37 protein-coding genes are annotated in these 45,808 nt (G+C 71.6%); 17 read left to right on the forward strand and 20 right to left on the reverse strand.

Features of this window, described 5'->3' with window-relative positions; all coding sequences use genetic code 11:
* Window positions 1–265: 265 nt before the first annotated feature.
* Entirely contained in the window at window positions 266–1,273 is a 1,008-nt protein-coding gene (locus tag LMU33_RS39570; protein ID WP_228626757.1) for a stage II sporulation protein M, read from the reverse strand.
* A 143-nt stretch (window positions 1,274–1,416) separates the two neighbouring features.
* On the opposite strand from LMU33_RS39570, the gene LMU33_RS39575 reads away from it, so the two are divergent.
* Window positions 1,417–2,379: an RDD family protein gene (locus LMU33_RS39575; protein ID WP_228626759.1), complete on the forward strand. Its 963-nt coding sequence runs from the start codon at window positions 1,417–1,419 to the stop codon at window positions 2,377–2,379.
* An 84-nt stretch (window positions 2,380–2,463) separates the two neighbouring features.
* Here the strand turns inward: LMU33_RS39575 and LMU33_RS39580 are convergent, their stop codons facing one another.
* Together LMU33_RS39580 and ahcY are read right to left on the reverse strand one after the other, a co-directional pair.
* Window positions 2,464–3,078, reverse strand: a complete 615-nt coding sequence (locus LMU33_RS39580; RefSeq protein WP_228626761.1) for a hypothetical protein — start codon at window positions 3,076–3,078, stop codon at window positions 2,464–2,466.
* Between the two features lie 193 nt (window positions 3,079–3,271).
* Window positions 3,272–4,729, reverse strand: coding sequence for an adenosylhomocysteinase (ahcY, locus tag LMU33_RS39585; protein WP_228626763.1), 1,458 nt, complete (start codon window positions 4,727–4,729; stop codon window positions 3,272–3,274).
* Window positions 4,730–5,232: 503 nt separating this feature from the next.
* Here ahcY and LMU33_RS39590 point away from each other — a divergent pair.
* Both LMU33_RS39590 and lepB read left to right on the forward strand, forming a co-directional pair.
* The gene (locus LMU33_RS39590) at window positions 5,233–7,485 is read left to right on the forward strand and encodes a fructose-specific PTS transporter subunit EIIC (RefSeq protein WP_228626765.1); all 2,253 of its coding nucleotides are present in this window, start codon (window positions 5,233–5,235) and stop codon (window positions 7,483–7,485) included.
* 219 nt (window positions 7,486–7,704) lie between these two features.
* Window positions 7,705–8,364, forward strand: coding sequence for a signal peptidase I (lepB, locus tag LMU33_RS39595; RefSeq protein WP_308280852.1), 660 nt, complete (start codon window positions 7,705–7,707; stop codon window positions 8,362–8,364).
* Window positions 8,365–8,373: 9 nt separating this feature from the next.
* On the opposite strand, the gene LMU33_RS39600 is transcribed toward lepB, so the two are convergent.
* From LMU33_RS39600 to LMU33_RS39625, 6 genes are all read right to left on the reverse strand, one after another.
* On the reverse strand, window positions 8,374–9,354 hold the full coding sequence (locus tag LMU33_RS39600; protein ID WP_228626769.1) for a cation diffusion facilitator family transporter: 981 nt from the start codon (window positions 9,352–9,354) through the stop codon (window positions 8,374–8,376).
* A gap of 153 nt (window positions 9,355–9,507) precedes the next feature.
* On the reverse strand, window positions 9,508–10,659 hold the full coding sequence (gene manA, locus LMU33_RS39605; RefSeq protein ID WP_228626771.1) for a mannose-6-phosphate isomerase, class I: 1,152 nt from the start codon (window positions 10,657–10,659) through the stop codon (window positions 9,508–9,510).
* Window positions 10,660–10,765: 106 nt separating this feature from the next.
* The gene (locus LMU33_RS39610) at window positions 10,766–11,893 is read right to left on the reverse strand and encodes an SIS domain-containing protein (RefSeq protein ID WP_228626773.1); all 1,128 of its coding nucleotides are present in this window, start codon (window positions 11,891–11,893) and stop codon (window positions 10,766–10,768) included.
* A gap of 80 nt (window positions 11,894–11,973) precedes the next feature.
* On the reverse strand, window positions 11,974–12,144 hold the full coding sequence (locus LMU33_RS39615; protein WP_228626775.1) for a Trm112 family protein: 171 nt from the start codon (window positions 12,142–12,144) through the stop codon (window positions 11,974–11,976).
* Between the two features lie 141 nt (window positions 12,145–12,285).
* Complete coding sequence (locus LMU33_RS39620) at window positions 12,286–13,650, reverse strand: phosphomannomutase/phosphoglucomutase (RefSeq protein WP_228626777.1); 1,365 nt, start codon at window positions 13,648–13,650, stop codon at window positions 12,286–12,288.
* Window positions 13,651–13,791: 141 nt separating this feature from the next.
* Window positions 13,792–14,214 carry a DUF3499 domain-containing protein gene (locus tag LMU33_RS39625; RefSeq protein WP_228626778.1) on the reverse strand — a complete coding sequence of 141 codons (423 nt, stop codon included), beginning with the start codon at window positions 14,212–14,214 and terminating at the stop codon, window positions 13,792–13,794.
* A 575-nt stretch (window positions 14,215–14,789) separates the two neighbouring features.
* Between LMU33_RS39625 and LMU33_RS39630 the strand changes: the two genes are divergently transcribed.
* A complete protein-coding gene (locus LMU33_RS39630; protein WP_208900497.1) occupies window positions 14,790–15,173 on the forward strand; it encodes a metallopeptidase family protein in 384 nt (127 codons plus the stop codon).
* A 253-nt stretch (window positions 15,174–15,426) separates the two neighbouring features.
* Here the strand turns inward: LMU33_RS39630 and LMU33_RS39635 are convergent, their stop codons facing one another.
* From LMU33_RS39635 to LMU33_RS39645, 3 genes are all read right to left on the reverse strand, one after another.
* Window positions 15,427–16,953, reverse strand: a complete 1,527-nt coding sequence (locus tag LMU33_RS39635) for a DUF5719 family protein (RefSeq protein WP_228626780.1) — start codon at window positions 16,951–16,953, stop codon at window positions 15,427–15,429.
* The gene (locus tag LMU33_RS39640; protein ID WP_228626782.1) at window positions 16,950–20,666 is read right to left on the reverse strand and encodes a glycosyltransferase family 2 protein; all 3,717 of its coding nucleotides are present in this window, start codon (window positions 20,664–20,666) and stop codon (window positions 16,950–16,952) included. The genes LMU33_RS39635 and LMU33_RS39640 overlap by 4 nt, the downstream gene beginning before the upstream one ends.
* A 192-nt stretch (window positions 20,667–20,858) precedes the next feature.
* Window positions 20,859–21,122 carry a WhiB family transcriptional regulator gene (locus LMU33_RS39645; protein WP_010986447.1) on the reverse strand — a complete coding sequence of 88 codons (264 nt, stop codon included), beginning with the start codon at window positions 21,120–21,122 and terminating at the stop codon, window positions 20,859–20,861.
* 614 nt (window positions 21,123–21,736) lie between these two features.
* Here LMU33_RS39645 and LMU33_RS39650 point away from each other — a divergent pair.
* The 4 genes from LMU33_RS39650 (at window position 21,737) to LMU33_RS39665 (ending at window position 25,644) form a co-directional block, all read left to right on the forward strand.
* Window positions 21,737–22,231 carry a cysteine dioxygenase gene (locus LMU33_RS39650; RefSeq protein WP_228626784.1) on the forward strand — a complete coding sequence of 165 codons (495 nt, stop codon included), beginning with the start codon at window positions 21,737–21,739 and terminating at the stop codon, window positions 22,229–22,231.
* 34 nt (window positions 22,232–22,265) lie between these two features.
* On the forward strand, window positions 22,266–23,225 hold the full coding sequence (gene cofD / locus LMU33_RS39655) for a 2-phospho-L-lactate transferase (protein WP_228626786.1): 960 nt from the start codon (window positions 22,266–22,268) through the stop codon (window positions 23,223–23,225).
* Window positions 23,222–24,529, forward strand: a complete 1,308-nt coding sequence (locus LMU33_RS39660; protein WP_228626788.1) for a coenzyme F420-0:L-glutamate ligase — start codon at window positions 23,222–23,224, stop codon at window positions 24,527–24,529. The genes cofD and LMU33_RS39660 overlap by 4 nt, the downstream gene beginning before the upstream one ends.
* Before the next feature lie 92 nt (window positions 24,530–24,621).
* Window positions 24,622–25,644 carry a DNA-3-methyladenine glycosylase family protein gene (locus LMU33_RS39665; RefSeq protein WP_228626790.1) on the forward strand — a complete coding sequence of 341 codons (1,023 nt, stop codon included), beginning with the start codon at window positions 24,622–24,624 and terminating at the stop codon, window positions 25,642–25,644.
* A gap of 203 nt (window positions 25,645–25,847) precedes the next feature.
* Here LMU33_RS39665 and manB read toward each other — a convergent pair whose 3' ends face one another.
* Together manB and LMU33_RS39675 are read right to left on the reverse strand one after the other, a co-directional pair.
* Window positions 25,848–26,930, reverse strand: a complete 1,083-nt coding sequence (gene manB, locus LMU33_RS39670) for a mannose-1-phosphate guanylyltransferase (RefSeq protein ID WP_228626792.1) — start codon at window positions 26,928–26,930, stop codon at window positions 25,848–25,850.
* 185 nt (window positions 26,931–27,115) lie between these two features.
* Window positions 27,116–28,567: a peptidoglycan recognition protein family protein gene (locus LMU33_RS39675; protein ID WP_372478153.1), complete on the reverse strand. Its 1,452-nt coding sequence runs from the start codon at window positions 28,565–28,567 to the stop codon at window positions 27,116–27,118.
* A 129-nt stretch (window positions 28,568–28,696) separates the two neighbouring features.
* Between LMU33_RS39675 and LMU33_RS39680 the strand changes: the two genes are divergently transcribed.
* From LMU33_RS39680 to LMU33_RS39695, 4 genes are all read left to right on the forward strand, one after another.
* Window positions 28,697–29,452: a TIGR03089 family protein gene (locus LMU33_RS39680; RefSeq protein WP_228626796.1), complete on the forward strand. Its 756-nt coding sequence runs from the start codon at window positions 28,697–28,699 to the stop codon at window positions 29,450–29,452.
* 113 nt (window positions 29,453–29,565) lie between these two features.
* A complete protein-coding gene (locus tag LMU33_RS39685; RefSeq protein WP_228626798.1) occupies window positions 29,566–30,801 on the forward strand; it encodes an LCP family protein in 1,236 nt (411 codons plus the stop codon).
* 231 nt (window positions 30,802–31,032) lie between these two features.
* The gene (locus tag LMU33_RS39690; protein WP_228626800.1) at window positions 31,033–32,793 is read left to right on the forward strand and encodes an LCP family protein; all 1,761 of its coding nucleotides are present in this window, start codon (window positions 31,033–31,035) and stop codon (window positions 32,791–32,793) included.
* Between the two features lie 130 nt (window positions 32,794–32,923).
* On the forward strand, window positions 32,924–34,522 hold the full coding sequence (locus LMU33_RS39695) for an LCP family protein (protein ID WP_228626823.1): 1,599 nt from the start codon (window positions 32,924–32,926) through the stop codon (window positions 34,520–34,522).
* Between the two features lie 39 nt (window positions 34,523–34,561).
* Here the strand turns inward: LMU33_RS39695 and LMU33_RS39700 are convergent, their stop codons facing one another.
* Entirely contained in the window at window positions 34,562–35,587 is a 1,026-nt protein-coding gene (locus tag LMU33_RS39700) for a glycosyltransferase family 2 protein (protein ID WP_228626802.1), read from the reverse strand.
* Between the two features lie 128 nt (window positions 35,588–35,715).
* Here LMU33_RS39700 and LMU33_RS39705 point away from each other — a divergent pair, with 128 nt between their 5' ends.
* On the forward strand, window positions 35,716–37,224 hold the full coding sequence (locus LMU33_RS39705) for an LCP family protein (RefSeq protein ID WP_443728987.1): 1,509 nt from the start codon (window positions 35,716–35,718) through the stop codon (window positions 37,222–37,224).
* Here the strand turns inward: LMU33_RS39705 and LMU33_RS39710 are convergent.
* Window positions 37,219–38,925, reverse strand: coding sequence for an LCP family protein (locus LMU33_RS39710; protein WP_228626806.1), 1,707 nt, complete (start codon window positions 38,923–38,925; stop codon window positions 37,219–37,221). The two genes, LMU33_RS39705 and LMU33_RS39710, sit on opposite strands and share 6 nt — an antisense overlap.
* Window positions 38,926–39,014: 89 nt before the next feature.
* Complete coding sequence (locus tag LMU33_RS39715; RefSeq protein WP_228626808.1) at window positions 39,015–39,575, reverse strand: acyl-CoA thioesterase; 561 nt, start codon at window positions 39,573–39,575, stop codon at window positions 39,015–39,017.
* A 119-nt stretch (window positions 39,576–39,694) separates the two neighbouring features.
* Here LMU33_RS39715 and LMU33_RS39720 point away from each other — a divergent pair, with 119 nt between their 5' ends.
* Entirely contained in the window at window positions 39,695–41,020 is a 1,326-nt protein-coding gene (locus LMU33_RS39720; RefSeq protein WP_228626810.1) for an LCP family protein, read from the forward strand.
* A gap of 75 nt (window positions 41,021–41,095) precedes the next feature.
* Here the strand turns inward: LMU33_RS39720 and LMU33_RS39725 are convergent, their stop codons facing one another.
* Together LMU33_RS39725 and LMU33_RS39730 are read right to left on the reverse strand one after the other, a co-directional pair.
* Complete coding sequence (locus LMU33_RS39725) at window positions 41,096–41,458, reverse strand: four-helix bundle copper-binding protein (RefSeq protein ID WP_228626812.1); 363 nt, start codon at window positions 41,456–41,458, stop codon at window positions 41,096–41,098.
* A gap of 164 nt (window positions 41,459–41,622) precedes the next feature.
* Window positions 41,623–42,780 (reverse strand): acyl-CoA dehydrogenase family protein, encoded by a 1,158-nt coding sequence (locus tag LMU33_RS39730; RefSeq protein WP_308280853.1) that lies wholly within the window; start codon window positions 42,778–42,780, stop codon window positions 41,623–41,625.
* A gap of 180 nt (window positions 42,781–42,960) precedes the next feature.
* Here LMU33_RS39730 and LMU33_RS39735 point away from each other — a divergent pair, with 180 nt between their 5' ends.
* On the forward strand, window positions 42,961–44,304 hold the full coding sequence (locus tag LMU33_RS39735; RefSeq protein WP_228626814.1) for a UDP-glucose dehydrogenase family protein: 1,344 nt from the start codon (window positions 42,961–42,963) through the stop codon (window positions 44,302–44,304).
* A gap of 108 nt (window positions 44,305–44,412) precedes the next feature.
* Here the strand turns inward: LMU33_RS39735 and LMU33_RS39740 are convergent, their stop codons facing one another.
* Complete coding sequence (locus LMU33_RS39740) at window positions 44,413–44,919, reverse strand: CGNR zinc finger domain-containing protein (protein ID WP_228626816.1); 507 nt, start codon at window positions 44,917–44,919, stop codon at window positions 44,413–44,415.
* A 94-nt stretch (window positions 44,920–45,013) separates the two neighbouring features.
* Here LMU33_RS39740 and LMU33_RS39745 point away from each other — a divergent pair, with 94 nt between their 5' ends.
* Both LMU33_RS39745 and LMU33_RS39750 read left to right on the forward strand, forming a co-directional pair.
* Window positions 45,014–45,373 (forward strand): VOC family protein, encoded by a 360-nt coding sequence (locus LMU33_RS39745; RefSeq protein WP_228626817.1) that lies wholly within the window; start codon window positions 45,014–45,016, stop codon window positions 45,371–45,373.
* Between the two features lie 28 nt (window positions 45,374–45,401).
* Window positions 45,402–45,794, forward strand: coding sequence for a VOC family protein (locus LMU33_RS39750; RefSeq protein ID WP_228626819.1), 393 nt, complete (start codon window positions 45,402–45,404; stop codon window positions 45,792–45,794).
* Window positions 45,795–45,808 lie beyond the last annotated feature (14 nt).

Here is a 45,808-nt window from a genome sequence, read left to right on the forward strand (position 1 = left end):
TCCGCTTTCGCGGTTTCCTTTCCGGCGTTTCCGACTTTATCAGAAGTTCTTGGCCGGTCTGACCGGCCGCTCATTTCTGAGTAATCGGGAGGCGCTCCTCGGAGATGTCGTTCTCGACTTCTCCGGAAGCTCGTAGATTCTAACCTTCGCCGATGAACTTGTCCAGTTCCAGGCAACTGTTTGAATCTACCTCCCCGCGCCGTCCGTGTCAACGGCTCTTGCGGGGCGAAGAGGAGAGTAGCAGCTCACAGGGGTGGAACGCACATCAAGCAGCGGTGGGCACCGAGGCGCTGCGGCCCGTCGCTTCTAGATCGCCGGTCTCACCTGCGCGTACTGCTCGGCCGCCCAGGACGTAGACGTAGGTCAGGAATACCAGCTCGGCCAGGACGCCGATCCCGATGCGGGCCCAGGTCGGCAGGCCGGACGGGGTGACGAAGCCTTCGATGGCGCCGGAGACGAAAAGGACCAGGGCCAGTCCGATCGCCATGCCGACGGCCGCGCGTCCTTCCTCGGCGAGAGCGGTGCGCCGACTGCGCGGGCCGGGGTCTATGAGGGTCCAGCCGAGGCGCAGTCCCGTACCGGCGGCGACGAAGACGGCAGTCAGTTCGAGCAGCCCGTGCGGGAGGACCAGTCCCAGGAATGTGTCGAGTCGGCCGGCGGAGGACATCAGGCCGAAGCCGACGCCCAGGTTGAGCATGTTCTCGAAGAGGATCCAGAGGACAGGCAGGCCCAGGAAGACGCCCAGGACGAGGCACATCGCGGCTGCCTGGGCGTTGTTCGTCCACACCTGGGCGGCGAAGGCCGCTGCGGGATGGCTGGAGTAGTACGTCTCGTACTCACCGCCGGGGCGGGTCAGCTCCCGCAGCTGGCTGGGCGCCGCGATCGACGACTGTACGTCCGGGTGGGTCCCTATCCACCAGCCGAGGACGATCGCGATGGCCGTGGAGACCAGTGCCGTGGGGACCCACCAGTGGCGGGCGCGGTAGACGGCGGCGGGGAAGCCCTGGCCCAGGAAGCGTGTCACGTCACGCCATGAGGCGCGGCGGGTGCCGGTGACGGCGCTACGCGCACGTGCCACCAGTTGGCTGAGCCGTCCCGTCAGCTGCGGGTCCGGGGCGCTGGACTGGATGAGGGACAGATGGGTGGCGGTGCGCTGGTAGAGGGCGACGAGTTCGTCGGTCTCGGCGCCGTTGAGGCGGCGCCGGCGGCGGAGCAGGGCGTCGAGGCGGTCCCATTCGGCTCGGTGTACGGAGACGAAGACGTCCAGGTCCATCGGGTCTGCCTGCTCCTCGGCTGGTCACGACTGCGCGTCGTGGATGCTCTCGATCGCGGTCAGATAGTCGCACTGGGGCGCGATGTGCCCACAGCTTGGCAGACTTGCGCTTCCGGGGGCAGATCAGGGGAAGGACGGCAGGCGTGAGTGAGCTGGTGACGGGCGAGGCGGTGGCGCTCGAACTGCGGCCGGCAAAGCTGCCGAGCAGGGCGCTGGCCGTGTTGCTCGACCTCATGGTGGCCGTGGTCGCGTACGTCGTGGTCACCATCGCGGTGGTGGTGTCGACCGCCTCGCTGGACGAGGCTGCGCAGGTGGCGCTGTCGATCGCGACGTTTCTGCTGGTGCTGGTCGGCGGGCCGATCGCGGTGGAGACGCTGACCCATGGGCGTTCGCTGGGAAAGCTGGCCTTCGGGCTCCGCGTCGTACGGGACGACGGTGGGCCGATCCGGTTCCGGCACGCGCTCGTGCGCGGCGCGATCGGTGTGGTCGAGATCCTGCTGACGTTCGGCGTGATCGCCTGCATCGCCTCGCTGGTGTCGGCGAGGGGCCGACGGCTCGGTGATGTGTTCGCGGGCACGCTTGTCGTGCGTGAGCGGATACCAGCCGGTCGAGCCGGCTTTGTTCCGCCGCCGCCGCCGTGGCTGGCGGGGCGGTTCGCCGAGCTGGACCTGTCGGCGGTGCCGGACGGACTGTGGCTGGCGGTTCGGCAGTACCTGACCCGGATGGGACAGCTCGATCCCCAGGTCTCGATGGGGATGGCCCAGCGGCTCGCGGCCGACCTCGCGGCGCGGACGGGGGCCTCTGTGCCGCAGGATCTGCCGGCGGCGGCCTTCCTGGCGGCTGTGGTGCACGAGCGGCAGTCGCGCGAGGCCCGGCAGGCGCTCGGCACCGCTGCTTTCGCCCCGCAGCCGGCTGCGCCTGGGGCACCGGCCGCTCATCGGCCACTCGCTTCTGACCAGCCAGCCGCTCCTGACCAGCCAGCCGCTCCTGACCAGCCGCCCGCTCATGCCCGGCCGCCACAGGCTCCGCTTCCGCCGTCGGCCGTACCTCCGCGGGAGGGGCCGCCGGCGGACCGCCCGGCCACCGGTTTCGCACCGCCCGCGTAGAACGGGGCCGCTCGATCCTCTTCCAGCGTCCTGGCCGGTCCAGCCCCTGTTCCGACGGTGCCGGCAGCCTTTCCTCCTTGGCGTTCAGTCGAACGTCGACGGCGGCGACTGGAGGTCCTCCAGCTCGATGCCGGGTGCGGCCAGGACGACGTCCCCGGCGATGTGCACGGTGTGCCGCTCACCGGTGTCCAGGGCTGTGACCTGGTATTCGTCCACGGTCAGGGGGCCGTTGTCAGTGGCGTGTGTTTCGCTGTTCACCAAGGCCCAGGACTGGTCCACGGTGCGGGGGGCGAGGACCGGGTCCGTGAAGGCGACCAGGCGTACGCGGATCGCGTCGGACGAGGGGGTGAGGCGCAGGAGACGGGCGGTGGCGACGAGGAACGCGGGGGACGTGCCGGTGAAGGCGTGGGCGCGCACATTGCCTTCGGTGGCATGGGTTCCGGTGGGGTCGGTGCGGACCCAGGTGACGCCGTCGAGGGCGGCGCCGCGCACCTGCCAGTCCCCGGCGTGGAGTTCGAGCCGGATGGGGCGGCCGAGGTCGTCCAGGGCGAGGTCGACCGAGCCGCGGTGATTGCCGGCGGGGCTGGTCAGCCGCGAGACATAGCGCCAGCCGGAGGGGCCGGGGGCGCACTGGAAGTGTTCTTCACCGAGGGGGGTGTGATCGTGCGGATCATGGAGCGAATAGCGGCCGCGGGGCATGGGGGTCCTGGGTCTTCGACGGGCTGACGGTCCGGCCGGGCTGCCGGTGCCTCCGGTGCTGACCGGCGCAACCGGCCAACGGGGCAGGCCCCCGGCACGGGGGTGCGGGGGCCTGTCTCGGAGGACCTGCTGCCGGGGAGCGCGGCGGTGCACCGGTGCGCTCCCCGGCGGGCGGGACTACGGAATCGCCGGCTCAGTAGCGGTAGTGGTCCGACTTGAACGGGCCGTCGACCTCCACGCCGATGTACGCGGCCTGCTCCGGGCGCAGCTTGGTGAGCTTGACGCCGAGCGCGTCCAGGTGGAGGCGGGCGACCTTCTCGTCGAGGTGCTTGGGCAGCACGTAGACACCGGTCGGGTACTCGTCGGGCTTGGTGAACAGCTCGATCTGGGCCAGGGTCTGGTCCGCGAAGGAGTTGGACATCACGAACGACGGGTGACCGGTGGCGTTGCCCAGGTTCAGCAGGCGGCCCTCGGACAGCACGATGATCTTCTTGCCGTCCGGGAAGGTCCAGGTGTGGACCTGCGGCTTGACCTCGTCCTTGACGATGCCCGGGATCTTGGCCAGGCCGGCCATGTCGATCTCGTTGTCGAAGTGACCGATGTTGCCGACGATCGCCTGGTGCTTCATCTTCGCCATGTCCGAGGCGAGGATGATGTCCTTGTTGCCGGTGGTGGTGACGAAGATGTCGGCGGTCTCGACGACCTCGTCCAGGGTGGTGACCTGGTAGCCGTCCATCGCCGCCTGCAGGGCGCAGATCGGGTCGATCTCGGTGATGATCACGCGGGCGCCCTGGCCGCGCAGGGATTCCGCGCAGCCCTTGCCCACGTCGCCGTAGCCGCAGACGACGGCGGTCTTGCCGCCGATCAGGGTGTCCGTGGCGCGGTTGATGCCGTCGACGAGGGAGTGGCGGCAGCCGTACTTGTTGTCGAACTTGGACTTGGTGACGGCGTCGTTGACGTTGATCGCCGGGAAGAGGAGGACGCCGTCGCGCTGCATCTCGTACAGGCGGTGGACACCGGTGGTGGTCTCCTCGGTGACGCCGCGGATCTCCGAGGCCAGCTGCGTCCACTTCTGGGGGTTCTCGCCCAGGGTGCGGTGCAGCAGCTGAAGGATGACGCGGTGCTCGTCGGACTCGGCGGTCTCCAGGCCGGGGACCTTGCCGTCCTTCTCGTACTCGACGCCCTTGTGGACGAGCAGGGTGGCATCGCCGCCGTCGTCCAGGATCATGTTCGGGCCGCCGGTGGGGCTGTCCGGCCAGGTCAGCGCCTGCTCGGTGCACCACCAGTACTCATCCAGGGTCTCGCCCTTCCAGGCGAAGACCGGGATGCCCTGCGGGTTGTCGGGCGTGCCGTTCGGGCCGACGGCGATGGCGGCGGCCGCGTGGTCCTGGGTGGAGAAGATGTTGCAGGAGGCCCAGCGGACGCGGGCGCCGAGGGCGGCCAGGGTCTCGATGAGGACGGCGGTCTGCACAGTCATGTGCAGGGAGCCGGTGATGCGGGCGCCGGCGAGGGGCTGGGCCTCGGCGTACTCCTTGCGGATCGCCATCAGGCCCGGCATCTCGTGCTCGGCGAGGGTGATCTCCTTGCGGCCGAACTCGGCCAGGGAGAGGTCGGCGACCTTGAAGTCCTGTCGGTTGTCGACAGTCGTCATTACGAGCTGCTCCTCGGTGTTGGGTCGAGGTGGGTACGGCTGGTCTGCGCGGCGGCGGACACAGGGGTGCCCGAGAAGAGGACACAGGCATGCCCACGTACGCGCAGCGCAGTCCGTCGGAGGCCCTCTCTCCCTCGGTCGGTCCGCAGGGGGACCGCCCGACCGCCATCAGCAGCGACGTCTGGCTCCGTCCCAAGCTACACCGGACGGCCCGGTCGACCCAGTCCGCCTCAGCCCGCCTCCGCATGGTTCGAGCCGTCCCGGAGGCGGTTTCGAGGCGAGGGGCGAGGGGTTTCGAGGCGCGGGGCGGGGGCAGGAGCCGCGCCGGCGGGGGTGCGGAAACCTCGGCACGGGAGCCCGCAGACAGTGGTGAGGGAGGACTTTCGCCCCTTTGGGCGGGGCGGGGTGGTGCAGGATGCAGGAGGACCGGGACCGTCCGGTCCCGCTCGGGGGGTGTCCGGGACGGACGGTGCCTCGTGCGACGAAGGTGTGAGGAGACAGACGTGACCAGTCCGGCCGGCCCTCCCTCCACGGGTGGCCGCGATGACGAGCGGCGGCGCGTGAAACTGCTGGCGGTGACCGCGTGCCCGACCGGTATCGCGCACACGTACATGGCGGCGGAGAAGCTCGCGCAGGCCGCGGCGAGCCGTGGCATCGAGATGAAGGTGGAGACCCAGGGTTCCATCGGGGCGGAGAACGTACTCGATGACAACGATGTCAGAAGCGCGGACGGGATCATCGTCGCCGCCGACAAGGACGTCGACCTGAGCCGTTTCGCCGGCAAGCGGGTGCTGGCGGTCGGGGTCGCCGAGGGCATCCACCATCCCGAGCAGCTGATCGAGCGGGTGCGGTCGGCGCCCGTGCACGCGCCGGGCGGGGCCGCGAGCGGGTCGGCGACGGAGGCCTCCGGTGGCGGCAAGGCGCGTGGGCCGGTGTACAAGGCGCTGATGAACGGGGTGTCGTACATGATCCCGTTCGTGGTCGTCGGCGGTCTGCTGATCGCGGTGTCGCTGGCGCTCGGGGGCCATGCCACGTCCAAGGGCTATGTGATCCCGGACGGCACCTTCTGGGCACATGTCAACGCGATCGGCGGGATCGGCTTCCAGTTGATGATCCCGGTCCTGTCCGGCTACATCGCCTACGCGATCGCCGACCGGCCCGCGCTGGTGCCGGGCATGATCGGCGGCTGGATCGCCAACACAGGCGCGCTGTACGACTCCAAGGCGGGCGCGGGGTTCATCGGGGCGATCGTGACGGGATTCCTCGCCGGATACCTGGTGTTGTGGATCAAGAAGGTACGGGTGCCGAAGTTCGTGCAGCCGATCATGCCGATCATCGTGATCCCGGTCGTCGCCACGACGGTGCTCGGGCTGTTCTTCGTCTATGTCGTCGGCAGGCCGATCTCCTGGGTGTTCGAGCATCTGACGAGCTGGCTCGGCGGGATGACGGGGACGAGCGCGATCCTGCTCGGCGCGATTCTCGGGCTGATGATCGCGTTCGACATGGGCGGGCCGGTGAACAAGACGGCGTTCCTGTTCGGGGCAGGGCTCATCGCGAGCGGCAACCAGACGGTGATGGGCATGTGTGCCGCCGCGATCCCGGTGATGCCGCTCGGGCAGGGACTGGCCACGCTGATCCGGCGGGGGCTGTACACCGAGCAGGAGCGGGAGACGGGGCTCGCGGCGCTGTTCATGGGGTGTTTCGGTATCTCGGAGGGTGCGATTCCGTTCGCGGCGGCGCGGCCGGCACAGGTGATCCCGGCGAACATGCTGGGTGGGGCGGTGGCCGGTGCGGTTGCGGGGGTGGCCGGGGTGAAGGACGCGGTGCCGCATGGAGGGCCGATCGTGGCGGTGCTGGGTGCGGTGAGCGGGGTGCCGATGTTCTTTGTCGCCGTGGTGATCGGGTCGGTTGTCACTGCGTTGGCGACCGTGGCGTTGGTCGATGTGAGGGGGCGTCGGGGGCGTGTGGGGGTGGTTGGTGCGGCTTCGGATGTGGGTTCCGGTGCGGCATCGGGTGCGGGTGACCCCGGTGCGGGGTTCTCGCCGCTGGCGGGTGCGGGTGGTGCCGGTGAGGGGGCTTCCCTGTCGGAGGGGGTTTCGGCGGGCGTGGTCGTGCCCGGGCAGGCCGGGGCGGAGGCGTCGGGCATTGGTGCTGATGCCGCGGTTTCGGGGGGCTCGGTCCGGGTGGGCGCCGTTGAGGATTCCGTGGGCGCCGTTGAGGATTCCGAGGTGGGCGGGCGGCCGGAGGAGGACCGGGCCGCCGGCCGGGCTGGAGACGCCGCGGTCGCGGGGCAAGGGCCCGCGGTGTTGTCCGGCTACCTCGGTGAGCGGACCGTGAAGGGCGCGCTCCGGGCCGTGGACAAAGAGGCCGCTGTCCGTGAGATGGCGCAGTTGCTCGCGCGGAGCGGACGGGTCGCCGATGTGGAAGAGCTGGTGGCGACCACGCTGCGGCGTGAGGAGCAGGGCACGACCGGGCTCGGTGAGGAGATCGCGATCCCGCACGCCAAGACGGACGCGGTGACCGCGCCGGTCGTCGGCTTCGCGCGGTCCGCCGAAGGGGTTGAGTGGGGTTCGCTGGACGGTACGAAGGCCCGGCTGGTCTTCATGATCGCCGTACCGGAGGCTGCCGCGGGCGACGAGCATCTGCGGATCCTGGCACTGCTCTCCCGCAAGCTGATGGATCCCGGTTTCCGGGAGCGGCTGCTTGCGGCACCGGACGAGCGCGCGGTGCTCGACGTGCTCGGTGAGGTCGGCTGAGCTGAGGAAAGCCAAGGGGGGCCGGGAAGCGGGGACCAGGACCGGGAACCGGGGGCCGACCCCTGTCCCCGCCCCGGGCGCCCGCACCTCACCCCACCCACCCGACAAACCGCCCCGCCGCACGCCCGCTTCACACAGTGGCGCTATTCTCCGCGCCTCGGACGGGTCGCTTGGGGAGGACGGGACATGGCGGGGAGAAGGCGGGGGCGGGGGCTTGGGGTGTCGGCGCTTGTGGTGGGCGTGCTGGGGCTGGTGCTGGGGGTCGGCGCTTTTGGCTACGTGAGGGACGCGTACGGGCTCTCCACCGTGGGTGGCAGCAGCATGCGGCCGACGTACGAGCAGGGTCAGCGGGTCGTCTGGGAGCGCGTCGACGGCAGTGGGGTGCGGCGCGGTGACGTCGTGTTGTTCACGCCCCCGGAGTTCTACGGCTTCGACGGGCCGCTGATGAAGCGGGTCGCAGGTGTGGGCGGGGATCGCGTGCGGTGCTGCACGCTGGTGGGTTCGCGGGAGCGGGTGACCGTGAACGGCAAGCCGGTCGAGGAGCCGTACGTGTACGGCGGCGACGCCGACGGTGCGCATCAGCCGTATGACGTGAAGGTCCCCAAGGGGCGGCTGTTCCTCCTGGGCGACTACCGGGCGAACTCCAACGACTCCCGGTTCCACCTCGACGAGCAGGGCGGGACGGTCTCCGTGAACGCGGTGCTGGGCCGGGTGGCGGATGACCGCACGGTCCCCGGTCTGCTGGTGACGGCCGTGGTGCTCGGGCTCGTGCTGCTGCTCACCGGCGTCGGCCTGGGCATCGGTTTCCTCGCCGTACGACGGCGGAGGGCACCGGAGATGCCCCAGATGCCCTGGCCGGTGCGGCCGAGCGGCGGCTGAGGTTCCGTCTCAGTGGCCGGCGGCGTGCGGGGCCGGGCCGCCCGGGGTGGCCTCAGGGTCCGGGCCCTTGGCCGCCTCGGCCTCGCTGTAGATGTCCGGTTCGAGGTAGATGACGCGGGCGATGGGGACGGCGGCGCGGATGCGGGCCTCGGCGGCGTTGATGGCGTTCGCGACCTCGGCGGCCGTGTCGTCGTGCTGGACGGCGATCTTGGCGGCGATGAGCAGCTCCTCGGGGCCGAGGTGGAGCGTGCGCATGTGGATGACGCCGGTGACCGTGACGCCGTCGACCGTCGCCTCTTCGATCTCCTTGATCACGTCCGGGCCCGCGGCCTCGCCGAGCAGCAGCGACTTGGTCTCGGCGGCGAGGACCAGGGCGATGCAGACGAGCAGGACACCGATGCAGACCGTGCCGATGCCGTCCCAGACGCCGTCGCCGGTGAGCACAGCCAGGCCGACGCCGAGGAGGGCCAGGACGAGGCCGATCAGTGCGCCGAAGTCCTCCAGCAGGACGACGGGGAGCTCGGGGGCCTTGGCACGGCGGATGAAGTCCGTCCAGGACAGCTTTCCGCGCAGTTCGTTGGACTCCTTGATGGCCGTGCGGAAGGAGAAGCCCTCGGCGACGACCGCGAAGACCAGGACGCCCACCGGCCAGTACCAGTGCTCCACATCGTGCGGGTGGCTGATCTTCTCGTAGCCCTCGTAGATGGCGAACATGCCGCCGATGGAGAACAGCACGATCGAGACCAGGAAGGCGTAGATGAAGCGCTCGCGGCCGTAGCCGAAGGGGTGCTGCGGGGTCGCCTCGCGCTGGGCCTTCTTGCCGCCGATAAGCAGCAGGAACTGGTTGCCGGAGTCGGCGAGCGAGTGGACGCCCTCGGCGAGCATCGAGGAGGAGCCGCTGAACGCGAACGCCACGAACTTGGATGCCGCGATCGCGAGGTTGGCGCCGAGTGCCGCCACGATCGCCTTCGTACCGCCTGACGCGCTCATGTGTCCGCGTTGTCCCTTCGCCCTGTCGCCTCTTCGTACGGCGCCTTCGTACGGCCACGCCGTCAGGCGTGTCCCGGCTTTGCCCGGCCTTTGCCGGTGGGCCATTCTTGCAGCCCGGCCGGGCTCCGCCGCGTCAGGTATCCACAACCCCGGTCATACGATCACAGTGGCACGGAAGATCGTGCCCGTACCCGAGATCTCCGCGCTCTCGCCGGCCGGGACGAAGACCGACTGCCCCGGGCTGAGCTCGTGCTCGCCGGCGCGGACCGAGCCGGCCGTGCAGAGCAGGATCTGCGGGGTGTCGAGGGTGAGGTCGCGGGCGGCGCCGCCCCCGGGGAGGACGTACCGGGAGAGGCGGAACTCGTCGATCGGGGTGTCGTAGACCTCCTCGCCGGCCGGGGAGGCCTCCGGGCGCAGTACGCCCGGGTCGCCCGCCTCGAAGCGGACGACGCGCAGGAGTTCGGGGACGTCGACGTGCTTGGGGGTCAGGCCGCAGCGCAGGACGTTGTCGGAGTTGGCCATGATCTCGACGCCGAGGCCGTTCAGGTACGCGTGCGGGATGCCCGCGCCGAGGAACAGGGCCTCACCGGGCTGCAGGCGCACGTAGTTGAGCAGCATGGCCGCGATGACGCCGGGGTCGCCCGGGTAGTGCCGGGCGAGGTCGGCGTAGGGGGCGTGGTCGCCGCCGAGGCGGGCGCAGGCGGCGCTTGCCTCGGCGACCGTGTGCGCCATCTCCTCCGGCTCCGCGGTCAGGATCGCGGTGAGCACCTCGCGCAGGGCGGCGTCCTCGGGCTGGGCGTGCAGCAGGTCGACGTACGGCTTGAGGGAGGCGACGCCGAGCCCGTCGAGCAGGTCGGCGGCCCGGGCCGGGTCGCGGAAGCCGCACAGGCCGTCGAACTCGGTGAGCGCGCAGATCAGTTCGGGCTTGTGGTTGGCGTCCTTGTAGTTGCGGTGCGGGGCGTCGACCGGGATGCCGCGGCGCTCCTCGTCGGCGTAACCCTCCCTGGCCTGTTCCAGGTTGGGGTGCACCTGGAGGGAGAGTGGGGCGCCGGCGGCGAGGATCTTGAGGAGGAAGGGCAGGCGCGGGCCGAACTTCGCCACGGCCGCCTTGCCCAGCTCGTCCTCCGGGCTCGCGTCGATGACCTCGACGAGGCTTCCGCGCGCGGTGCGCGAGGGGGCTCCCGGGTGCGCGCCCATCCACATCTCCGCCTGCGGTTCACCGGTCGGCTCGACGCCGAGGAGGTGCGGGATGGCGGTGGGGGAACCCCAGGCGTAGGGGCGGACGGTGTTGTCGAGGCGGTCCATGTGTCTTCTCTGTCTCCGTACGTCGGCTGCCGAACCGGCGCCGGTACCGGTGCAGGTGCCGGTTGCCGTGCCGATGTGGGCGCGGGGGTTCCGGCCCGTAGCCAGATCAGGCCCTCGAAGCGAGCGCCAGGTAAACAGCGGCGAAATCCGTGACGGCGATCAGTTCCGCGAGCGTCTCCAGTTCGCCGCCTTCCTCCGGTTCGAGTTCGCTGATCGGCGTGTCGTGGCTGAGGGCCAGGTCACGGGCGGCGGGGGCGGCGGTGAGGCCGCTGATCGGACGGTCGCGGAGCAGCACCACGCGTGCGTGCAGCGCAGGCGGCTCCTCGACGCGGTCCCGGAAGAAGTCTTCGGGGTCGGCACTGGCGGCCAGCGGGCCGGCCAGCAGGGCGCTGTGTGCGGAGAGGGCCTCGGGGAGTTCGGCGACGAGCGCGGGGCGGCCGGCGAGTTCGGCGAGGGCGGCGGCGAAACGGCGGCCGGCGGGGCCCGCCGACGGTCCTTCCGCCCACACCACGGGCAGTGCGTCGGCGAGTTCGGCGGCGAGGGTCTTGGCCGGGTTGCTGTAGGTCGCGATGGCGGGGCCGCAGCGCTCGGCGATGTGGTCCAGGCGGTCGGCGACCTTCTCCAGGGCCTCCGGCGGGGCGCTGATCAGTCCGATCCGGTCCAGCAGCGCCAGCAGCGGGGTGAGCAGCGCCCAGAAGACGCCCGGGGAGGACGCGGCGAGCGGTTCCTCCTGGTCGTACGGCGCTGTCGCCATCGGTACGAACAGGCCGTGGGCGCCGGTGACCGCCTCCGCGAGCGGGGTGCCGGGCGGGGCCACGGCGGCGACCGAGACGCCGCGGCGGTAGGCCTGGTCGGTGAGGAGCGTGAGGCTCGGTTCGGTGCCGTCCGGGGTGGCGATCAGCAGCAGGTCCACGGAGCCGGCCCAGCCGGGGAGCTCCCAGCGCAGGGCGCCCGCGGCGGGGGCCACGCCGGTCGGGGCCAGGCGGACCACGGGGCTGCCGACGCCGGCCAGGGTGCCGAGGAGGTCGGCGGTGTGGGTGGCGGCGGCGCCGGGACCGGCGATGAGGACGGCGCGGGGGCGGCCGTCGGGCTTGAGATCGCCGACGCCGGCCTCGACGGCATGCCGGGCGGCGGTGCGGACGCGGGCACCGGCCTCGGCGGCCCCGCGCAGCAGGCCTCGGCGGTCGGCCTCGGCGAGGCCCTCCGGGGTGTCGAGCAGCGATTCGTCCAGCATGGGCGGTTGCCTCCGAGCGCCGGGATCCTGTGCGGGTTGTCTACGACGTGAGGGGTGTCGTCACGACGTGAGGGATGTCGTCACTGGGGGCGGCGGGCCTCGTCCACGAGGAGGACCGGGATGCCGTCGCGGACGGGGTAGGCGAGGCCGCAGTCCTGGCCCGTGCAGATCAGCTCGGTGTCCTGCTCCTTGAGGGCGGCGTGGCAGGCCGGGCAGGCGAGGATCTCCAGGAGGCCGGCTTCGAGCGGCATGGGGTGTCCCTTCGAGGGCGGATGTCTGTCTGTGGATGTGCCTGGTCAGCGTACCGCTGGTGGACGGGCCGAGCTGGGCTGTCGGCACCGTCCAGGGGGCGCCGCCCCCTGGACCCGCGTCTGCCCGGCCGCCCGGCCGCTTCAGGCCCTGATGATCGCCAGGGCCTCGTCCCTGATCTTGGTCATCGTGGCCTCGTCCTTCGCCTCGGCGTTCAGACGGAGGAGGGGCTCGGTGTTGGAGGGGCGGACGTTGAACCACCAGTCGGCCGCGGCGACCGTGAGGCCGTCGAGGTCGTCCAGGGTGACGTCGGCGCGGCCCTCGTACGCGGCGCGGATCGCGGCGAGGCGGGCGGACTGGTCGGCGACGGTGGAGTTGATCTCGCCGGAGCCGGTGTAGCGGTCATACTGGGCGACGAGGGCGGACAGGGGGCCCTCCTGGCCGCCGAGGGCGGCGAGGACGTGCAGGGCGGCCAGCATGCCCGTGTCGGCGTTCCAGAAGTCCTTGAAGTAGTAGTGCGCCGAGTGCTCGCCGCCGAAGATCGCGCCGCTGCGGGCCATCTCGGCCTTGATGAAGGAGTGGCCGACGCGGGTGCGGACCGGGGTGCCGCCGTTCTCCTTCACCACCTCGGGGACGGTACGGGAGGTGATCAGGTTGTGGATGATCGTGCCCTTGCCGCCGTTGCGGGCGAGCTCGCGGGCGGCGACCAGGGCGGTGATCGCGGACGGGGAGACCGGGTCGCCGTGCTCGTCCACGACGAAGCAGCGGTCGGCGTCGCCGTCGAAGGCGATGCCGAGGTCGGCGCCCTCCGCCGGGACGCGCTTCTGCAGGTCCACGAGGTTGGCCGGGTCGAGCGGGTTGGCCTCGTGGTTCGGGAAGGTGCCGTCCAGTTCGAAGTACATCGGGACGAGGGTCAGGGGCAGGCCGGCGAAGACCGAGGGGACCGTGTGGCCGCCCATGCCGTTGCCGGCGTCGACCACGACCTTCAGCGGGCGGATGGAGGTCAGGTCGACCAGGGAGCAAAGGTGCGCCGCGTAATCGTCCAACGTCTCGCGCGAGGACAGGGTTCCCGGCTCGGCGACCGGCTCGGGGGCGCCCGACTCCAGCCACCGCTCGGCCAGTTCGCGGATCTGCGCCAGACCGGTGTCCTGGCCGACCGGAGCAGCGCCCGCGCGGCACAGCTTGATGCCGTTGTACTGGGCCGGGTTGTGCGAGGCGGTGAACATCGCGCCCGGCAGGTTCAGCGCGCCCGAGGCGTAGTACAGCTGGTCGGTGGAGCACAGGCCGATCTCGGTGACGTCCACACCGCGGTCCGCCGCGCCGCGCGCGAAGGCGCGGGACAGGCCGGGGGACGAGGGCCGCATGTCGTGGCCGACGACGATGGCCGCCGCACCCGTCACCTCCGCGAAGGCGGCGCCGAAGAGCCCGGCCAGTGACTCGTCCCACTGGTCCGGAACCACTCCGCGTACGTCGTACGCCTTCACGATCTGCGACAGATCAGCAGTCACGGCCAACCCTCCTGAAAGTCCTATGGGTGCCCACAAACTACCCGGTGGGGGTAAGGGGGAGGTGTGCGGACACCGGGTGGAGGCCCAGTCGTGACCGGTGGTGGCGTGCCGCGCGCCGGTTCGACGACCGTGGGAGCGGGCTCAGTTGTCCGGGGAGCGCAGGACTCGCAGGTGGCCGCGGCGGGCGACCTCCATGGGGTCCGCCGTACGGCCTCCGCCGCCTGCCTCGGCCGCGCGCTCCTGGGGGCGGGCCGCCTCGCGCACGGCGTTGGCAAGCGCTTCCAGGTCGTCTCCGCTGGGCCGCGCGGGGGCGGAGCCGTCGAGGAGGCGGACGACCTCCCAGCCGCGGGGGGCGGTGAGGCGTTCGGAGTGCTCGGCGCACAGGTCGTAGCAGTGCGGCTCGGCGTACGTGGCGAGCGGGCCGAGGACCGCGGTCGAGTCGGCGTAGACGTACGTCAGCGTCGCGACGGCGGGTCGGCCGCAGGCGGTGCGCGAACAGCGACGTACAGGGCTCACGACGTTGGACGGTACCGCACTCTTGAGCGGGCCGCGACGACTCTCCACCAGGTCACTCGCCCGTGTCGTGCTGTGAAACGCCCCACACACCCCTTCGGGGAAGCCCCGTTGACCTGCATGGACGGGTTCTCGACCGGTTTTGGGCGCGGCTCGATACGGTCATGAGTCAGTACAAACACCGTCAATTGCCTTGAGTTCGGCGGTCTTGGAGGGTTACGGAAACGAGCCAGACGTTGGCTGGAATGGTCAACCTGCGACACGAGGGCGGAGAGGGCCGATCGGAGCCGAACGGGGCCGATCGGCGGTGGGCTGATCGGCGGCGCCGCCGTGGGCCGGGAGGGGGGCGTGCGCGGGCGTGGCCGGGGATCATGGCCGGGCCGCTCGGCGCTGACTGGCGGGTGGCCGGCCGGCGGTGGGAGGCCGGCGGTGGGAGGCCGGCGGCGGGTGGTCTGGGGCGGGGGGTCTGGAGTGCTGGTCGCGGGTGGCCGGTCGGGGGGCGGGTTGCCGTGTGGGGTCGGGCGGGGAGGGCGAGCGGGGACTACCCTTCCCCAGTGATGGACAACCGTGTACCGCCCCGTGCCGCCGGCCCCGGGCCCCGTCGCCGTGATCGTCACGGCAGGGGCATGCGGGGGCCGATCGCGCCGCCGCAGGTGCCGCTGGCGGCCAGCCGTGCCGATGTGTTCGCGGACCTGGTGCAGGACTCCGTGGAGCGTCTCGAGCGGCGGTGGCCGCAGCTTGCCGACATCGACTTCCTGGTGCTGGAGGTGCCCCGGCTGGAGGGGCGGGGTGAACAGGTGTGGAGTGACGAGGCCGTGCCGTTGGGCGGGGTGGTTCCCGCGCGGGACGGGCGGCGGGCGCGGGTGGTCGTGTACCGGCGGCCGGTGGAGATCCGCACCAAGGGGCGGGATGAACGGGCCGCGCTGGTGCATGAGGTGGTCGTGGAGCAGGTGGCCGAGTTGCTCGGGCTGACTCCGGAGACCGTGGATCCGCGGTACGGGGAGGACTAGGCCCCGCGGGGTCCTGCGGAGTCCCTGCGGGGGTACGGCGGCGTGGGGGGCCTTGCTGCTTGGGTGCCCTGTGCTGTGGCCGGACGACGGGGCGTTTCGCCTGCCCCCAGCCATGCGGGTGCCCCGGCGCTGCGAAGTCGGCGGTGCCGCGGTTCCCGAGGGGCGCGGGGAACTGCGCGGGCGGCCGGCGAGCACCCGCAGTCGCCCACGCACCCGCACGCGCATCCCAACGGCGCCGCGAAAGCCTCGCCCCTCACTTCTGCAGGATCGACAGATCCTCCGTCGTCTTCGGTACCGCCACCATGCCCCGGTCGTTCGGGAGGGTTTGGATGGTGAAGCCGGGGATGCCGGACTCCGTGGCGGACAGGGTGCGGGAGGCGTAGACCGGGCCGCCGGAGACGGTTTCGACGGTGAGGGCGTAGGTGCCGTTGAGGCCGGAGGGGACGGGTACCGGGACGTTCTCGGTGGTGCCGGACTTGATCGTGTAGGTCTTCGTCGTCGGCGTGCCGCCGTCGCTGCCCGCCGACGCGGTGACCTTGACCGTGGCGGTGGCGGTGGGTGCGGCCAGGGAGAGGGTCGTGCCCTTGGCGCTGTTGTCGGCCGAGGTCGCGCGCGTGCCGACGGGGGCGGTGGCCGGGATGAAGGCCGTCTCTTGTTTGTCGCCCTTGCCGCGGATCACCCGGAGGGCCGCGACGACCGGGACCGACTGGTCCGTGGGGGTCAGGACGAGGGAGCCGGCCTCGCCTCGGGTCACGTCGCCGAGGTCGGCCGTGGTCGTCATGCCCGACTTCACGTGCAGGGTCTCGTTGCCCGCCGGGGTGATCAGGCCGTCCGGTGAGGCCAGGCGGACCTTCAGGTCGGCGTCGTCGCCGCCGGGGGTGAAGGCGATCAGGCGGACGTCGGTGGCGTCCTTCGGGATGCCGGGCAGGACCAGGCTGCCGGCCGGGTCGGCGGCCGCGGCCAGCCAGTCGCCGCCCACCTTGTCGTCCAGGGCCTGCACGGTCGCCCCGACCCTGCCGCTGCGCACGCTGACGTGCACGGTCAGGTCGGCCTGCTGTGCGTCGGTGAGCGTGGACAGCAGGATCGGCTTGCTCGCGTGCGGCGGGACGGTGAGGTTCTCGCCGAGCGGTGACTTGATCGCGCCGTCCTTGCCGTACAGCTCGATGTCGACGACCGCGGCGGAGTCGTCGGGGTTGGTCAGGTGGACGTAGTCGGTGCGGCTGCCGGCCGTGCTGGCGCCCGGGAACCAGAAGTCGGTGTCCGCGGCGGTGCAGTTGACGCCCTGCAGGCCGCGGCCGGTGCCGGCGGCGACCTCGGTGGTCTCCTGGACGGTCCAGCCGGGCGCGAACTTCCCGTCGGCGGTGCCGATGAGCGCGGGCCCGTCGGCGCCGGAGGTGTCGCCGGTGACCGGGGTGCCCGGCGCCTTCGGGGTGAGAACCGGCTGGTCCGCCGTCTTCTTCCCGCCCTTGGACCCCTTCGGGGCCTTGCCCGTCCGGGAGTTGCCCGTGCCGTCCGCCGAGTCCTCGCCGGCTGCCTGGAGTTGGGCCTTGCCGTCGCTCGCCGTGCCCTGGGTGACGGGCGTGAACGACGTGTACGACGTGTCGGCGATGTCCGAGATGCTCGGCGCCGGGCACAGCAGGCTCGTGCGCTGGACCGGCAGGTTCGCGGCCGCCTCGGGGGCGGCCGCGCCGGACGCGGACGGGCCGTCGAACGCGGCGAACGCGGTGACGGCTGCCAGCGCGCCGCCGGCGGCGATCAGGGACAGGGTGGTGCGGTTCACTGCTGGCTCCCGTCGGGGCGCTCGCTGCCGGTGCCGTGGGGGTGCTGGGCCGGGTCGTAGCCCTGCTGGGCGGGGTCGTACGCGGGGTCGTAGCCCTGCTGGTAGGCCGTCGGGTCGTACGGCATCTGGTCGGCCGTGCCGCCGTAGGCGTACGGGTCGTACTGGCCCTGGCCCGTCTGGTAGGGGTCGGCCGCCGGGTACGCCTGCTGGTCGTAGCCGGAGGGCGGGTACTGGCCGCCGTTCTGGTACTGCTCGGCGCCGTAGTCGGTGTATCCGGCACCGGCGTAGGAAGCCGGGTCCCACTCGTCGTAGGACTGCTGGTGGGGTACGGCGGCCGGGGGCTGCGTCGGCAGGGGCGGCGCGGCGGGCTGTTCGTCGCCGGGCTGCTCCTCGGTGGCCTGTTCCTCGGTGGCCTGTTCCTCGGCCTGGGCGCGCAGGCGGCGGGCGCGGCGGCCCTCGCCCGCGGTGGCCTGGGCGGGCAGCGGCTCCTCCTGGGGCAGGTCGTCGTCGACGTCGCGGCGACGGCCGGGCAGGGCGAGGACGACCAGGACGACGGCGAGCGCGCCCTGGGCCCACAGCCAGGCGGTGTGGGTGATCGGGTCGCTGTAGGTGACGTCCAGGCGGCCGCCGTCGGCGGGCAGTTGGAAGCCCTGGGCCCAGCCGTCGACCGTGGTGCGGGTGAGCGGATGGCCGTTCAGGCTGGCCGTCCAGCCGTCGGAGGCGGTGTCGGCGAGGCGCAGGACGCGGCCGCCCGGGCCGGCGGGGACGGTGGTGTGGATCTCCACCGGGCCGGCGGAGATCGGCTGGGCGGTGCCCGAGCCGCCGGCGGGGACGATCACGGCGCGGGAGACCTCATGGTCGACACGCCACAGGGCGCTGCCGTTCTGCTGGCTGAGCCGGGTCAGGCCGGGGGTGGTGTCGAGGACGCGGGTGATGTCGCGGGGCGCGCCCTTGTGGACGAGGACGTAGCGCACTGCGAAGCCGCCGAGTTCGTCGGCCTGGTCGGCGCCGGAGCCGGCGACGAGGTTGGCGACGACCTTGTCCAGCCGGGTGTTCTGGCCGTCGGCGGCGCTGATCTCGGCGTCGCCCATGCGGGCGCCGGAGCCGCGGACCAGGGTGTAGCGCACGCGCACGGCGGAGTCGCTGTCCAGGATCAGGGTGCGGGCGCGGTCGCCGGTGGTGGAGTCCTCGGCGACGAACGCGGGCACCTGCGTCGGGTCGCGGCGCTCCAGGGGGCCGGCGGCGCCGCGGATCATCCAGCCGGCGACGACGAGCAGCGGGCCCGCGGCGCAGGCGAAGGCGATCAGGGCGGCTACGGGCTGGCGCCAGCCGAAGCTCTGCTCGGCCACGCGCGCGCGTGCGCCGTCGGCGCCGAGGGCGGCGGCGGCCAGCAGGGCGATGCCGTAGACGAGGGTGGCCGGTCCGGCCCAGGCGGACCTGTTGGACAGGGCGGCGAAGACGAGGCCGGCCAGGGCGACCGCCCAGGCGGTGCGGACGGCCGGCTGCCGCTCGGAGCGCAGGAGTGCGGCGAGGGCGGCGAGGACGATGCCGATGAGCATCAGGCCGTGCACGGTGCCGGGGCCGCCGGGGCTGGCGCCGAGCAGGTCGAGCGCGGAGGCGGCCGAGGTGCCGTAGGCCAGTCCGGCTTCCTTGAAGAAGCCGGTCGGGAGGAGGGCCAGCGACCAGGGGGCGAGCACCAGCAGCGGGGTGCCGAGCTGGGCGAGGAAGCGCAGGGTGTGCGCGACGAGGTCGCCGCGGCGCAGCACGAGCACGCCGATGCCGAGGAGCAGCGCGATGGGCCAGACGATCGGCGTGAAGGCGGTGGTGATGGTCAGCAGCAGCGCGTACGCCCAGGTGGCGCGCCAACTGCCGCGCGCCCCGGAGCGGTTCGCGAGGCCGCTCGCGGCGACGCCGGCGCGCGCGACGAGCGGCAGCAGCACGGCGAGGACGGCGGTGCCGATGCGGCCGCCGGCCAGGGCGCCGGTGGTGGCGGGCAGGAAGGCGTAGGCGATGGCGGCCCAGGCGCGCAGCAGCCGGGAGGTGACCAGCGGCCGGGAGGCGAAGTAGGCGGTGAATCCGGCGAGCGGTACCGAGGCGACCAGCAGGACCGTCATCGCGAGTCCGGTGGAGCCGAACAGGATCGAGGCGAGGGTGGCGACGATCGCGAGGTAGGGCGGCGCGGCCGGGGTGCCGCCCGCGCCGACCGGGTGCCAGGAGTCGGCGAAGCGGGACCACAGGTCGCCGGCGCCTGCCGGGGCGGGCAGCAGGGCGCCGCCCGCGAGCGCGCCGCCGCCGAGCAGGGCGCGGCAGGCTGCCAGGGAGATGAGCAGCAGGGCGAGGAAGAGCACGGGGCCGGGCTTGCGGGCGATCCGCCTGAGCCTGGCGAACTGCTCGACCTCCAGGAAGTCGGCGTCGTCGCCGCCGGGTCCGGACTCCACCGCGCCGCCGTGCCGACCGGCCCGGAGGGTGTCGTCGGAGCTGCTGGTGAAGTTGGCGGCGAACTGTTCCACGGTGGCCCGGACGGTGGCGCCGGGCGGGGGGAAGAGCCGGCGCAGTTCGTCCTTGTCGATCTGCGAGGGTCCGCGGCGGCGCCGCGCGGCGAAGATCCGGCCCGGGCGCAGCAGGGTGGCGAGCAGGCCGCGGATCTCGTCGACGGCCTGGCCGGGCACCTTGCCGACCAGGTAGGCGACGGTCCGCAGGAGCGTGCCGAAAACGAGCCGCAGGAACACCCAGGGCAGCGCGCCGCCGCGGGTGTTGACGAGCAGGGTGTAGACGGCGCCGGCCTTGTCGACCTTGTGCGGGGAGGCGGCGGTGCGGCCCACGCAGTCGACGGTGCGGCGCTCGCGGGAGGCGGCCTCGGCGTGCCGTACGACCGCGTCGGGGGCGATCAGGACGCGGTGGCCCGCGGTGTGGGCGCGCCAGCACAGGTCCACGTCGTCGCGCATCAGGGGCAGCCGGCGGTCGAAGCCGCCGAGCTGTTCGAAGACGTCGCGGCGGATGAGCATGCCGGCGCTGGAGACCGACAGCACGGTGCGCACGTGGTCGTGCTGGCCCTGGTCCTGTTCGCGGCGGTCCAGGCCGGTCCAGCGGCGGCCGGAGTTGGCGATGGAGACGCCGACCTCCAGCAGTTGCCGGCGGTCGTACCAGCCGCGCAGCTTGGGGCCGACGACCGCCACGTCGTCGCGGCCCAGGTCGAGTTCGTTGTCGACGACGCGCAGCAGCTCGGCGAGGGCGTCGGGTTCGGGTGCGCAGTCGTCGTGCAGCAGCCAGAGCCACTGGACGGGCTCGCCGTGCGGCAGTTCGGGCATGTCGTAGGCGTCGTCGCGCCATGTGCGCGTGACCGGGTCCCAGCCGCTGGGGCGCTTGAGGTACGGCAGCTCTTCCGGGGTGAGGACCGGGGCGGTGCGGCACGCCTCCTCGACGGCCTGGCCGAAGCCGGTGCGGCGGGCCAGGTGCAGGACGTTGGCATCGCCGAGGGCGTCGGTGAGCAGCCGGGCGGAGTCGTCCGCGCTGCCGGTGTCGGCCGCGACCGCGTACTGCACGGGTCGCTCCTGGCCGAGCAGCCCGGCCAGGACGTCGGGCAGCCAGCGGGCGCCGTCGTGGGAGACGAGGACCGCGGTCACCACGTGACGCGGGAACTCGGGCGGGCGGGACGGGTCAAACGCCGCGGAGGCAGCCGGGTCTTGGACTGCCGTATGGCTGTGCACGGACATCGAGGTACGGGCCCCGGTTCGATGGACTGCGGTGGACGCCCGCGCCCTCTCGGGGGCCGAGGGGACAGCGGGGCGTCTCGGACGAGCGACCACACTATCGGCTGACCATGACGTCGGCCCGCCGCCTGTGGATAACCCACCGGTGACGGGCCGTTCGTGACGTTTTGGGGTGGATGTCCGTGCGTCGTGCGGTCAGATGGCGGCCTTCTTCAGCCGGCGGCGTTCCCGCTCGGACAGGCCGCCCCAGATGCCGAAGCGCTCATCGTTGGCGAGGGCGTACTCGAGGCACTCGGAGCGGACCTCACAGGCGAGGCAGACCTTCTTCGCCTCTCTGGTGGAGCCGCCCTTCTCGGGGAAGAAGGACTCGGGGTCGGTCTGGGCGCACAGCGCGCGCTCCTGCCAGCCGAGTTCCTCGTCCGCGTCGTCGACCAGCAGTTGCTGCACCAGCTCGGTCATGTGCGCCCCTCGTCTGTCTTTCGCGTCCCCGTGTGCGTTGCCGTTACCGATTTCGGCTGAACGACACGAGTGAAATTACAAGTGTGCTGCTCCGGGCGAGTCAAGCCGAGATCTGCTATTGGGCCCGTTATTCACTCTGCGGAACCAAGCCCGTGCGGAAAGTGTTCAAATCGCCTTAAACCGTGACACGCAGACGAGGCCCGGAGGGGCACCCGGAACCCGTACGGACATGTATACGGAGAAGGACGCCCCGGCGTTCGATCGCGTTCCGCGCGGCTTGAGCGCCGGATGTGCCCCATGTGTCCCGACACCCCGATGAACAAACCTTTCACCTCCGAGATGAACCGGATGAGGTGAAACCTGTCCCATATGCCGGGCGCCGAGTTGACACTGCGGGTGTGAACCGATGTCCTAGTGGGCATGCTCGCGAACTTGGCACTCACCTCGACCCGCACCGCCGGGTCCCTCGGTGCTGCCCGGTCCCGCTGTAGCTGTTGTCGCTGTTGCAGCTGTTGAGCCCACCTCGCTCCAGCTGCAGGCCGTGTCCGCGTGACCCGGTTTCCTCGCTCCTCGTTCCCTCCGGCCTTCTCCCACCCGAGGAACCACCGCACCCCATGAACAGCGACAACGACCTCCAGATCGCCGGCGACATCCTCGAAGTCCCGCACCTGCTCCAGCCGCCGCGCGAGCACCCGGCCACCGTTGCCGAGTTCGTGGGTCTCGCCCGCCGGATCGCCGCCGACCGCTCCCAGTGGGAACACCTCGTGCGGTACGACACCACGACCCGCTGGTACCACCGGCTGCGCACCGGCCCGGGCTACGAGGTGTGGCTGCTGTCCTGGGTGCCGGGGCAGGGCAGCGGGCTGCACGACCACGGCCGCTCCTCCGGTGTCCTCACCGTCCTGGAGGGCACCCTGACCGAGCGCACCGAACGCGCCACGCGCGCGTTGGCGGCGGGCACGCAGCGGGTGTTCGCGCCGGGGTACGTGCACGAGGTCGTCAACGACACCCTGGAGCCGGCGGTCAGCCTGCACGTGTACTACCCGGGCCTGACGGAGATGCCGATGCACACGTCGCCGCACTGCGAAGCTCGTCCGGTGACTGCCTGACGCGTTGTCGTACCCGCCTGCAACACTTGTCCCCATGCGCATTGTGGTTCTGGCAGGCGGCATCGGTGGTGCCCGGTTCCTGCGCGGTCTGAAGCGGGCCGTGCCGGACGCGGACGTCACGGTGATCGGCAACACCGGCGACGACATCCACCTCTTCGGGCTGAAGGTCTGCCCCGACCTGGACACGGTGATGTACACGCTGGGCGGCGGCATCAACGAGGAGCAGGGCTGGGGGCGGGCCGACGAGACCTTCCACCTCAAGGAGGAACTGGCGGCCTACGGGGTCGGGCCGGAGTGGTTCGGCCTGGGCGACCGGGACTTCGCCACGCACATCGTGCGCACGCAGATGCTCGGCGCGGGCTTTCCGCTCAGCGCCGTCACCGAGGCGCTGTGCGACCGCTGGAAGCCGGGCGTGAAGCTGATCCCGATGACCGACGACCGCGTGGAGACCCATGTGGCCGTGGAGGTGGACGGCGAGCGCAAGGCGGTCCATTTCCAGGAGTACTGGGTACGGCTGCGGGCCTCCGTCCCCGCCGAGGCCGTGGTCCCGGTCGGCGCCGAGCACGCCAAGCCGGCGCCCGGCGTGCTGCAGGCCATCGCCGAGGCGGACGTCATCCTCTTCCCGCCCTCCAACCCGGTCGTGTCCATCGGCACCATCCTCGCCGTGCCCGGCATCCGGGAGGCCATCGCGGACGCGGGCGTGCCCGTGATCGGCCTGTCCCCCATCGTCGGGGACGCCCCGGTGCGCGGCATGGCCGACAAGGTGCTCGCCGCGGTCGGCGTGGAGTCCACGGCCGCCGCGGTCGCCGAGCACTACGGCTCCGGCCTGCTGGACGGCTGGCTCGTCGACACCGTCGACGCGGCCGCGGTCGGGCGGGTCGAGGCGGACGGCATCCGCTGCCGGGCCGTACCGCTGATGATGACCGACGTCGACGCGGCCGCGCAGATGGCGCGGGAGGCGCTGGCGCTGGCCGAGGAGGTGCGGGGAGCGTGAGCGAGGAGCGCCCGGAGTACACGGTCCGGGCCCTGTCGGGCATTCCCGAGGTGCAGCCGGGCGACGACCTCGCCAAGCTGATCGCCGCGGCGGAGCCGGGCCTGGCCGACGGGGATGTGCTGCTCGTCACCTCCAAGATCGTCTCCAAGGCGGAGGGCCGCGTCGTGCAGGCCTCCGACCGGGAGGCGGCCATCGACGCCGAGACGGTCCGAGTGGTGGCCCGGCGCGGCGCCCTCAGGATCGTGGAGAACCGGCAGGGCCTGGTCATGGCCGCCGCCGGGGTCGACGCCTCCAACACCCCCGCCGGCACGGTGCTGTTGCTCCCCGAGGACCCGGACGCGTCCGCGCGCGCGATCCGCGAGGGCCTGCGCGCCGCCCTCGGAGTCGACGTCGGCGTGGTCGTCACCGACACCTTCGGGCGCCCCTGGCGTTCGGGGCTCACGGACGTGGCGATCGGCGCCGCCGGGGTGCGCGTGCTGGACGACCTGCGCGGGGGCACGGACGCGTACGGCAATCCGCTCAGCGCCACGATCGTCGCCACGGCGGACGAACTGGCCGCCGCCGGCGACCTGGTCAAGGGCAAGGCGGCGGGCCGGCCGGTCGCGGTGGTGCGCGGCCTGCCGCACGTGCTGGCCCCGGAGGACGGCGAGGGTGCGCGGGCCCTGGTGCGGACCTCGCGGGACGACATGTTCCGGCTCGGCACGTCCGAGGCGGTCCGCGAGGCGGTGACCCAGCGGCGTACGGTCCGGGCGTTCACCGACGAGCCCGTGGATCCCGGCGCGGTACGGCGCGCGGTGGCGGCGGCGGTGACCGCACCGGCCCCGCACCACACCACCCCCTGGCGGTTCGTCCTGCTGGAGTCGGCTCGGTCCCGGACCCGGCTGCTGGACGCGATGCGGGACGCCTGGATCGCAGACCTGCGCCGGGACGGCAAGAGCGAGGAGTCCATCGCGAAGCGGGTGCGCCGCGGGGACGTCCTGCGCAACGCGCCGTATCTGGTGGTGCCGTGCCTCGTCATGGACGGCTCCCATGACTACGGGGACGCGCGGCGGGACGGTGCCGAGCGGGAGATGTTCGTCGTCGCGATGGGCGCGGGCGTGCAGAACCTGCTGGTCGCGCTGGCCGGGGAGCGGCTGGGCTCGGCGTGGGTGTCGTCCACGATGTTCTGCCGTGACGTGGTGCGCGAGGTGCTGGACCTGCCCGCCGACTGGGAGCCGATGGGCGCGGTGGCGGTCGGGCATCCGGCCGAGGAGCCGAGACCGCGGCCGCAGCGGGACGCGGGGGCCTTCACAGAGGTGCGCTGAGTTCGGCGTACGCGGCCGTAGCGGGCGTACGACCGCCTAGTCTCGAAGGACGGCACCGGCTCCCCCCTCCCCCGGACCTCACAGGACCTCACGTGGCAGGACGTTTCGCTCAGCGCCCCACGCGTACGACCGTGCGCGGCGGCCATGCCGGCGTGCCCGCGGGCGCCGCTGCCGGGATACCACGGCAGGCTTCGGCTCCGGCGCGGGTACGGCGGTGGGTGCCGGACGGGCCGCTCGATCTCGGGCTGGTGCTCGGGCCGCTGCGGCGCGGGCCCGCCGACCCCACCTTCCGGGCCACCGCGGACGGATCCGTGTGGCGGGCCAGCCGCACGCCCGCCGGGCCGGGCACGCTGAGGGTGCGGGCGTACGGCGGTGAGGTGCGCGGCGAGGCGTGGGGGCCGGGGGCGCAGTGGCTGCTGGACCGGCTGCCCGAGTGGCTCGGCGCGGCCGACGAGCCGGAGGTGTTCGTGCCTCGGCACCGGGTCGTGGCCTTGGCGCGGCATCGGCGCCCCGGCTTGCGGCTGACGCGGACCGGGCTGGTGCTGGAGTCCTTGATCCCGTCGGTGCTGGAGCAGAAGGTCACGACCGACGAGGCGTATCGGGCGTGGCGGTTGCTCGTGCGGAGGTTCGGGGAGCGCGCACCGGGACCGGCGGGGGCTGGGGAACGGCCGATGTACGTGATGCCTGCGCCACGGACGTGGGCGCTGATTCCCTCCTGGGAGTGGCATCGGGCCGGGGTCGACGACAAGCGGGCGTCGACGATTCTGCGTGCCGTGCGGGTCGCTGCGCGGCTGGAGCAGGCGGTGGGGATGCCGGCGCTCGAGGCTCAGGCGCGGTTGGAGGTCGTGCCGGGGATCGGGCCGTGGACGTCGGCGGAGGTGGTGCAGCGCAGTCATGGGGCGGCGGATGCGGTGACGGTCGGGGACCTGCATCTGCCGGGGATCGTGGGGTGGGCGTTGGCGAGGGACCGGCATGCCGACGATGCGGTGATGCTGCGCCTGCTGGAGCCGTATGCCGGGCAGCGGCATCGGGCGGTCCGTTTGATCCTGCTGAGCGGGAACGCACCTGCGCGCCGGGCGCCGAAGATGCCTCGGGTGGACATCGGGCTGCTGTGAGGCGCCCTGTGCCGGGGCCGGGCGGGGGTGGGTTTCGCTTGCCCTCGCTCGCGGGGTGCCGCCGAGCCGGTGCGGTGCTGCAGTTCCCCAGGGGCGCGGGGAACTGCGCGATCAGCCACGACGCGCCCGCAGGCCAATCGAACCGCCCCCGAACACACGGGGTCTGGGGGCGCAGCCCCCATGGTCGGCGGTCCGAGTGACCGTTACTGGTCGGAAGAGAAGCGCACCGCGCCCGCCGGGATGCGGGCGTCGCACCACACGCGTACTCCCTCGCGGAGTTCGTTGTCGGCGCCGATGACCGCGCCGTCGCCGACGACCGTGCCGGTGAGGACCGTGCGTTCGCCCACGCGGGCCCTGGTGCCGATGAGGGAGTCGGTGATGACGGCGCCCGGTTCGATGACGGCCCCCGGGAGGATCGTGGAGCCGGAGACCCGCGCCCCCTCGGCCACGAACGCGCCCTCGCCGACCACCGTGCCGCCGGTCAGCTTGGCGTCCGGCGCCACCGTCGCCGTGGGAAGGATCAGGCGGTCGCCGCAGCGGCCGGGGACCGCCGGGGACGGGGCGCGCCCCAGGACCAGGTCGGCCGAGCCGCGGACGAACGCCGCCGGGGTGCCGAGGTCCAGCCAGTACGTGGAGTCGACCATGCCCTGGAGATGGGCGCCGGCCGAGAGGAGGTCGGGGAAGGTCTCGCGCTCCACCGACACCGGGCGGCCCAGCGGGATCGTGTCGATGACCGAGCGGCGGAAGACGTACGCCCCCGCGTTGATCTGGTCGGTGACGATCTCCTCCGGCGTCTGCGGCTTCTCCAGGAAGGCGAGGACGCGGCCGGTCTCGTCCGTGGGGACCAGGCCGTAGGCCCGCGGGTCCGTCACCTTCGTCAGGTGCAGGGAGACGTCCGCGCCGGTCGACTTGTGCGTGTCGACCAGGGCCCTGATGTCCAGGCCCGTCAGAATGTCGCCGTTGAAGATGAGCACCGGGTCGTCGGGGCCGGAGTGCAGACGCGAGGCGACATTGCGGATCGCGCCGCCCGTGCCGAGCGGCTCCTCCTCCGTCACGTACTCGATGCGCAGGCCGAGGGAGGAGCCGTCGCCGAAGTACGGCTCGAAGACCTCGGCCAGATAGCTCGTGGCGAGGACGATGTGGTCCACGCCCGCCGCTTTGGCCCGCGCCAGCTGGTGCGTGAGGAACGGCACCCCGGCGGCGGGGACCATGGGCTTGGGCGTGTGCACCGTGAGGGGACGCAGCCGGGTGCCTTTGCCGCCGACCAGGAGGATCGCTTCTGTCACCTGTCGTCTCTGCTTCCTGCCGGGACCGGCCGAACTACTCGTTTCACTCGTTTCGGCCGGTCAGTGTATGCAGACCGTAGCGGCGGCTCCCTTGACAACCACCCGGTTTCCCACGAGATCGGTGAGAGAACGGTGTGAGAGCGGCGGGCCCCCGAAGACGGCGCCGAGCGCACACCCCGGCCGGCTCAGCGCCCCTGGTAGCGCGCCGCGCTGGAACGGGCCGTACCGAGCTTGGCGTAAAGCCGTTTGCCGGGGCACTCGGTGGCGAATCCGTCCCGATGGCCGGAGATCACGTTCAGTCGTACCTTCTTACCTTTGGGGTAGAGGTTGCCACCGCCCGACGTGAGATATGTCTTGGCACGCGGATCGGCCCCGGAGAGTCCGAGCTTCCACGCGATGAGCCGGGCGACCGCCTTCACCGCGGCGCCGGACGGCTTCGTCCCGCCGAACGAGCCGATCACCGCGATGCCCATGCTGTTGTTGTTGAAGCCGAGGGTGTGCGCGCCGAGGACCGCCTTCGCCACGCCGCCGGCCCGGCCCTCGTAGATGGTTCCGCACTTGTCGACGAGGAAGTTGTAGCCGATGTCCCGCCAGCCCATGCTCGCGACGTGGTAGCGGTAGATACTGCGGATGACGGAGGGGGCCTGGGAGCAGCTGTACTTGTTGCCGGAGGCCGTGTGGTGCACGAAGGCCGCCTTGAGCTTCTTCGTGTAGACGAACCCGCTCTGGCGCAGTGACTCGTCCGCGCCCCAGCCGCGGCGGGTGACGATCCGCGGGCGCGGCCCGATGTACGGCTTGGCCCGCACCGGCCCTGCCAGGCGGGCGAGTTCCCGCTCGGTGGCCCGCTTGCCCAGCGCCGGGATCTCCAGGGCGCCGAAGCGGGCGAGGTCCGTGTTGGCGGCCGAGGCCGCCCGTTCCGCCTCCGAGCGCGGACCGGTACGGGGCGCCTGGGCCGGCGCGCCCCCGGGGGCCGCCTCCGCACCGGGGTCGACGAGTTCCAGGCGCAGGCCGGAGGGCAACGGGGGCTCCGGGCGCTGCGGTTCGGCCGTACGGCCGTCCCGCGCACCCCGGCCGGCGGCACGCACCCGGAGGTCCACACCGTCGGATTCGCCCACCCACAGCGGTGCGGTCGCCCCGCGCACCCGCCGCGCGTCGCGTTCCGCCGTGCCGGGGTCGGCGCCGTGGTCGGCGTTGTGCGTCTCGACGTCCTGCCAGCCGGACCACTTCCCCGTCCGCGCGGACCGCGTCCGCACCTGGACCCGGCCGTGCAACTCGGTGTCCGGGTCGTTCCAGACGACCCCGACCAGCGAGAAGTGCTCGCCGTCGCCCCGGTACAGGCCCTGCTCCGGGGCGGTGCCGAGGACCCGCACGCGGGAGAGGGGGACGAGGGGCAGCGAGCGGGTGCCGCCCGGGACACCGGCTTCGGACGACCGTACGGATGCGCCCGCCTCGGACGGCCGTGCGGGTACGGCGGCTCCGGACGACCGCACCGCTGCGGCGGCCCCGGACGGTCGTGCGGGTGCGGCGGCTGCGGGCGGGGCCGACAGCGGAAGCGCGAGGGCCGCGGCGCAGGTGACGCCGATCGAGGAGACGGCGATCGACGGGGCGCCGTTGGACGAAGTCAGGAATCCACGCATAGTCATGATCTTGAACATAGTCATACAAATCTGTCCATCCATGAACTGACGGACCGTCGGAAACCGTTCCGCCGAACCGGTGGCCCCACCGCACGCTGCACGCGCCCGCCCGCGCGTACCCTTTCCCGGGTGAACGCCACCGATCGCACCCCTGCCGACCTGCTGGCTTCCGCGCTCGCCGCGGACCCCGGCCGCCCGCTGGTGACCTTCTACGACGACGCCACGGGCGAACGCGTCGAACTGTCCGTGGCCACCTTCGCCAATTGGGTGGCCAAGACCGCGAACCTCCTTCAGGGCGACCTGTCCGCCGGTCCCGGCGACCGGGTCGCGCTGCTGCTGCCCGCGCACTGGCAGACGGCGGTGTGGCTGCTGGCCTGCTCCGCGGTGGGCGCGGTGGCGGACGTCGGCGGGGATCCGGCCGCGGCGGACGTCGTCGTCAGCGGGCCGGACTCGCTGGATGCGGCGCGGGCGTGCCGGGGTGAGCGGGTGGCGCTGGCGCTACGGCCGCTCGGCGGGAGGTTTCCGCAGGCCCCCGAGGGGTTCGTCGACTACGCCGTGGAAGTGCCGGGACAGGGGGACCGGTTCGTGCCGTTCGCGCCGGTGGAGCCCGAGGAGCCCGCGCTGATCGTCGCCGGGCGGGAGTTCAGCGGGGCGGAGGTCGTTCAGCGGGCCCTGGCCGAGGCGCCCTCGCTGGATCTGACGGGACCCGGATCGAGGTTGTTGTCCGGGCTGTCGTACGACACCTGGGAAGGGGTCCGCGCGGGGTTGTACGCGCCGCTGGCCACCGGCGGGTCCGTGGTGCTGTGCCGGCATCTGGACCGGCTGGACGAGGAGGCTCTCGCCAAGCGGATCGAGAACGAGCGGGTGACCGCGGTGCGCCGCTGAGCGGCACCGCCGTCCCCCGAGTGGAGTAACACAGGGCGCCTCCCCCGCCCTCCGCCGCCATGGTCGTAAGAGCAGGACGTGACGCTCGTACGCCATGAGGGGGTGCCCCGCCCGTGCCCGACACCGCAGGCAAGGCCCTCGGTCCCGGCCCCGGGGCCTCCGCCACCGGCACAGGGCTCGTACGGCGGCGTCGGCGGCGGTGGGCGAAGGTGACGGCGCTCGGTGCCGCCGTCCTCCTCGCGGCGGCCGCCGGGACCGGCTGGGCCCTCTACGCCAAGCTCAGCGCGAACATCACGGCGGACGACGCGGCCGCCCGCGAACTGGCCCGGTACGAGCGGGAACGGCCCTCCGAACTGGTGCGGGGCGCGCAGAACATCCTGCTGATCGGGTCGGACACGCGGGCCGGGGAGGGGAACTCCGCGTACGGGCGGGATCTGGGCACCGAGCGGTCGGACACCACGATCCTGCTGCATCTGGCCGCCGACCGGCGCAGCGCCACCGCCGTGTCCCTGCCGAGGGACCTGATGGTGGACATCCCCGGCTGCCGGCAGCCGGACGGCAGCCGCAGCGAGCCGGTGTTCGCGATGTTCAACCACGCCTTCCAGCTGGGCGGTTCGGCGTGCACGATCCGGACGGTCGAGAAGCTGACGGACATTCGGATCGACCATCACGTGGTCGTGGACTTCAGCGGGTTCAAGAAGATGGTGAACGCCGTCGACGGGGTGCAGGTCTGCCTGAAGGAGCCCATCGACGACAAGGCGGCCCTGCTGAGGCTGCCCGCGGGCAGGGTCATGCTCAACGGGGAGCAGGCGCTCGGGTTCGTACGGGCCCGCAAGTCGCTCGGCGACGGCAGCGACACCGAACGGATGGAACGCCAGCAGCGGTTCCTCGGCGCGCTCGTCGACAAGATGCAGAGCAACGATGTCCTGCTGAACCCGGTGAAGCTGTATCCGGTGCTGGACGCGGCGACCTCCTCGCTGACCACGGATCCGGAACTGGCCAGTCTGCGTGGCTTGTACCAGTTGGTGCGCGGGCTGCGTGACATCCCCACCGAACAGGTGCAGTTCCTGACGGTGCCGAGGGAGTCGTACGTCTACGACTCCAATCGTGACCAACTCGTGGAGCCGGAGGCCGAGAGGCTGTTCGCCCGGCTGCGGGCCGACCAGCCCTTGGTTGTGACCCGGGAGACGCCGCAGGAGACGCCTCAGCAGACGGCACAGACGGCACTGACGGCGCAGACGGACGGGCAGACAGACGGGCAGCCGGACGGCGGGAACGGCACCTCCGCCGGTCCGTCACCCACACCGACGTTCCGCGGGAACACCGCCGCCGAACACGCCTGTCAGTAATGCGCACATCAAGACGCCGAACTTCCGTCCGGGAAATGAGGCGGATTGCCCAGTTGTAGGCACAGGGAATTTGTCACCGGCGTCGCTTGACGCTGAACTGGGCGGATAGTGTGAGCGATCCGGTGCACCCGGCCGCGAGGTCCGTCCTGGGGCCGTGCACTGATTCACCGAGACCCGAGCGTCTTTGAGGGGGAAGGCGCCGCGTGGCCCCGACGGAGGATTCGGACAACCGTGGACGCGCAAGGCCGTGGGCGGGCGGACAACATCGATCCCGCAGACCAGTGGGTACTCAATCCGAACACCGGCGAATACGAACTGCGACTGGGCCCTTCCGCACCGCAGTCGCCGGTTCCCGGGCCCCGCAGACCCGCCTCCCGGGCGGGCTCCGGTGCGCCGCGCCGCCGTAACGACTCATCACCCGGCGACACGCGTGAGTCGCGCCAGGGGCGCGGGGGCGTCGTACCGCCGCCGCGGTCGGGCCGGCGCCGGGGCGGCGAGCCGGAGACCCCGCAGGGGCGCAGGGCCGCCCGGCGGCCGGTGAAGAAGAAGTCGAAGGCGAAGAAGGTGCTGGCGTGGACCGCCGGCGGCACGGCGTTCGTGCTGGTCGCCATCGGCACCGCCGGCTACCTCTACCTCAAGCACCTCGAGGGCAACGTCACCACGACGGACGTCGGCAGCGCGGCCAAGAACGGCTTCAGCAAGGACGACGCCTTCAACATCCTGATCATCGGCACCGACAAACGCACCGGGAAGGGCAACACGGGCTACGGCGACACCGGCAGCGTCGGGCACGCCGACACCAACATCCTGCTGCACGTCTCCAAGGACCGGACCAACGCGACCGCGCTCAGCATTCCGCGCGACCTGGTCGTCAACGTGCCGGACTGCCCGACCAAGGAGGCGGACGGCACCGAGAAGGTCATCCCCGGCACGGAGAACGTCCGCTTCAACACCAGCCTCGGACAGGACGGGCGGGACCCCGGCTGCACCATGCGCACCGTCAAGGAGGTCACCGGCATCCAGCCGGACCACTTCATGATGGTGGACTTCAACGCGGTCAAGACGCTGACGACGGCCGTCGGCGGCGTGGACGTGTGTCTCGCGCACGCCGTGAACGACAAGCAGTCGCACCTCGACCTGCCCGCCGGCAAGCACAAGATCGAGGGCGAGCAGGCGCTGGCCTTCGTCCGCACCCGGCACAGCTGGGGCAACCAGGGCGACCTGGACCGCATCAAGGTCCAGCAGCAGTTCATGGCCTCGCTGATGCGGAAGATGTCCTCCAGTGACACGCTCACCAGCCCGAGCAAGCTGATCGACCTCGCCGAGGCCGCCACCAAGGCACTGACCGTCGACAAGGGCATCGGCTCCGTGGGCACGCTCAAGGACATCGCGCTGGAGCTGAAGAAGGTGCCGACGAAGAACATCACCTTCCTCACGGTGCCGGTGAAGGACAACCCCGCGGACGGTGTCGTCCACAAGACGGTGATCGTCGACCCCGCGCTGGCCCCGCAGGTGTTCGACGCGATCGACAACGACGTCTCCTTCACCGAGGTGAAGAAGAAGCAGAAGGCGGAGAAGGACGCGGAGGCCGCACGCCTGAAGGGCAGCAGGTCCGCGCCCTCCGAGGTGCGGGTGCGGATCCTCAACGGCGGTGCCGTCGCCGGCAGCGCGCAGGAGACCCTCGGCTGGCTGCAGAACCAGGAGGGCGTCCTCAAGTCGGAGAACGCGGGCAACGCGCCCGCGGAGCTGGACAAGACCACGCTGGAGTACGCGCCCGACCAGGCGGCGCAGGCCCGGGAGCTGGCTCAGCTGATGGGTCTGCCCGGTTCCGCGCTCAAGCCCGGCAAGAGCGTGACCAACTCCCAGGGGCTGCCGGCGATGACGCTGACCCTGGGCAAGGACTTCAAGGGCGCGGGCGTCTCGCTCACCGCTCCGAAGAAGGCTCCGGACGTGGACAAGTCCACGGCGGACAAGGTGAAGTGCGCGTCGTAGGTAACCCAACGGGCCCGTCGTGCGTCTAACCGGACGCGGGACGGGCCCGTTGTAACGCGCAAGGGTGGGGAGGGCAGGAAGTTTGGCGCAGAGCGATGTGCGAGGGCAGGACCCTGCGGTCGACGACACGATGTCGCCCGCACGGCGGGACCGGGACACACCGGAGGGGTCCGGCCGGCACGGCGGCGGGCAGCGCAGAGGGGGTTCCACGACGGAGCGACCGCGGCGCAGACGGCGCGCCCTGCGCTGGTCCGCGACCGTGCTGGCGGTGGTCATACTCGGCACGGCGGGCGCCGGTTACCTGTACTACCAGCACCTGAACGCGAACATCCGCAAGGGCCAGCGCAGCAGCGCCGACGACTCCAAGGCGTACAAGACGCCGGCGAACGCGGCCGGGCAGACGCCGGTGAACATCCTGCTGATCGGCTCCGACAGCCGTAACACCCCCCAGGATCTGAAGCTCGGCGGCAGCAGGAGCAGCGTCGGCGCTCCCCCGCTCGCCGACGTGCAGATGCTCATCCACCTGTCCGCGGACCGCAAGAGCGCCGCCATGGTGAGCATTCCCCGGGACACCCGCGTGCACATCCCCAGGTGCACCGACCCCAAGACCGGCAAGAACTATCCGGAGACCGACGACATCATCAACACCACCCTGGCCCGGGGCGGGGCCGGCTGCACGCTGGCCACCTGGGAGGACCTCACCGGGGTCTACATCGACCACTGGATGATGATCGACTTCGCGGGCGTGGTGAACATGGCGGACGCCATCGGGGGCGTCGAGGTCTGTGTGAAGCAGAACGTCTGGGACCACCCGACGCCGGCCCAGCCCGGCGGCTCCGGGCTGAAGCTGAAGGCCGGGACCCAGAAGGTCTACGGCGAGCAGGCCCTGCAGTGGCTGCGCACCCGGCACGCCTGGGGCAGCGACCTGATGCGGGCCCGTGCCCAGCACATGTACCTGAACTCGATGGTCCGCACCCTGAAGCACCAGAACGTCTTCACCGACAGCGGGCGGCTGATGGACCTGGCGGAGGCGGCCACCAAGTCGCTCCAGGTCTCCGAGGAGATCGGCTCGGTCAAGAAGCTGTACGACCTGGCCATGGAGCTGAAGTCGGTGCCGACGAACCGCATCACGTCGATGACGATGCCGCACCTCGAGGACGCGCAGAACAGCGAGCACGTCGTGCCGGACAGGCCCAACGCCGACAGGGTGTGGAGGATGCTCCGCGACGACGTGCCCTTCGACAAGAACGGCAAGCCGTCGGCCGCGAAGCAGGTCGAGGTCAAGACCCCGGCGACCAAGTCGCCCTCCACGGACCCCAGTCGGCTGGGGGTGCTGGTGCGCAACGCCACCCGGACCTCCACCGAGCCCCCGGTCGGCGGCCGGGCGAACGACGTCAGCCAGGTGCTGGCGCAGGACGGCTACATCCGGGCGACCGCCGACACCTCGGGGACGCTGTCCGAGGACAGCACGGTCGTGCAGTACCCGAGCGCGGACCTGGAGGGCGACGCCCAGGCCGTCGCCAAGGCGCTGGGCATTCCCATGAGTTCGGTGAAGCAGTCCACCGACGTGTCCGGGGTCACGGTCGTCGTCGGTGCGGACTGGCGCACCGGCAGCGGCTACCCCAAGCAGTCCGAGCCGAAGCCCGGGGACATGCCGGGGAACACCGACTCGATCAACGGCGCGGACACCAGCAAGTGCATGGACGTGTACAAGCCCTATCAGTGGTGACCGGCATCGGGGCCCCGGCGACGGGGCCCCGACGGACGGTCAGGCGCTGTACACCGCCGGCCGCCGCGAGGCGATGACCTTCCGCGCCAGCGACTTCGGACTGGTCAGAAAGCCCCAGCCCCACGACATGTGCATGGTGGCCAGGGCCACCGGTATCTGCAGCCGGGCCTTGAGGGGCAGCCCCCTGCCCGCCGGGACCGAGCCCGCGGCGATCGCCGCCAGATAGCCGCCGGGCACGACGAGGGCCCACGGGGTGAGCACCGCGCCGGCCACGATTCCGGCCGCTATCGCGCACACCGCCGCCGGCGGGGCGAGGTAGCGCAGGTTGATGGAGCCGGAGTGGTAGCGGGCGACGACGTGCCGCCAGCGGCCATAGTCCTTGTACTGCTTGGCCAGCGCGCGGACGGAGGGCCTTGGCCGGTACGACACCCTGAGCTCGGGCGAGAACCAGATGAGGCCGCCCGCCTCCCTGATCCTGAAGTTCAGCTCCCAGTCCTGGGCGCGGATGAACTCCTCGTTGTAGCCGCCCTGCTGCTCCAGGGCCTCGCGGCGGAACACCCCGAGGTAGACGGTCTCGGCGGGCCCGGCCTCGCCGCCCGTGTGGAAGGCGGCGTTGCCTACCCCGATCTTCGAGGTCATCGCGGCGGCGACGGCGTACTCCCAGTCGTTCTCGCCCTCGGCGTGCATGATGCCGCCGACGTTCTGCGCACCGGTCTCCTCCAGGAGCCGGACCGCGGTGGCGATGTAGTTCGGCGAGAGCATGCCGTGGCCGTCGACGCGGACCACGATCGGGTGCCGGGAGGCCTTGATCGCCGCGTTCAGCGCGGCGGGGGTACGGCCGGTCGGATTGGGGACGGTGTGCACGCGCGGGTCTCCGGCGACCAGCTCGGCGGCGATCTCGTCCGTGCGGTCCGTGGACGGACCGAGGGCGATCACGACCTCCATCTCGCCGGCGTACTCCTGCGCGAGGATCGCTTGGACGGCCCCGCGCAGATGCCGCTCCTCGTTGAGGACGGGCATGATCACAGATACCGCGGGGTGTCGCACGTCGGGCTTGGCGTTCATAGGGGGCTCACGTTACCGCGAACGGGGGACACCGGTGCGCGCCGCCGGGGCGGAGGGCCGGGCTGGAGATCGTATCGGCCTACCGTGCTCACGGATCCCACGTACGGCGTCGTCCGGAGGTGTCCCCCTTGGCAAGCCCGCCCCGGTCCCCCGCTCGTCCGCAGCGCCGACCGCAGCCGCCCCGCCGTGTGCCGCGTCCGCCCGAGCGGCCCGTGCGGTCCGTACGGCCGCCCCGGCGGCCACGCTGGGCCATGCGGGCGGTCAGCACGCTGTCGGTCGTGGTGCTCGCCTCCGCCGGGATCGGGCACGCGGTGATGAGCAGCCTGGACGCGGGGATCGCCAGGATCGACGCCTTCAAGGACATGAAGAACCGGCCGCGCGCGGGCCAGGGCATGAACATCCTGCTGGTCGGCACCGACGGCCGCGACAGGATCACCGCGGCGGAGCGGCGGCAGTACCGGCTGGGCGGGGTGCCCTGCCACTGCACCGACACGATGATGATCGTGCACGTCTCGGAGAACCGGGAGCGGGCCACCGTGGTGAGCCTGCCGCGCGACTCCTACGCCGAGGTTCCCGCGCACACCGACGTCAGCTCCCGGCGGGAGGTCGCACCGCACCCCGTCAAGCTCAACGCGGCCTACGCCGAGGGCGGCCCCCAGCTGACCATCCGCACGGTCGAGAACATGACCCATGTGAAGATCGACCACTATCTGGAGGTCGACTTCACCAGCTTCATGAGGACCGTGGACGTCCTCGGCGGGGTGAACGTCTGCACGACGACCCCGCTGAAGGACTCCTACACCGGCCTCGACCTCAGCCCCGGCACGCACATGCTGGACGGCGGGCATGCCCTGCAGTACGTGCGGGCCCGGCACGTGGACGCGGCGAGCGACCTCGGCCGGATGCAGCGGCAGCAGCGGTTCCTGGCCGCGCTGATCGAGCGGGCCACCTCCTCCGGGGTGCTGCTGAACCCGATGCGGTTCAGGGACGTGACCCGCGCGGTGCTCGGCTCGGTCCGCGCCGACGAGGGCTTCGGCACCGACGAGCTGCTCGACCTCGGCCGGGCCATGCGGAACTTCTCCCCGTCCTCCTCCGAGTTCACCACCGTGCCCATCGTGCAGATGAACTACGCCGTCAAGGGCCTCGGCTCGACCGTGAAGTGGGACCAGGCCAAGGCGGACCAGCTCTTCTCGTCCCTGCGCGACGACAAGCCGCTCACCGTGGACCAGCCGCAGCGCGGCCACGGCCCGGCGCCCTCGGCGCCCGTGGAGGTGGACCCGCGGCAGATCCGGGTCCAGGTGGAGAACGGCACCGGCACGGTCGGCCTCGGCAAACGCGTCGACGCGGGCCTCGCGGCGACCGGCTTCGCCACGACCCGGCTGCCGGTGACGGCAGCCGCACACGTACCGCACTCCGTGATTTCGTACGACCCCCGCTGGGACCGCTCGGCCCGTGCCCTGGCGGCCGCCCTGCCGGGAGCCCAGCTGCGCGCCGTACCGGGCCAGGGCCCGTTGCTGAGGGTGACCGCCGGGGCGGACTTCAAGAACGTGCACAAGGTGCACTTCGAGGACCCCGCCCGGCCGCAGCAGGTGGCTGTGCGCGGCAGCGAGGTCGTGTGCCCCGGAGCCGGCTCATGAGGCGCACTTCACCTGGTCGGCCGTGTGCGTCGGGACGGCCGGGGGCGTCGCCGGGCCGGTGAGGGGGACGCCCGCGCCCCGGAAGTCGGCGCCGAGCCGCAGCACGATCGCCGGGAGTCCCTGGGCGTTGGTCTCACTGCGGCCCGGTTTCAGCGCGGAGGCCGGCAGCCCCATGAGGTCGGCCAGCTCGCGCGCCTGGTCGGCCTGGGCCGGGGCGTACTCCAGGGTCGTCCTCGGCTGGCTGGTGCCGGCGTTGCCGAGCTGGCTGGACCTGGTCACGCCCTTCTCGGTCTGCAGCCAGGCCAGCGTCGTCTGGGCGGAGCCGTCGGGGGCGCCGGCGTTGTAGAGGTCGACCCGGACGTCGCCGGGCGCCGAGCGCGCGCCCTTGGGCTGGGCGGCCTCCTGCGCCTTCTGCTTCTTCTTCACCCCGGTGAAGGAGGCGTCGTTCTCGATCATGGAGAAGACCTGCCGGGCGGGCCCCTCCTGCACGATGACCGTCTTGTGGACCGGGCCGTCGGCGGGGTTGTCCCGGACCGGCAGGGTGGCGAAGGTGATGTTCTTCGGCGGCACCTTCTTCAGTTCCAGGGCCACGTCCTTGAGCGTGGTGATGTGTCCGATGCCCTTGTCCACCGTGAGCGCCTTGGTCGCCGTCTCCGCCAGGTCCAGCAGTCTGCCCGGGCTGGTGAGCGTGGAGTCGGACTTCATCTTGCGGAACAGCGCGCCGAGGAACTGCTGCTGGACCTTGATGCGGTCCAGGTCACCGAAGTTGCCCCAGCTGTAACGGGTGCGGACGAAGGCCAGGGCCTGCTCGCCCTCGATCTTCGCGGGCCCGGCGGGCAGGTCCAGGTGGGACTTCTTGTCCTTGACGGCGTGCGCGAGGCAGACGTCGACCCCGCCGACGGCGGTGGTCAGCGTCTTCACGGCGTTGAAGTCGGCCATCATGAAGTGGTCGACCTTCATGCCCCCGGCGAGCCGCTCCACGGTACGGACCGTGCAGCCGGGGTCGCGGCCCAGCTGGCCGAGGCTGGTGTTGAAGCGGACGCCCCGGGTGCCCGGGACGGTCTTGAACGACCCGTCGGGCTGTCTGGTCGGGCAGTCCGGTATGTCGGTGATCAGATCCCGGGGGATGCTGAGCGCGGTCGCGTTCGTCCGGTCCTGGGAGACGTGCAGCAGGATGTTGGTGTCCGCGTGCCCGACGCTGTTGGCATCGCCGTAGCCGGAGTCGCCCTTGCCCTGCCGTTTGTCGGTGCCGATCACCAGGATGTTGAACGCCTTGTCCTTGCTGAAGGAGTCGCTGGTGGCACCGGCGGTGTCCGTGGTGCTGATGTTGCTGTCGAGGTGCTTGAGGTAGAGATAGCCGCCGACGGCACTGGCGACGACCACGAAGGCGACGGTGCCGGTCGTCCACAGCAGAATCCTTTTGCCGGTGGACCTCTTCCCGGCCTTGCGCTGGGCACGGCCGCGGGCACCGGTACGGCCCGCGGCACGGCGAGGGCCGGGCACTCCCGGCCGGCCCGTGGCGTCCGGAGCGGACCGCGGCGCCGGTACGGCCGGCTGCTCGGCGGTCGGGGCCGGCTCGGCAGGCGCGGCCGGCTCGGCGGTCGGGGCCGGACGCAGTTCGTACTCGCCGGTGTCCGGGTTCAGCACCCACTGGTCCGCGGGGTCGAAGCCGCCGCCGTGGCCGGATTCTGATGTGCTCACGCCATCACGGTATCCGCACAGATCATCGGCGGACGGCCGACGTGACACTTGCCACTTCCGTACAACCCTCTTGGAAGGGGCGGCAGTTGCTAGTCCTCGAAGCCTTCGGCGGCGCGCTTCTCCCGCAGCTCGCGAATCTCCCGGCGGCGGGCCAGGCGATGGGTGCGGCGGATCTGGGCCTCCTGGTAGCGGCGGCGGTCGCGGTCGGTCTCCGGGACCACCGGCGGCACCCGGCGCGGCTTGCCGTCGGCGTCGACCGCCGCGAAGACCAGGTAGGCGGAGCCGACCTGGGTGGGCGGGGTCGACTCGTTCCAGCGCTCGGCGAGAACCCGCACACCGACCTCCATGGAGGTCCGGCCGGTCCAGTTCACCTGCGCCTTCACATGGACCAGGTCACCGACGCGCACCGGCTCCAGGAAGACCATCTCGTCCATCGACGCGGTGACGGCGGGACCGCCGGAGTGCCGGCCCGCCACGGCACCCGCCGCGTCGTCGACCAGCTTCATGATCACCCCGCCATGCACCGTACCCAGCAGGTTGGTGTCGTTGTGGGTCATGATGTGGCTGAGGGTGGTGCGCGAGGCGGACGTCGGCTTGCCGGGTATGTCCGACTCCATGTCCGGTTCCACGTCCGTGGCCTGGTCTGTCATGCCCTCCACCTTATGCCGAAGCGGCAATCGCGGAATTTGTGTCGGCTTCGCAACAGCGCCGCTGTTATTTTCCGACAGCCCTTGTAAGCCCCACACCGATGCCCTGCACACTGGGGCCCATGAATGACTGGCCCCAGGGATGGTCCGACGACAACCGCGGCCCGCGCTACGGACGCGGCAGTGCCGGCGCACAGCCGGAGGGCGCCCGCGCGATGCGGCAGGTGCGGCGCGGCCCGGCGGTACCGCCCGGGCAGCGCTCCTACGGCGACCCCGGCCCGGCGGCGCCGCCGTACGGGGCCGGAGTCCCACAGCAGCCGTCGTACGTCGACGGCCAGGGATACGACGACGGCTCCGGTTACGACAGCGGCTACAACACCGGGCAGGTGTACGGCGGCGGTGGGCAGCGCGGCGGCGGCTTCGTGCCCAACGACAACGACCCGGACCCGCAGCTCGACCACTACCGGCCGCGCCCGAACTGGCGGCGCCGGCTGAAGTGGACCGCGATCACGCTGGTGACCGTGCTGTTCGTCACGTCCGTCGCGACCTACTTCTGGGCCGACTCCAAGCTGCGCCGCGAGGTCGACCTGTCCAAGGTCATCGACCGGCCGTCCGCCGGCTCCGGCACGAACTACCTGATCGTCGGCTCCGACAGCCGTGAGGGCATGTCCAAGGCGGACGAGAAGAAGCTGCACACCGGCTCCGCCCAGGGCAAGCGCACGGACTCGATGATGATCCTGCACGTCGGCGACAACGGCGACACGCTGATCTCGCTGCCGCGCGACTCGAACGTGACGATCCCCTCGTTCCAGGGCTCCACGTCCGGCAAGATCCGCCCCGCCATGGGCCCGAACAAGCTGAACGCGGCGTACGCGTACGACGGCCCGACGCTGCTGGTGCGCACGATCGAGTACAACACCGGCCTGCACATCGACCACTACGTGGAGATCGGCTTCCAGGGCTTCGCCAAGATCGTGGACGCGGTCGGCGGTGTCACGATCAACATCGACAAGGCCTTCAAGGACAAGTACTCGGGCGCCGACTTCAAGGCCGGCGACCAGACCCTGAACGGCGCGCAGGCCCTCGCCTTCGTCCGCACCCGGCACGCGTTCGCGGCCTCCGACCTGCAGCGCACCAAAAACCAGCAGAAGTTCCTGTCGGCGCTGGCCCACCAGGTGGCCACCCCGTCGACGGTCCTCAACCCCTTCAAGCTCTACCCGACCATGGGCGCGGGCCTGGACTCCCTGATAGTCGACAAGGACATGTCCCTGTGGGACCTGGCCTCGATGTTCTGGGCGATGAAGGGTGTCCAGGGCGGTGACGGCACGTCGATGAACATGCCGATCTCGGGCTCCGCCGGCGGCAACCTCGTCTGGGACAAGGCGAAGGTCAAGACGCTGGTGAACGAGCTGAACAACGACGAGAAGGTCACCGTCTCCGGCAACTGACCGACCCTTCGCAAAGACCGTACGCAGAGTGAGGGCACCCCGCCGGGTGCCCTCACTCTGCGGTTCGGGCAGGGCTCACAGGCCGGCGCCCGCCATCGCACGACAGGTCTCCGCGCAGCGGCGACACGCCTCCGCACAGCGCATCATCTGCTGGTCGTCGGGCATGGACATACACGCCTCGGCGCACATGGCGCACACCTTGGCGCAGAGCGTGCACATCTCGGCGGACATGGGCGAGCGGCGCATCATCATGTCGGCGCACATGCGGGTCGTCTCGGAGCAGTCCATCAGGGCGCGCATGACCTGCATCTGCTGCTGGCCGCCCTTCTGCATGCACGAGCTCATGGTCTCCTCGCACATGCTGTGGCAGTTCATGCAGGCCTCGATGCAGTCCTGCATCTGCTGGGTGAGCGCCGGCATCATCTGGGACTGGGTCATGGCTCCTCCTCGGAGAGGCGAGGGCCCGGGGCGGGCCCCGTGTGCTTCCGTCCTACGTCGGCCGGGCCCGGCCCGCATGTGACCGACCGGTCGTAAGGTGCGGCCGAACAGCAGAAAGGCGCCCCGCGGGGCGCCTTTCCGAGGAGCCGAAGCCGCCCTTGCCGTTACGGCAGGTTGCGGGCCATGACTATCCGCTGGACTTGGTTCGTGCCTTCATAAATCTGCGTGATCTTGGCGTCGCGCATCATGCGCTCCACCGGGTAGTCACGGGTGTAGCCGTAGCCGCCGAGCAGCTGGACGGCGTCCGTGGTGACCTCCATCGCCACGTCCGAGGCGAAGCACTTGGCGGCGGCGCCCAGGTAGGTGAGGTCGGCGTCGCCGCGCTCGGAGGCGGCGGCGGCCTGGTAGGTGAGGGCGCGGGCCGCCGAGATCTTCATCGACATGTCGGCGAGCATGAACTGGATGCCCTGGAAGTCGGCGATCGCCTTGCCGAACTGCTTGCGCTCCTGGACATAGCCCTTGGCGTAGTCGAAGGCGCCCTGTGCGACACCGAGCGCCTGCGCGGCGATGGTGATGCGGGTGTGGTCCAGGGTCTTCATGGCCGTCATGAAGCCCGTGCCCTCCTCGCCGATCATGCGGTCGGCGGGGATGCGGACGTTGTCGAAGTAGACCTCGCGGGTCGGGGAGCCCTTGATGCCGAGCTTCTTCTCCGGGGCGCCGAAGGAGACGCCCTCGTCCGACTTCTCGACGACGAAGGCGGAGATGCCCTTCGAGCGCTTGGCGGGGTCCGTGACCGCCATGACCGTGTAGTACTCGCTCACCCCGGCGTTGGTGATCCAGCGCTTCACGCCGTTGAGGATCCAGTGGTCGCCGTCGCGGACCGCCTTGGTCTTCATGCCGGCCGCGTCCGAGCCCGCCTCCGGCTCGGAGAGGCAGTACGAGAACATGCCGTCGCCCTTGGCGAGCGGGGTCAGGTACTTCTTCTTCAGCTCCTCGCCGCCGGAGAGGATCACCGGGAGGGAGCCGAGCTTGTTCACGGCGGGGATGAGGGAGGAGGACACGCAGGCGCGGGCGACCTCCTCGATCACGATGACCGTGGCGAGCGCGTCGGCGCCGGCGCCGCCGTACTCCTCGGGGACGTGCACCGCGTGCAGGTCGTTGGCCACGAGGGCGTCCAGCGCCTCCTGGGGGAAGCGGGCCTCCTCGTCCACGGCCGCGGCGTACGGCGCGATCTTCGCCTCGACCAGGGAGCGGACGGCGTCGCGGAGCATGTCGTGCTCCTCGGACGGGCGGTACAGGTCGAAGTCAGCCGTTCCGGCCACGGTCTCTCACGCTCCAAAGACGCAGTGATACTGACGCTAATTACCGTTAAGTAACTCAAATTTTAGAGGGCCGCCCGCAGCACGCCTACGTGAGCTACACGACAGCGGGGAAATCGCCCGGCAAGGGGCCCGACTATGCTCAGGGGCCGCATCACCGACGTACCGAGCTGGAGCGCATCCATGAGCCTGAAGATCACCGTGATCGGCACCGGTTATCTCGGCGCCACGCACGCCGCGGCCATGGCCGAGCTGGGCTTCGAGGTGCTGGGACTCGACGTCGTGCCCGAGAAGATCGCCATGCTGGAGCGCGGCGAGACGCCCATGTACGAGCCGGGGCTTCAGGAGCTGCTGCGCCGGCACGTGGCCGGCTTCGAGGGCTCCACCGGGCGTCTGCGGTTCACCACCGACTGGGCCGAGGTCGGGGCGTTCGGCGATGTGCACTTCGTGTGCGTGAACACCCCGCAGCGGCACGGGGATTACGCGGCCGACATGTCGTACGTCGAGTCCGCGATCTCCTCTCTCGCCCCGCATCTGCACGGCCCGGCCCTGGTGGTGGGCAAGTCGACCGTGCCGGTGGGATCGGCCGAGCGGCTGGCCGGCTACCTCGCCGAGCACGCCCCGGCGGGCGCGGACGCCGAGCTGGCCTGGAACCCGGAGTTCCTGCGCGAGGGCTTCGCCGTGCAGGACACCCTGCACCCGGACCGGATCGTGGCGGGCGTGCGCAGCGAGCGCGCCGAGAAGCTGCTGCGTGAGGTGTACGCGACGCCGGTCGGCGAGGGCACGCCGTTCGTGGTGACCGACTTCCCGACGGCCGAGCTGGTGAAGACGGCCGCGAACTCCTTCCTCGCCACGAAGATCTCCTTCATCAACGCGATGGCGGAGGTGTGCGAGGCCGCGGGCGGTGACGTGGCGAAGCTGGCGGAGGCCATCGGGCACGACGACCGGATCGGGGCGAAGTTCCTGCGCGCCGGGATCGGCTTCGGCGGCGGCTGTCTGCCGAAGGACATCCGGGCGTTCATGGCGCGGGCCGGCGAGCTGGGCGCGGACCAGGCGCTGACCTTCCTGCGCGAGATCGACTCGATCAACATGCGCCGGCGCGGCCAGATGGTCGAGATGACCCGGGAGGCGCTCGGCGGCGGCTCCTTCCTCGGCAAGCGGGTCGCGGTGCTCGGCGCCACGTTCAAGCCCGACTCGGACGACGTACGTGACTCGCCCGCGCTGAACGTGGCCGGCCAGATCCACCTCCAGGGCGGCCAGGTCACCGTGTACGACCCGAAGGGCATGGAGAACGCCCGCAAGGTCTTCCCCACCCTGGGCTACGCCGACTCCGCACTGGCGGCCGTGCGCGGCGCCGACGTCGTCCTGCACCTCACCGAGTGGCGGGAGTTCCGCGAGCTGGACCCGGCGGCGCTGGGCGAGGTCACGGCGGCCCGGCTGATCCTGGACGGCCGCAACGCGCTCGACCCGGAGCTGTGGCGCCGGGCGGGGTGGACGTACCGGGCGATGGGCCGCCCGACCGCATAACCCACGGGACAGGTGACGCCGGTTCGGCCGAGGCTCAGTCGGCCGAACCGGCGTCTTTCCGCATTCTGCACCACCGGACACATACGTGGCCGGTGAACTTCCTGTGTCTTACCCCTCCTTGGCCCGGTACCGGCGCATCTTCGCCCGCGCCCCGCACACCTGCATCGAGCACCAGCGGCCGCGCCCGGCCGGACTGCGGTCGTAGTAGGCCCAGTGGCAGGTATCGGCCTCGCAGGCCTTCAGCCGCATCCAGGTGCCCCCGGCCAGCCCCTCGGCGACGGCGGCGGCGACGCGGGAGCGCAGCGGGGCGTCCGGGGCGGGGGCGAGGGAGGCGGAGCCGTCCCGCTCGTCCACGGCGACGTACAGGGGTGCGGCGGACAGCAGCGTGCCGAGCGGGGTCACCTCGCGGTGCGGCCGGTGCCCGGCGTGCGCGAGCAGCGCGGCCCGCAGCGCCTCTCGCAGCTCCCGCGCCTCCGCCAGCCCGTCCTCGGCGATCCCGAAGCGCCCCCGGCCCTCCTCGGTGTCCAGCGCGTCGGCGCCGGTCTCGATGTCCAGCGTGTTGACCAGGGACTCGACCAGCGCCAGGGCTCCGGGGGCGGCCGATCTCTCATTCATGGTTGCGACGTTACCTCCAGTGCGGGAGCATGCAGTAACCGTTACCGGTTGCCCGGCTTTACGGGTAACTCGCCCGTGACACAAGGAGGTAGTCATGGCTCTCGCCAAGCTCGGCGTCGTGGTGCTGGACTGTCCCGACCCCCGTGCGCTGGCCGGCTTCTACGCCGGAGTGCTGGGCGGCACGGTGGAGGGGGACGGCGAGTGGGTCGACCTGAAGGTGCCCGGCGGGGCGGCGCTGGCCTTCCAGCAGGCGCCGGGGTTCGTGCCGCCGAAGTGGCCCGCGCCGGACGCCTCGCAGCAGTTCCATCTGGACCTGGTCGTGGAGGACCTGGACGCCGCGGAGAAGGGCGTGCTGGAGCTGGGCGCCAAGCCGCTGGACGCGGAGGACCGCGAGCGGACCTTCCGTGTGTACGCCGACCCGGCCGGGCACCCGTTCTGTCTGTGCGCCTGCTGAGCCGTCCGACGTCCGAGGGAGGACAACCATGGCGTCCGTCGCCCGTTTCCGTTCCGTCGTGCTCGACTGTCCCGATCCGCACGCGCTGGCCGCCTTCTACGCGGCGGTGGCCGGGGGCACCCCGGACGCCGAGGACGACGACTGGGTCGTCCTGAAGGTTCCGGACGGGCCGCGGCTGGCCTTCCAGCGGGCCGAGGGCCACACCCCGCCGGAGTGGCCACGCGCGGACCGCAACGGCCAGCAGTTCCACCTCGACTTCGACGCGGGCCGGACCTGGGCGGAGATCGACGCGGCCCACGAGCGGGTGCTGGCGCTGGGGGCCCGGCCGCTGGACCTGGAGGACCGGGAGAAGAAGGACTTCCAGGTGTACGCAGACCCGGCCGGGCATCCGTTCTGTCTGTGCCGGATCGATCACCCGTAACCCGTGTGACCTAG

This window comes from Streptomyces barringtoniae, from assembly GCF_020819595.1.
GTDB classification, from domain to species: domain Bacteria; phylum Actinomycetota; class Actinomycetes; order Streptomycetales; family Streptomycetaceae; genus Streptomyces; species Streptomyces barringtoniae.

Coding starts and splice junctions, on each gene's coding strand:
- LMU33_RS39570 (WP_228626757.1), bottom strand. CDS start 1,273: ATGGACCTGGACGTCTTCGTCTCCGTACACCGAGCCGAATGGGACCGC.
- LMU33_RS39580 (WP_228626761.1), bottom strand. CDS start 3,078: ATGCCCCGCGGCCGCTATTCGCTCCATGATCCGCACGATCACACCCCC.
- ahcY (WP_228626763.1), bottom strand. CDS start 4,729: ATGACGACTGTCGACAACCGACAGGACTTCAAGGTCGCCGACCTCTCC.
- LMU33_RS39600 (WP_228626769.1), bottom strand. CDS start 9,354: ATGAGCGCGTCAGGCGGTACGAAGGCGATCGTGGCGGCACTCGGCGCC.
- manA (WP_228626771.1), bottom strand. CDS start 10,659: ATGGACCGCCTCGACAACACCGTCCGCCCCTACGCCTGGGGTTCCCCC.
- LMU33_RS39610 (WP_228626773.1), bottom strand. CDS start 11,893: ATGCTGGACGAATCGCTGCTCGACACCCCGGAGGGCCTCGCCGAGGCC.
- LMU33_RS39615 (WP_228626775.1), bottom strand. CDS start 12,144: ATGCCGCTCGAAGCCGGCCTCCTGGAGATCCTCGCCTGCCCGGCCTGC.
- LMU33_RS39630 (WP_208900497.1), top strand. CDS start 14,790: ATGCGGGGGCCGATCGCGCCGCCGCAGGTGCCGCTGGCGGCCAGCCGT.
- LMU33_RS39640 (WP_228626782.1), bottom strand. CDS start 20,666: ATGTCCGTGCACAGCCATACGGCAGTCCAAGACCCGGCTGCCTCCGCG.
- LMU33_RS39645 (WP_010986447.1), bottom strand. CDS start 21,122: ATGACCGAGCTGGTGCAGCAACTGCTGGTCGACGACGCGGACGAGGAA.
- LMU33_RS39650 (WP_228626784.1), top strand. CDS start 21,737: ATGAACAGCGACAACGACCTCCAGATCGCCGGCGACATCCTCGAAGTC.
- cofD (WP_228626786.1), top strand. CDS start 22,266: ATGCGCATTGTGGTTCTGGCAGGCGGCATCGGTGGTGCCCGGTTCCTG.
- LMU33_RS39675 (WP_372478153.1), bottom strand. CDS start 28,567: ATGCGTGGATTCCTGACTTCGTCCAACGGCGCCCCGTCGATCGCCGTC.
- LMU33_RS39695 (WP_228626823.1), top strand. CDS start 32,924: ATGTCGCCCGCACGGCGGGACCGGGACACACCGGAGGGGTCCGGCCGG.
- LMU33_RS39700 (WP_228626802.1), bottom strand. CDS start 35,587: ATGAACGCCAAGCCCGACGTGCGACACCCCGCGGTATCTGTGATCATG.
- LMU33_RS39715 (WP_228626808.1), bottom strand. CDS start 39,575: ATGACAGACCAGGCCACGGACGTGGAACCGGACATGGAGTCGGACATA.
- LMU33_RS39720 (WP_228626810.1), top strand. CDS start 39,695: ATGAATGACTGGCCCCAGGGATGGTCCGACGACAACCGCGGCCCGCGC.
- LMU33_RS39725 (WP_228626812.1), bottom strand. CDS start 41,458: ATGACCCAGTCCCAGATGATGCCGGCGCTCACCCAGCAGATGCAGGAC.
- LMU33_RS39735 (WP_228626814.1), top strand. CDS start 42,961: ATGAGCCTGAAGATCACCGTGATCGGCACCGGTTATCTCGGCGCCACG.
- LMU33_RS39740 (WP_228626816.1), bottom strand. CDS start 44,919: ATGAATGAGAGATCGGCCGCCCCCGGAGCCCTGGCGCTGGTCGAGTCC.
- LMU33_RS39745 (WP_228626817.1), top strand. CDS start 45,014: ATGGCTCTCGCCAAGCTCGGCGTCGTGGTGCTGGACTGTCCCGACCCC.
- LMU33_RS39750 (WP_228626819.1), top strand. CDS start 45,402: ATGGCGTCCGTCGCCCGTTTCCGTTCCGTCGTGCTCGACTGTCCCGAT.